Source organism: Alloprevotella sp. (assembly GCF_057240785.1).
Genome location: NZ_DBHHRH010000003.1, coordinates 1 through 57,671 on the forward strand (window position 1 = coordinate 1; position 57,671 = coordinate 57,671).

Annotated in this window: 48 protein-coding genes, 2 tRNA genes and 1 other RNA gene (1 of these 51 running past the window's edge); 20 read left to right on the forward strand and 31 right to left on the reverse strand. The window is 40.5% G+C overall.

Features of this window, described 5'->3' with window-relative positions; all coding sequences use genetic code 11:
* The first annotated feature begins 272 nt into the window (after positions 1-272).
* From ACO4R2_RS01000 to ACO4R2_RS01010, 3 genes are all read left to right on the forward strand, one after another.
* Positions 273-1,934, forward strand: a complete 1,662-nt coding sequence (locus ACO4R2_RS01000; protein WP_484768854.1) for a glycogen/starch synthase — start codon at positions 273-275, stop codon at positions 1,932-1,934.
* Positions 1,935-1,954: 20 nt separating this feature from the next.
* A complete protein-coding gene (gene glgP, locus ACO4R2_RS01005) occupies positions 1,955-4,585 on the forward strand; it encodes an alpha-glucan family phosphorylase (protein ID WP_311489948.1) in 2,631 nt (876 codons plus the stop codon).
* A gap of 91 nt (positions 4,586-4,676) precedes the next feature.
* A complete protein-coding gene (locus tag ACO4R2_RS01010; RefSeq protein WP_484768855.1) occupies positions 4,677-6,008 on the forward strand; it encodes a DEAD/DEAH box helicase in 1,332 nt (443 codons plus the stop codon).
* Positions 6,009-6,083: 75 nt separating this feature from the next.
* Here the strand turns inward: ACO4R2_RS01010 and ACO4R2_RS01015 are convergent, their stop codons facing one another.
* From ACO4R2_RS01015 to gdhA, 12 genes are all read right to left on the reverse strand, one after another.
* Positions 6,084-6,605, reverse strand: coding sequence for a phosphatase PAP2 family protein (locus ACO4R2_RS01015; protein WP_347719022.1), 522 nt, complete (start codon positions 6,603-6,605; stop codon positions 6,084-6,086).
* A complete protein-coding gene (locus ACO4R2_RS01020) occupies positions 6,602-7,879 on the reverse strand; it encodes a glycoside hydrolase 5 family protein (RefSeq protein ID WP_484768856.1) in 1,278 nt (425 codons plus the stop codon). The genes ACO4R2_RS01015 and ACO4R2_RS01020 overlap by 4 nt, the downstream gene beginning before the upstream one ends.
* A gap of 2 nt (positions 7,880-7,881) precedes the next feature.
* Positions 7,882-10,614 (reverse strand): methionine synthase, encoded by a 2,733-nt coding sequence (gene metH / locus ACO4R2_RS01025; protein ID WP_484768857.1) that lies wholly within the window; start codon positions 10,612-10,614, stop codon positions 7,882-7,884.
* A complete protein-coding gene (gene smpB, locus ACO4R2_RS01030) occupies positions 10,604-11,086 on the reverse strand; it encodes an SsrA-binding protein SmpB (protein ID WP_311489943.1) in 483 nt (160 codons plus the stop codon). Before smpB ends, metH begins: the two co-directional genes overlap by 11 nt.
* A 4-nt stretch (positions 11,087-11,090) precedes the next feature.
* The gene (locus ACO4R2_RS01035; RefSeq protein WP_311489942.1) at positions 11,091-11,597 is read right to left on the reverse strand and encodes a DMP19 family protein; all 507 of its coding nucleotides are present in this window, start codon (positions 11,595-11,597) and stop codon (positions 11,091-11,093) included.
* A 247-nt stretch (positions 11,598-11,844) separates the two neighbouring features.
* Entirely contained in the window at positions 11,845-12,747 is a 903-nt protein-coding gene (locus ACO4R2_RS01040) for a glycosyltransferase (protein WP_311489941.1), read from the reverse strand.
* Positions 12,734-13,534: a glycosyltransferase family 2 protein gene (locus ACO4R2_RS01045; RefSeq protein ID WP_311489940.1), complete on the reverse strand. Its 801-nt coding sequence runs from the start codon at positions 13,532-13,534 to the stop codon at positions 12,734-12,736. The genes ACO4R2_RS01040 and ACO4R2_RS01045 overlap by 14 nt, the downstream gene beginning before the upstream one ends.
* Before the next feature lie 14 nt (positions 13,535-13,548).
* Positions 13,549-14,355 (reverse strand): glycosyltransferase, encoded by an 807-nt coding sequence (locus ACO4R2_RS01050; RefSeq protein ID WP_347719027.1) that lies wholly within the window; start codon positions 14,353-14,355, stop codon positions 13,549-13,551.
* 13 nt (positions 14,356-14,368) lie between these two features.
* Positions 14,369-15,472 carry a DegT/DnrJ/EryC1/StrS family aminotransferase gene (locus ACO4R2_RS01055; protein WP_484768858.1) on the reverse strand — a complete coding sequence of 368 codons (1,104 nt, stop codon included), beginning with the start codon at positions 15,470-15,472 and terminating at the stop codon, positions 14,369-14,371.
* Positions 15,465-16,424 carry a GNAT family N-acetyltransferase gene (locus tag ACO4R2_RS01060; protein ID WP_484768859.1) on the reverse strand — a complete coding sequence of 320 codons (960 nt, stop codon included), beginning with the start codon at positions 16,422-16,424 and terminating at the stop codon, positions 15,465-15,467. Before ACO4R2_RS01060 ends, ACO4R2_RS01055 begins: the two co-directional genes overlap by 8 nt.
* Entirely contained in the window at positions 16,424-16,849 is a 426-nt protein-coding gene (locus ACO4R2_RS01065; RefSeq protein WP_484768860.1) for a sugar 3,4-ketoisomerase, read from the reverse strand. Before ACO4R2_RS01065 ends, ACO4R2_RS01060 begins: the two co-directional genes overlap by 1 nt.
* A 537-nt stretch (positions 16,850-17,386) precedes the next feature.
* The gene (gene gdhA, locus ACO4R2_RS01070) at positions 17,387-18,724 is read right to left on the reverse strand and encodes an NADP-specific glutamate dehydrogenase (protein WP_311489935.1); all 1,338 of its coding nucleotides are present in this window, start codon (positions 18,722-18,724) and stop codon (positions 17,387-17,389) included.
* A 268-nt stretch (positions 18,725-18,992) separates the two neighbouring features.
* On the opposite strand from gdhA, the gene ACO4R2_RS01075 reads away from it, so the two are divergent.
* Positions 18,993-19,895, forward strand: coding sequence for a hypothetical protein (locus ACO4R2_RS01075; RefSeq protein ID WP_484768861.1), 903 nt, complete (start codon positions 18,993-18,995; stop codon positions 19,893-19,895).
* Between the two features lie 113 nt (positions 19,896-20,008).
* Here the strand turns inward: ACO4R2_RS01075 and ACO4R2_RS01080 are convergent, their stop codons facing one another.
* The 19 genes from ACO4R2_RS01080 to rnpB all read right to left on the reverse strand — a co-directional run bounded on the left by ACO4R2_RS01080 (position 20,009) and on the right by rnpB (position 43,744).
* The gene (locus ACO4R2_RS01080; RefSeq protein ID WP_484768862.1) at positions 20,009-21,280 is read right to left on the reverse strand and encodes an MFS transporter; all 1,272 of its coding nucleotides are present in this window, start codon (positions 21,278-21,280) and stop codon (positions 20,009-20,011) included.
* A complete protein-coding gene (locus tag ACO4R2_RS01085; RefSeq protein WP_484768863.1) occupies positions 21,280-24,972 on the reverse strand; it encodes a DUF4922 domain-containing protein in 3,693 nt (1,230 codons plus the stop codon). The genes ACO4R2_RS01080 and ACO4R2_RS01085 overlap by 1 nt, the downstream gene beginning before the upstream one ends.
* 312 nt (positions 24,973-25,284) lie before the next feature.
* On the reverse strand, positions 25,285-25,812 hold the full coding sequence (locus tag ACO4R2_RS01090; protein ID WP_311489931.1) for an outer membrane beta-barrel protein: 528 nt from the start codon (positions 25,810-25,812) through the stop codon (positions 25,285-25,287).
* A 362-nt stretch (positions 25,813-26,174) separates the two neighbouring features.
* Complete coding sequence (locus ACO4R2_RS01095; RefSeq protein ID WP_484768864.1) at positions 26,175-27,062, reverse strand: DUF4296 domain-containing protein; 888 nt, start codon at positions 27,060-27,062, stop codon at positions 26,175-26,177.
* Positions 27,063-27,085: 23 nt separating this feature from the next.
* Positions 27,086-27,718: a lipoprotein signal peptidase gene (locus tag ACO4R2_RS01100; RefSeq protein ID WP_484768865.1), complete on the reverse strand. Its 633-nt coding sequence runs from the start codon at positions 27,716-27,718 to the stop codon at positions 27,086-27,088.
* Between the two features lie 2 nt (positions 27,719-27,720).
* Positions 27,721-28,110: a TraR/DksA family transcriptional regulator gene (locus tag ACO4R2_RS01105; protein ID WP_311489928.1), complete on the reverse strand. Its 390-nt coding sequence runs from the start codon at positions 28,108-28,110 to the stop codon at positions 27,721-27,723.
* Positions 28,111-28,234: 124 nt separating this feature from the next.
* Positions 28,235-31,774: an isoleucine--tRNA ligase gene (ileS, locus tag ACO4R2_RS01110; RefSeq protein WP_484768866.1), complete on the reverse strand. Its 3,540-nt coding sequence runs from the start codon at positions 31,772-31,774 to the stop codon at positions 28,235-28,237.
* A 137-nt stretch (positions 31,775-31,911) separates the two neighbouring features.
* Entirely contained in the window at positions 31,912-33,108 is a 1,197-nt protein-coding gene (locus ACO4R2_RS01115; RefSeq protein WP_484768867.1) for an MFS transporter, read from the reverse strand.
* Positions 33,089-33,907 carry a 3-methyl-2-oxobutanoate hydroxymethyltransferase gene (gene panB / locus ACO4R2_RS01120; protein WP_484768868.1) on the reverse strand — a complete coding sequence of 273 codons (819 nt, stop codon included), beginning with the start codon at positions 33,905-33,907 and terminating at the stop codon, positions 33,089-33,091. Before panB ends, ACO4R2_RS01115 begins: the two co-directional genes overlap by 20 nt.
* 41 nt (positions 33,908-33,948) lie before the next feature.
* A complete protein-coding gene (locus ACO4R2_RS01125; protein WP_311489924.1) occupies positions 33,949-34,596 on the reverse strand; it encodes an HAD family phosphatase in 648 nt (215 codons plus the stop codon).
* Positions 34,597-34,941: 345 nt separating this feature from the next.
* Positions 34,942-37,005 carry a S8 family peptidase gene (locus ACO4R2_RS01130; RefSeq protein ID WP_484768869.1) on the reverse strand — a complete coding sequence of 688 codons (2,064 nt, stop codon included), beginning with the start codon at positions 37,003-37,005 and terminating at the stop codon, positions 34,942-34,944.
* A gap of 109 nt (positions 37,006-37,114) precedes the next feature.
* Entirely contained in the window at positions 37,115-38,404 is a 1,290-nt protein-coding gene (locus tag ACO4R2_RS01135) for a GLUG motif-containing protein (RefSeq protein ID WP_484768870.1), read from the reverse strand.
* A 215-nt stretch (positions 38,405-38,619) separates the two neighbouring features.
* On the reverse strand, positions 38,620-39,279 hold the full coding sequence (locus ACO4R2_RS01140) for an HD domain-containing protein (protein WP_484768871.1): 660 nt from the start codon (positions 39,277-39,279) through the stop codon (positions 38,620-38,622).
* Positions 39,280-39,351: 72 nt separating this feature from the next.
* Positions 39,352-39,423 (reverse strand) — tRNA-Glu (locus tag ACO4R2_RS01145).
* A gap of 9 nt (positions 39,424-39,432) precedes the next feature.
* Positions 39,433-39,519: transfer RNA gene (locus ACO4R2_RS01150), tRNA-Ser, on the reverse strand.
* 107 nt (positions 39,520-39,626) lie between these two features.
* Positions 39,627-40,190, reverse strand: a complete 564-nt coding sequence (locus ACO4R2_RS01155) for a DUF6359 domain-containing protein (protein ID WP_484768872.1) — start codon at positions 40,188-40,190, stop codon at positions 39,627-39,629.
* Positions 40,191-40,480: 290 nt separating this feature from the next.
* A complete protein-coding gene (locus tag ACO4R2_RS01160; RefSeq protein WP_484768873.1) occupies positions 40,481-41,008 on the reverse strand; it encodes a 5'-methylthioadenosine/S-adenosylhomocysteine nucleosidase family protein in 528 nt (175 codons plus the stop codon).
* A complete protein-coding gene (ettA, locus tag ACO4R2_RS01165) occupies positions 41,008-42,705 on the reverse strand; it encodes an energy-dependent translational throttle protein EttA (protein ID WP_484768874.1) in 1,698 nt (565 codons plus the stop codon). The genes ACO4R2_RS01160 and ettA overlap by 1 nt, the downstream gene beginning before the upstream one ends.
* A 682-nt stretch (positions 42,706-43,387) precedes the next feature.
* Positions 43,388-43,744, reverse strand: an RNA gene (gene rnpB / locus ACO4R2_RS01170) — RNase P RNA component class A.
* Between the two features lie 112 nt (positions 43,745-43,856).
* Here rnpB and tsaB point away from each other — a divergent pair.
* From tsaB to atpA, 16 genes are all read left to right on the forward strand, one after another.
* The gene (gene tsaB / locus ACO4R2_RS01175) at positions 43,857-44,546 is read left to right on the forward strand and encodes a tRNA (adenosine(37)-N6)-threonylcarbamoyltransferase complex dimerization subunit type 1 TsaB (RefSeq protein ID WP_311489917.1); all 690 of its coding nucleotides are present in this window, start codon (positions 43,857-43,859) and stop codon (positions 44,544-44,546) included.
* Positions 44,547-45,056, forward strand: coding sequence for a DUF4290 domain-containing protein (locus ACO4R2_RS01180; protein ID WP_311489916.1), 510 nt, complete (start codon positions 44,547-44,549; stop codon positions 45,054-45,056).
* 17 nt (positions 45,057-45,073) lie between these two features.
* Positions 45,074-46,381 carry a UDP-N-acetylglucosamine 1-carboxyvinyltransferase gene (gene murA, locus ACO4R2_RS01185; RefSeq protein ID WP_311489915.1) on the forward strand — a complete coding sequence of 436 codons (1,308 nt, stop codon included), beginning with the start codon at positions 45,074-45,076 and terminating at the stop codon, positions 46,379-46,381.
* On the forward strand, positions 46,378-46,893 hold the full coding sequence (rimM, locus tag ACO4R2_RS01190) for a ribosome maturation factor RimM (RefSeq protein WP_311489914.1): 516 nt from the start codon (positions 46,378-46,380) through the stop codon (positions 46,891-46,893). Before murA ends, rimM begins: the two co-directional genes overlap by 4 nt.
* A 28-nt stretch (positions 46,894-46,921) precedes the next feature.
* Complete coding sequence (locus ACO4R2_RS01195) at positions 46,922-48,073, forward strand: 1-deoxy-D-xylulose-5-phosphate reductoisomerase (protein WP_484768875.1); 1,152 nt, start codon at positions 46,922-46,924, stop codon at positions 48,071-48,073.
* 87 nt (positions 48,074-48,160) lie between these two features.
* The gene (locus tag ACO4R2_RS01200) at positions 48,161-49,600 is read left to right on the forward strand and encodes a M50 family metallopeptidase (protein WP_311489912.1); all 1,440 of its coding nucleotides are present in this window, start codon (positions 48,161-48,163) and stop codon (positions 49,598-49,600) included.
* 678 nt (positions 49,601-50,278) lie between these two features.
* A complete protein-coding gene (locus ACO4R2_RS01205) occupies positions 50,279-51,649 on the forward strand; it encodes an SLC13 family permease (protein ID WP_484768876.1) in 1,371 nt (456 codons plus the stop codon).
* Positions 51,650-51,671: 22 nt separating this feature from the next.
* A complete protein-coding gene (gene pfkA / locus ACO4R2_RS01210) occupies positions 51,672-52,649 on the forward strand; it encodes a 6-phosphofructokinase (protein WP_311489910.1) in 978 nt (325 codons plus the stop codon).
* 82 nt (positions 52,650-52,731) lie between these two features.
* Positions 52,732-54,267 (forward strand): F0F1 ATP synthase subunit beta, encoded by a 1,536-nt coding sequence (gene atpD / locus ACO4R2_RS01215; RefSeq protein ID WP_311489909.1) that lies wholly within the window; start codon positions 52,732-52,734, stop codon positions 54,265-54,267.
* A gap of 11 nt (positions 54,268-54,278) precedes the next feature.
* Complete coding sequence (locus ACO4R2_RS01220) at positions 54,279-54,524, forward strand: hypothetical protein (protein ID WP_311489908.1); 246 nt, start codon at positions 54,279-54,281, stop codon at positions 54,522-54,524.
* A gap of 28 nt (positions 54,525-54,552) precedes the next feature.
* The gene (locus tag ACO4R2_RS01225; RefSeq protein WP_311489907.1) at positions 54,553-54,957 is read left to right on the forward strand and encodes a hypothetical protein; all 405 of its coding nucleotides are present in this window, start codon (positions 54,553-54,555) and stop codon (positions 54,955-54,957) included.
* On the forward strand, positions 54,954-56,003 hold the full coding sequence (gene atpB / locus ACO4R2_RS01230; protein WP_311489906.1) for a F0F1 ATP synthase subunit A: 1,050 nt from the start codon (positions 54,954-54,956) through the stop codon (positions 56,001-56,003). Before ACO4R2_RS01225 ends, atpB begins: the two co-directional genes overlap by 4 nt.
* Positions 56,004-56,035: 32 nt before the next feature.
* On the forward strand, positions 56,036-56,287 hold the full coding sequence (gene atpE, locus ACO4R2_RS01235) for an ATP synthase F0 subunit C (protein ID WP_311489905.1): 252 nt from the start codon (positions 56,036-56,038) through the stop codon (positions 56,285-56,287).
* A 25-nt stretch (positions 56,288-56,312) separates the two neighbouring features.
* The gene (gene atpF / locus ACO4R2_RS01240) at positions 56,313-56,813 is read left to right on the forward strand and encodes a F0F1 ATP synthase subunit B (RefSeq protein ID WP_347719879.1); all 501 of its coding nucleotides are present in this window, start codon (positions 56,313-56,315) and stop codon (positions 56,811-56,813) included.
* Positions 56,814-56,838: 25 nt separating this feature from the next.
* Positions 56,839-57,378 (forward strand): F0F1 ATP synthase subunit delta, encoded by a 540-nt coding sequence (locus tag ACO4R2_RS01245; RefSeq protein WP_484768877.1) that lies wholly within the window; start codon positions 56,839-56,841, stop codon positions 57,376-57,378.
* A gap of 17 nt (positions 57,379-57,395) precedes the next feature.
* Positions 57,396-57,671, forward strand: the 5' portion of a protein-coding gene (atpA, locus tag ACO4R2_RS01250) for a F0F1 ATP synthase subunit alpha (protein WP_311489902.1). Its footprint extends 1,308 nt past the window's final position; the window shows 276 of its 1,584 coding nt (coding positions 1-276); its start codon is at positions 57,396-57,398; its stop codon lies beyond the right edge, outside the window.

Here is a 57,671-nt window from a genome sequence, read left to right on the forward strand (position 1 = left end):
AAATAAAGGGAGTACAAGAGATTTTAGGTCTCTTTTTGTCATATAAGCCAATTTTTGTATTGTTACTATTATGTTCATTTATTAACGTGTATTCTGAATTCGCCGGATTCACGCTAAAATATCACTCTTTCGAAATTGTAAAAAACAAACAGAAAAGCAAGATGATACAACTAGATTGAGCATCTGTTGGTAAGCATTCTTATTACTAAAAATACACATTACGGACAAGAACTCAATAAAAAAACGTATCTTTGCATCCAAAAATGTAAAAAATGGTAGATAAGCAACTCAAGCCCGACTTCATTTTCGAGGCAAGTTGGGAAGTCTGTAATAAAGTTGGAGGCATTTATACTGTCTTGTCTTCGAGAGCGCAGACACTACTTAAAGAATATGGTGATAAGCTTATATTCTTAGGTCCAGATATATGGCAAGAAAAGAACAATCCTGATTTTCTAGAAGATAAAAAACTCTTAAAGAATTGGCGTGAAGCCGCAGCAAAGGAAGGTGTAAATGTTAGGATAGGGCGTTGGCAGGTTGCAGGTAGGCCCGTTGCTGTCCTAGTAGATTTTCAACCATTTTTTGAACAACGCAATTCTATATATGGAACTGCATGGCAGAATTTTGGAGTTCAAAGTGACAAAGCCTATGGTGATTACGATGAAGCTTCAATGTTCTCTTATGCAGCAGCACGTTTTGTAGAGATTATATACCTCTCACTTATCCATAAAAATGAAAAAGTTGTTTATCAAGCTCATGAGTGGATGGCAGGTTTAGGTATGCTACATTTGCGCAAGGCAGCTCCTAGTATTGCCACAATCTTTACAACCCATGCCACAAGCATTGGTCGTTCTATTACGAGCAATAATAAGCAGCTTTATAAATACTTCCATGGCTACAATGGTGATCAAATGGCCGAAGAACTCCATATGGATGCGAAGCATAGTGTAGAGAAGAAAAGTGCCCATTTTGCAGACTGTTTCACTACTGTTTCAACATTCACCAACGAGGAATGTGTTCAACTGCTTGAGAAACCAGCAGATGTAATTCTGCCTAATGGCTTCGACAATGCCATTGTTCCTAAAGGTTCTATATTTACCACAAAGCGCAAAGCTGCTCGAAAGAATTTGTTAAGAGTAGCGTCTGCTCTGTTGGGCGAAGAGCTCTCAGATAAGATCATGATTGTTTCAACTAGTGGTCGCAATGATTTCCGTTGTAAAGGATTTGATGTATTCCTTCAAGCTATGGCAAATCTCAATAGCGAATTACAACATCAGTCTATTGATACTTGTAAAACTTGTGTTTTAGCCCTGATAGAAGTACCTTGTTGGATAAAACAACCACGCAAGGACCTGCAACTACGATTGATAGGGAAGGAAATCCCAAATACGGCATTACCAAATCCGTACCTGACGCACGAACTCTACAATGAGGGAGAGGATGCCATTCTAAATACAATGCGCTCGCTCTCCTTGATGAACGACAGAAATAACCCTGTGAAAGTCATCCTCCTTCCGTGTTATCTCGATGGAGAAGATGGTATCATCAATGAGCCTTATTATGAGGTTCTACTGGCAAATGATCTCTGTATCTACCCAAGCTATTATGAACCTTGGGGATATACACCGCTCGAGGCTAGTGCTTTCAAAATACCGTGTATTACAACGGATTTAAGTGGCTTTGGCCAATGGGTAGATGCAACACTGAAGCACCAAGGAATGATTGAAGATGGGGTAGAAGTGCTACATAGAAATGATGATAACTATTTTGATGTAGCACAAAAGATCTGCAATACGACGATGAAAGTTCTGAATGCAAGCAAAACTGTCCGCAACGAGATGCGAAAGAATGCAGCAGCACTGGCCGATAAAGCACAGTGGAGTAACTTTATCAAGTATTACTATCAAGCATACGATTTTGCATTGAGAAAGAAATAAAAACAATAACTCAAAAATTTATGAAAGTCAAAGTAAGCAACGCTAACCAGCCGAACTGGGAGGTTTTTAATGTTCAGAGCCATATCCCTGCTGAATTACGACAGCTTGACGAATTGGCACACAATCTGTGGTGGACTTGGAATCCCGAAGGAATCGAATTATTCCGCAGTATTGACCACGATTTGTTTGATCACAAATGCGATCAAAATCCTATTGACATGCTCCAACGCATGAGTTATGAACGCTTAACAGAACTAAGCAAAGATAAAGAACTCGTTGGTCGTATCAACAAAGTATATAAGGAATTTCGCAAATATATGGACGTAACTCCCAATGCAAAACGTCCTAGTGTGGCATACTTCTGCATGGAGTATGGCCTTTTTCATATACTTAAAATTTATTCTGGTGGTCTTGGAGTTTTGGCTGGCGATTATCTGAAAGAAGCTAGTGACTCTAATGTAGATCTCTGTGCTGTCGGTTTCTTATATCGTTATGGCTATTTTACTCAAACACTATCCATGGATGGTCAACAAATAGCAAACTATGAAGCACAGGATTTCGATAAGCTCCCAATTGAGCGAGTTCTTGATGACAATGGAAATCAACTTATTGTTGACGTTCCATTCCCAAACTATCTCGTTCATGCTGCTATTTGGAAAGTAAATGTAGGTCGTATTTCTCTCTATCTCCTCGATACAGATATTCCTTTAAATAGCGAATATGATAGAAATATTACACATGCGCTCTATGGCGGTGATTGGGAAAATCGTATCAAACAAGAATATTTGCTCGGTATTGGTGGTATGTTAGTTTTGAAGAAACTCGGTATCAAGAAAGACATCTACCACTGCAACGAAGGTCACGCTGCTTTCTGCAATGTTGAACGCCTTGTTGATTATGTTGGTCAAGGCCTCTCTTTCGGTGAAGCTTTAGAGCTGGTACGTGCCTCCTCGCTCTATACCGTTCATACTCCAGTTCCTGCAGGTCACGACTATTTCGACGAAGGACTATTCGGTAAGTACATGGGATGGGTTCCTGAAAAATTAGGAATTACGTGGGATGACTTTATCGGTCTTGGCCGTACGAATCCGGATGATCATGGAGAACGCTTCTGTATGTCTACCTTCCTCTGTAACACCTGTCAGGAGGTTAATGGTGTTAGCTGGTTGCATGGGCGTGTAAGTCAGCAGATGTTCAAAAATATCTGGAAAGGATATATGCCCGAGGAAGAGCGCGTAGAACACGATATTCGCACCCACGATGAGTGGTATGAAATTTACAATTCCCATCCAGAAGAAAGCCATGTAGGGTACGTTACAAATGGCGTACACTATCCAACGTGGAGTGCAAAAGAATGGAAAGCTGTTTACAATAAGTATTTTGATAAGAATTTCTTGGAAGATGAATCAAATGAAAAGATTTGGGAGAAGATTTACGAAGTTCCCGATGAAGAAATTTGGAAGACTCGCTTAGCTCTAAAGAATAAACTTATCAAATATATCCGCGAGCGTTTCCGCGAAAACTGGCTGAAGAATCATGGTGACCCCAGTCGTGTGGTAAGTCTGCTTGATAAGATTAACCCCAATGCACTGCTCATTGGTTTTGCTCGTCGCTTTGCCACTTACAAACGTGCACACTTGCTCTTTAGCGACCTCGACCGCTTGGCAAAGATTGTGAACAATCCTGACTATCCAGTGCAATTTATCTTTGCTGGTAAAGCACACCCTGCTGATGGTGCTGGCCAAGGCCTAATTAAACGAATCTACGAGATTTCTCAGCGTCCAGAATTTATTGGCAAGATTCTGTTCCTTGACAATTACGATATGCACCTTGCACGTCGTTTAGTAAGCGGTGTTGATATATGGATGAATACACCAACACGTCCTCTCGAGGCTTCTGGTACTTCAGGAGAAAAAGCACTCATGAATGGTGTTATCAATCTCTCGGTTCTTGATGGCTGGTGGTATGAAGGTTATCGTGAAGGCGCAGGTTGGGCACTTACAGATCGTCGTACCTACGAGAATCAAGAGTATCAGGATAAGTTGGATGCTTCAACAATATACTCATTGCTCGAACAAGAAATTATACCTCTTTACTACGCTCGTAATCGTAAAGGCTACAGCGAGAATTGGGTACGTACAGTGAAAAATAGCATTGCTCAAATTGCTCCACACTATACAATGAAGCGTCAGTTAGACGATTACTATGATCGCTTCTATACGCCTGAGGCAAACCGCTTTAAAGCTTTGTCAGCAGACAACAATAAGCTTGCAAAAGAAATTGCAGCTTGGAAGGAACTCGTTGCAGAACGTTGGGATAGCATTCAAGTGATTAAGAAAGAAGCTACGAATGATAACAATGGTATTCACATCAATGGTGAACAATTTGAATCACGCGTAACTATAGATGCACAAGGTCTCGACGATGCAATTGGCATAGAAATGGTTGTTGTTGGCACTGCTGAAGGACAAGACCACTTATTGCGTGTTATCCCAATGAACGTAGTAGAACATGAGGGAAATCTTTATACCTTCGAACTCAAGAGCGAAATCGACATTGCTGGTAGTTTTAAGATTGCATATCGTATGTTCCCTAAAAATCCTTTCTTGCCTCACCGCCAGGATTTCTGCTATGTACGTTGGTTTAACTAATCACGAATAAATTACAAATATATTTCTACACTGATTTCTTTTAAAGAAATCAGTGTAGTTTCTTTATTCTCATCCTTTTAATATAGACACAATGGAACGCAATATTATACTGACGAATCTTGGCTTTGAAGCTCTTACGGAAATGCAGGAAAAAGCTTATGAAACAATCAAGAGTGGGAAAAACACAACATTACTTTCTCCAACAGGAACAGGTAAGACTCTTGCTTATCTTTTGCCAATCGTAGAAAAAATTAAGGTCGAGCAGAACGTATTGCAGGTGGTTATCATTCTTCCTTCGAGAGAACTAGCCTTACAGTCTAATGAAGTTTTCCAGCGGATGAAGTTGAAGGAAATTAGAAGTATTTGTTTATATGGTGGTCGTCCTACAATAAACGAACATCGGCAGATTAGAGAGATAAAACCTCAGTTAATTTTTGCCACCCCAGGACGTCTGCTAGATCATATCGAGAAGGATAATATCTTTACAGGTGCAGTCCATACCCTTATTATTGACGAGTTCGATAAATGCTTAGAGCTAGGCTTTCAAGAAGACATGGATAAAATTATTAGAAAGCTGCCACATATCAAACAACGCATTTTCACTTCTGCAACAAACATAGAAGAGATTCCAGACTTTGCATTTCCGGAAAAAAGAGCGAAAGAGTCAACGATTTTAAATTATTTGACAACTACAGAAAACTCTGAGGCAAAAAGCGAACTATATGTTATTAAAAGTCCGTCAAAGGACAAGCTTGAAACATTAGGACGCCTCTTAAGCTCTTTTAGAGGTGAACCATCAATTGTGTTTGTTGCGTATCGTGAGAGTGTTGCTCGTATTCTTGCATACTTAAAAGAAAACAAAATCTCCTGTGTAGATTATCATGGAGGGCAAGAACAGGAGGTTAGGGAACGTAATCTTTACAGATTTCGTGCTGGAAGTGTGAATGTCTTAGTTGCAACTGATTTAGCTGCTAGAGGTTTAGATATTCCTGAAGTGCGCCACGTTGTACAATACCATTTGACAAACAAGGAAGAGGAATTTATCCATCGTTCTGGACGAACCGCTCGCTGGGACAATACAGGAAGTAACTATTTACTTATTGGTCCTGAGGAAAATATCCCTGATTATATAAAGGAGTATAAGAACTTAGATATTTCAGATACTACAATAAAGGCATACGCGCCTTTGTGGAGCTCACTTTATATTGGTCGCGGAAAAAAAGATAAACTCTCAAAGGGGGACATCCTAGGATTTCTCTGCAAAAAGGGTAACTTGAAATCAACAGAAATAGGACGAATTGATATTACATCACATCAGTCCTATGTAGCAGTAAAGAGAAATAAGGTCAAACAACTTCTGCAGATGATTTCTGGAGAGAAAATAAAAGGAATGAAGACACTCATTGAGCCAATGAAGCATTAAGCTTATAAATTCCAAGATTGTGTATAAATAGAGAAGGCCGAACTAGCTTATAAAGCTGAAGAGTATTTTTTATGATTAGAAGATTGCAGTGATAACCACACCTTTGTAGGACGGGACTATTGTTATATCTGCATTCTTTAGAGGCTTTGTAAAGGCATAGCTTGCACCAACTCCGATTGCTGCTCCTGCAGCTACATCCCACCAATCATGCTTCCCCGAATTGATTCTGCCCCAAGCCACATAACTAGAAATTATAAAAGCAGGAAGTCCCCACTTCCATCCATAACGTCGCTGAACATATTCAGCACCAGTAAAGGCTATAAGCGTATGAGTAGACGGGAAGGAGTGTTGTCCTGTATGATCGGGACGCGCTTTTCTTACAGAAAGTTCTAAGGCATAGTTTGTAGCTATCGCTGTACCCGTTGAGAAAGCTAATTGCTTGAGGCCTGTATAATCTTTCTTAATTAGTGCAGTTGTTATGCCTGCAACAACAGGAGTCGAGAAAAGGAAATCCGTAGATTTCCTTACTCGGCTCTTAGTTTGTGACATTAACATTGCTGGACAAGCCAACAATAATAGTGTTGCTATTACTCTCATTTACGCAGTGTCTTTACTGCAGCTTTTATTAAGTCCGTAGTTGTTGTATCCGAATCATACACTGAATACCAACCTTGTGGCTCGTGAGGAGGATCACAAAGAAAGTCATCGCCTGCTTTCCAACGACTCCCGTTTAAGCGTCCTTTACCGCCCCAGCCCCAAAAGTTGCAACCCACAATATTTCCATTATTTTCTTTACTCTGTATAATTTGCTGGAAAATGAAGTTATAGAAATTATCACGAGCAGATACAGTTGCTTCTGCGGAATATAAGGCATGATCACGTGGATATCCAAATTCTTCGATGACAATAGGTTTTGCTGCTTTATCTGCAATTCGCGAGTTGCTAGCAATATAATCTTTTGCTTTCAAATAAACATTAGGAAGCGCTTCTGTCAGTCTATCGTTAGAAGTCCAATTCCAGTTTTTCGGCCAAATGTGTATTGTCATGTAATCCACATTCTTATCCATCACGGAGCGTTCACACACTTCTTCATTATTTTCACACCCCACAATACCTTCACTTCCCAAAGATACAAGATGATTCTTATCCAATGATTTAATCAGTTTCGTAGTCTTTGCCAAGAACTTAATCATATTGTCGCATTCCTTTGTAGAGAAAGGGCGTGGCTCATTAGCAATTTGCCATGCCATAATGGTAGGATCTTCTGTATACTTGCGACCTGTATATTTATTCGTACGAGGAATAACTGTCTTTATGTAATCAAAGAAAAGCTTCTGAGCCTTCGGATCACTATTCATATTTGCAGCATAATTGCAGTAAGCCTCAAATCCGCCAGGACCTTCTGCAGAAGGAGAATCTCCATGACCTGTCTCACGCAAGTAGAAGCCATAACCACCACTCCAATCCCATGAATTTGTAAGATAAAGTACGGCAACCATATTGCGCTTTTCCATTTCAGCAAGTAAATAGTCAAGTCCATCAAAAAGAGCTTCATCATATACCCCTGGTGCTGACTGAAGAACAGGGCTTACAGAGTTTGCAAACTTACTGCCTCGTTCTGCACCTACAAGTATTCTGAGATTATCAACGCCCATAGATCTCAGAGAATCTAACTCATAAACTAAACGCTCGCGGTTGCCACCTTCTCCCTTGGAACCAAGGATTGGACCATACCAGAAATTAGCCCCGACATAGAAATAGGGAGCCCCATCTTTCATCAGCCTGTTTCCTTCAACAGTGATGTACTTTCCTGCAATTGCATGAGTGCAACAGGTAAAAATCACAAAGAGTGCTGTTAGTAATCGTTTCATAATTATTTATTGAAAAGGTTGAGTTTATCAGATTTAGCAGTCTTGAAATCAGCATCTTGAATAGTTTTAACTTTATACTTATTACGTAGTATTTCTTGCTGTTTATAGTTCTCGGAAATATAGCCGTCTGCAGTAGCTGGATTCGATAACTTCGACATAGCTATAACCATTTGTGACGCATCCTTCACCCATATTACAGGGCCATCATAATTGGGAGCTATTTTCAAGGCTGTGTGTAAGCGACTTGTTGTAGCTCCACCCAAAAGAACAGGAACTTCTATCCCTCGTTCCTTCATGACCACTACCGTATTTGTCATTTCATCCAAACTAGGAGTTATAAGGCCACTTAGTCCAACTACATCAGCTCCCACCTCAAGGGCTTTTTCTGCAATGTCTTCAGGAGCAACCATCACTCCCATATCTTCTATGGCGTAGTTATTACATGAGAGTACGGCACCCACGATATTTTTTCCTATATCGTGGACATCGCCTTTCACCGTAGCCATCAACACTTTTCCAGCACTGCTTCCATTTTTTTTCTCAGCTTCGATATGGGGCTGTAGAATACTAACAGCTTTCTTCATCGTCCGCGCTGTTTTAACAACTTGCGGAAGAAACATCTTTCCGGCACCAAAAAGATCCCCAACCTCATTCATGCCGTCCATCAGAGGACCTTCAATAATATCAACAGCATGGGCGTATTCACCAAGAGCTTCTGTCAGATCTTCTTCTAAATTACTGTCTATTCCTTTTCGCAAAGAATAAGAAAGTCGTTTCTCTAAGGGGAAATCTCTCCATAGCTCTGTTTTCTGACTGTATTCAACTTTATTTTTCTGCTGATTTGTCATTTGCTGCGCAAGACTTATCAGTTCTTCCGAAGCATCGCGAGTGTTGAGGATAACAGCCTCTATAACTTCGAGCAAGTCTTTCGGAATATCAGAATATGTAATGGTAGAAGAAGGATTTACAATCCCTATATCCAATCCATTCTGAATTGCATGATAGAGGAATACAGCATGCATGGCCTCACGCAAGTAGTTATTACCTCGGAAAGAGAAGGATAGATTGCTGATACCACCGCTGACATGCGCACCTGGTAAATTCTCGCGAATCCAAGCCGTTGCACGAATAAAATCTATACCATAAGAATCATGTTCAGGAATTCCTGTACAGATACTTAAAACGTTGGGGTCAAAGATTATATCATTGGGATTAAAATGTAACTGCTGAGTAAGAAGATCATAGGCACGTTTACAAATTTCTATCTTGCGTTCGAAACTTGTTGCTTGCCCTGTCTCATCAAAAGCCATTACCACAACTGCTGCTCCATACTTTTGTATATCGCGTGCATGAGAAAGAAACGTCTCTTCTCCTTCTTTCAAGGAAATACTATTCACAATAGATTTTCCCTGTACACATTTGAGTGCTGCAACTATAACGTCCCATTTCGAAGAATCTATCATGAAAGGCACACGGGCAACATCTGGTTCAGAAGCAAGAAGATTTAGGAAATGTACCATTTCTTCTTTTGTTTCTAACAAGCCGTCATCAAAATTTATATCAATAATCTGTGCTCCATCTTCCACTTGTTTTCGTGCAATGCCAATGGCTTCATCATATTTTTTTTCTGAAACAAGCCGTAAAAACTTACGCGAACCAGCCACATTACAGCGTTCTCCAATATTTGTAAAATTTCTCGCTGGTCTAATCTCACAAGATTCTAAACCAGAGAGCCACAGACAAGAAGGAACAGCTACTGGTCGATGGGGAGTACGACCTTCTAGCAATTTTGGATACTCTGCAATAAACTTGTCAGTAGTTCCACAACATCCACCTACGATATTTATCAGATTTTCATCAAGAAATTCTGCAACTTCGGAAGCCATGTGCTCGGGTGTTTCATCGTATTCCCCTAAAGAATTGGGCAATCCTGCATTGGGATACACAGAGATGTAGTAGGGGGCCCTTGCCGCGAGATTTTCAAGGAATGGCTTCATATCTTTTGCACCAAAAGAGCAGTTCAACCCCACAGAGAAGATAGGCATCGTACTGAAAGATGCCAAAAAGGCCTCGAGTGTCTGCCCAGAAAGGGTGCGCCCACCTTTGTCCGCAACTGTAACGCTGAGCATGATAGGAACTTCTCGTCCCTTCATACTCATCGCTGCTTGCGCTGCAACTACCGCTGCTTTTGCATTTAATGTATCAAAGACTGTCTCAATGAGAATGGTGTCGACACCTCCTTCAAGTAAAGCCTCGATTTGCTCTTGATAGGCTATCGCCAGTTCATCAAAATGTAAAGTTCTGAGCGCTGGGTCATTAACATCTGGACTCAGAGAGCAAGTCTTATTGGTTGGACCAACAGAACCTGCAACGAAGCGTGGCTTTTCGGGAGTTGCATAATTATCTGCACATGTGCGTGCCAATTGTGCCGCAGCAAAATTTATTTCTTTTACCAACGATTCACAATGATAGTCGGCCAAGGAAATACTTTGACTGTTAAATGTACAAGTCTCGATGATGTCTGCACCAGCCTCTAGATAACGTGTATGGATTTCTCGTATCACTTCGGGACGACTAAGCACTAATAAATCATTATTGCCACGCTGCTGTCCAGGCAAGTGCGCAAATCGTTCACCACGAAAGTCTGTTTCAGACAATCCGTATTTTTGAATCATGGTACCTAAAGCACCATCTAAAATAAGTATTCTATCTTTTACAGCTTCTTTAAGCCCCATATCTATGTCCCTTTAAAACTCTATCCATTTCCCTACGTCCTTCTTTCTCTTTCAAAGTTTCACGCTTGTCGTATTCCTTCTTACCACGACAAAGGCCGATTACTAATTTGGCACGACCATTGTCGTCGATAAATAGGCGTAAGGGAACTATCGTTTGTCCAGGCGATTTTGTTTCTTCTGCCAAATTTCTGATTTCCTTCTTATTAAGAAGGAGTTTACGATCACGACGTATTTCGTGACGATTAAAAGAGCCAAAACTATATTCAGCAATGTACATATTTTTGACCCAAATTTCATTATTGCTAATAAAGCAAAACGTATCAACAAGACCTGCTTTTCCCGCACGGATACTCTTAATTTCTGTGCCAGTTAAGACAATCCCCGCAGTATATTGATCTATAATAAAATAATCGTGTTCTGCTCGCTTATTTTTTATATTTATCCTCGATGAAACAATTTTTTTTCCTGCCATTTCTTTATTTTATGATAGTAACAAAGTTTGCGAGGTGTTCGTCTACATAATAAGCCACTCCATCAACATAGGATTCTTCATTTTCCACAAATTCGTCATCTAAGTCATCATAGTGTGGAAATTGTTCAAAAAGAGCCATGAATTCTTCATCACTACATTCGCGTGTGAGTTCCTCCACATCTTGCTCAAAGAGCTTTCGACCCTTGTAAACCAACTTTGAGAGATCGTGAAGCCCCCAAAGTCGCAAAGCCTTAGCAAAGGGATTGAGAAAGATAAAAGGACCATATCCATTATGAATCAACTGTACAAAACCACCATCCATGACTTCTTCGTGTAAGATCTTAAAGCCATAGAGAGTTATTTGATCTGCATTTAATTGCGCCATCGTCTCTGCAGTAAGTTCATTATTCACTGAAGCGCAAATGGCATCAATTACCAATGCGAGAAACTCATCAGATCCTTTGCTAGCTGCTTCACGCAAAGCAGCATCTGTAACTGTTACCTCATTCATATTAGTGCAAATATACAAATTTAGGATGAATGTGGTAATATTACTATCTTTTTTCGACAATAGTACAATGTTCCCTACTTAATTTTCTAGTCACTAACATATTATAAATGAGACTTATAATACTACAATGGAGACGATAAAAAATACAATACTCGGATTTGAAAATATCTTTATTGTATCAGCTGACACAATAAAGATATTCCAAAATGGAATAAGGATATTTTTAGGCCTCAATATACTAGTTATTTCATAACCAAAAAGTACGATAAAACCTCCAAGCTCCTCTATCTATTAATCTTAAATAACAACATAGCAAAAATAGGGAGGGATACAGTTTTAGATTGCGAGTCTTGATAGCGCTACTTTGCTGCTTTTCTCCAGCTTTTTCTAATTCTCGGGAGAGAATTAACTCCTTAGCAGCAAGAGCTCTTCGCTCAGAACTTGTCAAAGGAAGTGAACTAACAGCAAAGAGAGCTGGTTGAAGTAGGGGATAAGTAGTGCCCAGTGAAGGGCCTGTTAAACTATCTGGATGCTGATGAATACGATGATATGATTTCTTCAGCCAAGTTGTTTTCAGTCCTTTCTTGAGCAGACGTACGCCCAATTCCCAGTCATTCCATTTTGGGAGATTTTCGTTCCATTCTCCTGCACTGATTAAAGCCGATTTGCGAAGAAGCATACTTTGAGTAGAAAGCATGCCCGTTAAAATTTGATCGCGTACACGATCCGAAAAACTTGTATATCTCACTTTCGCTACACCTGTAGGGAAAATCATTAGTGTAGGAGCAGCAACGATATCATTATTATGTAGATAGGGAAGAGCATCATCTAAAAAATCAGCAGAAATTTCATCGTCATCATCAAAGAAATAGACAAAATCTCCATGCGCAGCATGAAGCCCACAATTACGAGCCTTACAAGCTCCAATTGTGGGCTCAGTAAGAAGTATTGTAGCCACACCTTTTCCTACTATATCGTGAAGGAAATGCTCTACAAACTCCCGAGATTTATCCTCTGAAGCATTGTCTACAAAGATTAGTTCGATCGGTCGATATTTAATGCGACGAAAGGATGCTAAGCTCCGTTGAATGTATTTTTCTCGGTTTCTAAACGGAATAATTATCGATATTAGCGGATTAGAGATGCCCATATTGTATGTAATGGATACCTTGAATCATATCTTCAAAAAACTTCATGCGTTGCTGCAGTGGAAGTTTGTCGTATTGCATGGCTTTTTTGAGGCATCGTAAGCGGGCACTCCATGGGCCGTAAATGATACAAAGGACTGCTCCTTTAGAGCGTCGAACAGCTGCGTTTATTAAGAAATGTTTTCCTGTTGTATCCGCATTTGTTTCAACAATCACTTCTGGTAAAAATATGATTTTCAAACCTTTTTTATATGCAGAGTGAAGAAAAACTTCTTCTTCTCCACAAGCTAAATACTGTGAACCAAGCCCAAAACGTTCATCAAAAACAGGCAGATTTTGACTCCTACGAAAAGCTATTTCCCAAGAACTAAAGAAAGAGCCTTTTGGACGTTTTGCATAAATAAAAGGTTGTTCTGCATAATGCTTTATCTCTTTACCTTCTGCATCCACAGCCTTAAAACATATAATATCTGCTTTTGGATATGTTCTAAATTTCTTAATGATATTTTGCAGATTCTCTGCCTTATATTTTGTGTCATCATCAGAAAGGAGAAGAATATCGCCTTGAGCATTCTTGAGAGCATTATTACGATTGGCTGCTAAGCCGCGCCCTTCTAGTGTGATCACACGAACATCGGGGCGATTGAGTTCTTCAGGCAAACCAATACTAACAGTACCAGTTTGTTGCCATGATACTAAATAGCGAACGTTCTCTATCTGAGGTAATAAGATGTTAGGCACACGACGTACACCTTCATTTATCGTGCAAATCAATAATTCTAAAATCATAAGAAAAATCTCCTTTATTCACTTTTTCGCATATAGGCAATTCCCTCTAACAAGTGTCGGAAGAATGGATTAAAATGGCACATACGCTTTCTTGCAGAGCGCCAAGCAAATTGCAGACTTTTAATCCATGCTTTATACCCGTATTTATAGTAGAGTATAGCACCGTAGCTACGTTGAACGCCTGCATCGACATATATCATAGACTTTTTGAGCAGAGTAGAAGTTTCCACAATTTTAATGGGGAAATACTTCATTTTGAAACCAGCCTTTACAGCATCTTCCATCCATATTTCTTCTTCGCCACATGTAAGAAATTTTGTACCTAAACCAAAACGTTCGTCAAAGCGTATTTTGCCTTGAACAGCCTCTCTGCGGCAAACCATCTCAATAGCTGAAATAATATAATCTTTAGGCATTGCGGTAAGGGATTGCTCATTATCTGGATAAGATTTAAGTAACTTACCTGTATAGGTACTGGCTCTAAAGAATGCTATATCTAAATTTGTTTCTTTCTTGAATATTTCGAAGATAGTATTAAAAGTATCTTCCGTAAAATGAGTATCATCGTCCGCATACATGAAAAATTCTGCTGTAGATTTTTCCATTGCCAAATTTCTATTAGCAGATAACCCTTGCCCATTATATTTATACAATGTAACATCTTCTCGCTGGGAAAGAGACTCAGGTATTAAGTCTAGGTAACGTTCATCTGTATACTGATAAGATACAATATAATGGACATCTGAGCGAGGAGGAAGCATAACTTCATCAACGCGAACAATACCTTTGTTAAGGGAACAAATCAGAACATCTATGGACATGGTCAGAGATTTTTTAATCGTTGTAATTATTTATCATTTGAGAAATATACATTGCTTCGTCATCTGTCAATACAGGGCTGATTGGGAGACTAACTTCTTGATTCGCAATATTTTCAGATTCCTTAAATGTCAAAGAGTTGTAGAAAGAAAATGACTTCTGCTTATGAACAGGTATGGGATAATGGCACAAAGTTTCTATTCCTTTTTCTATAAGATAAGTTTGAAACTTCTTTCTATTATCTACCAAAACAGGAAAAATGTGATAAACGCTATCCTCATCTGCATATTGAGGTAAGACAACAAAAGGGTTTTTAATATAGGACTTATATATATGCGCTATATGGCGGCGATGTTGGTTATCTTCGTCAAGCTTTTTTAATTTAAGTAAAAGGACCGCAGCTTGTATCTCGTCTAAGCGACTATTAACTCCTTGAATGACATGTTTATATTTTTCTTTAGATCCATAATTAGCATACATTCTTACTCGTTCTGCCAAATAAGAATTATTTGTGACCACAGCACCACCATCACCTAAAGCACCTAAATTTTTGCCTGGATAAAAGCTAAAAGCTGCAGCGTCACCTGCCGCCCCAATTCTCTTTCCCGAGAAAAATCGCCCCCCATGGGCTTGAGCTGCATCTTCAATTATTTGCAATCCATTATCTACTGATATTTTTCTCAGGCTTTCAACATCACAAGAATTCCCATACAGATGGACAGGTAAAAGAGCTCGGGTTTTTTTTGTAACTTTTGACGAAAGTAATTCTGGAGTAATTGTATAATGGAAAGAAGAGACATCAGAGAATACAGGAGTAAGATTCGCACGTACAATGGCTTGTGCACTGGCAATAAACGTCATGGCTGGGACTATAACCTCTGCTCCATCTTCCCAATGATAAAGATCTTTCATCGATTGCAAAATCAATGTCAATGCATCTAAACCATTTCCCACACCAATACAATGCTGAACACCAATAAAATTGGCAAAAGCATCTTCAAAAGCAGATAGTTTTGTTCCATTCAAATACCAGCCAGAGTTTACTACATCTTCTATGACAGAGGACAAATCTGGCTGAAATTTTTGTGATATTTTCTGTATGTCTAAGAAGTTAATCATTTAGGTTTATCTCATATTTGTCGTAACAAATTCCCCTACCACCAAAGCCTTCTTTCTGAAAAAGTAGACCTTCATTTAGATAGTGTCCATCTTGTTCCGTAGAAATTCCAAAATCAACATATCTGAAACCTTCTTTCTGTGAAATCTGAATTAAATGATAGAAAAGAAAATCAAGAGCCCCTTTGTCCCGGCCTTCTTCTGAAGCCGCAATATACTGAATATGATTGACTTTTTTTGTTTTATATTGAACACAGCCTGCGACAACATTATCTGCTTCCCGAACAAGAGCCAACTGTATATTTTGAGGAAAATGTTGTACAAGTAAAAGTATTTCCTCCAAAGAATGTACTGGTAGTGTGTTATGATATGAAAGAAGAACCTTCTCTAAAATAGTCCAAAATTCGGAATAATAGGATAGGGGAGCATTCAGCATTAACTCTAAAGATGATTGTTGTGCCATTTTAACTTTCCGCTTCCGTAACTTACTAAAAGAAAGAGGATTTCTCAAATCAACTACAGAAGACAAACCACGTGATAGTAGTTTTGCTCCAAAACGAAAAAGCCAATACAGCTCCTCCTCACATGGATAATTATGATAAATATATGGAATTGTTTTAAGATGCAGTAAATCAGCACCTAGATGCTTATAATATCTTCGAATTTCTTCCCACATTTTTCCTATATCCATAGCAGTGGCTTCATAAGAGAGAAGAAGAGATCCATAGGTTAAACCTCCATGAGATACAACAAGTTTTTCAGATTCAACATAATTTGCAGGAAATAAAGCAATAGGAATATTTTTTGCATTCCTAATGAGCAGAGAAGAATCAGAGAAGCGGTCTTTATGATAATCCATATAATCACGTAGAAATAAGAAAGTACCATTTTTAGAACCTTCTACAAATTGATCCCAAAGATCTTTATCTGTGGATTTATATGGACTAATCTTCATTATTTTTTAATAATCTCTGAAAAAGAATCCCAGTCATTAATATAACCTGTTTCATCGTACGCCTCTGAGGCAAAGCAAATGCAGACGCAATCAGAACTGAATTTTTCTAACTTGCACCAAACAAAAGGACAAATAAGTAAGCCTTTATTCGGACTGTCCAACTTATATTCTTTAGAACCATCTTTATCTATTAAAGTAATATTAAGCGAACCTTTCACAGCAACTAGAACTTCAGAGCATGTTCTATGAGCATGTAAACCACGAACTTGTCCTTCTGGTACGTTATAAATCCAAAATACTCGTTGAACATTAAACGGCAGAACAGATTCTACATTGTCAATAATCGCCAAGTTACCTCGGCTATCAGTTATCGTTGGAATAGTTATATATTCGTGTGCGAAATCCTTGCAAAGATGGGAGGGCATATTCTTCTATTTCTATCGCAAATATACTAAAATCTATGATATAATGAGTCTTTCTTGATAAAACAAGTACTAAAGGCGATAGATTCTCATACTTATCGTTTAAATTAAACATAATGACAATTATAAAAATATAAATATCTAAATGACGACTGCAATATTTACATTGCTAGACATGCTTGTCATTATATATCATTTGTCAGAAGTTGAAATGAACATTAACAGCACATTGTTCGCAGTAAATAATAAAAAATTTGACACAAGGATTTTAACACAAGTTACTTTCTAGACTGCGAAAAATATCCTTATAGCACTAGAAAATACGATAAGGATATTTGCGAACGCTATAAGGATGTCAGCTGACAGGCTTATTGTATTTTTATAGCATTTACTTTCTTTAGTTAAACGGCGTATACATGGACATATAACTGCAGAAAGTATTTTCGAATACATTTAAAAAGACGATAAGAGCCAAGCTCGTGGCCTAGCTCTCATCGTATTTTGGGGATTTCTTCCAGCGAAGAAAATAATTATTATATTTTACAGAATGCCTTGTGCTATAATAGCATGGGCAACTTTCATGAAACCTGCTATGTTTGCACCGCGAACATAGTTTATATAACCATCTTCTTGTTTGCCATACTGCAAGCACTGAGCATGCACATCTGTCATAATTTGGTTTAGATGCTTGTCTACTTCTTCAGCAGTCCAATATAAATGCATAGCATTCTGAGTCATTTCCAAACCAGAAGTAGCAACACCTCCAGAGTTCACGGCCTTACCTGGAGCAAATGGAGTTTTTTGTTCGATGAAGTAATCGATAGCTTCTGTGGTACAACCCATATTGCTAACCTCTGCAACGCATTTTACGCCATTTGCAACCAATTGTTTTGCATCATTTTCGTTCAATTCGTTTTGAGTAGCACATGGCATCGCTATATCAACTTTTACTTCCCACGGCTTCTTACCTGCAAAGAATGCTGCTTTAGGATATTTTTCAGCATAAGGAGCAACAATGTCATTACCACTGGCACGAAGTTCAAGCATATATTCAATTTTCTCGCCACTTATACCGTCTGGATCGTAAACATATCCATCTGGCCCACTAATAGTTACGACCTTAGCACCAAGTTCTGTTGCTTTCTTCGCTGCCCCCCAAGCTACATTTCCAAAACCACTGATAGCAATAGTTTTATCTTTCACTTCCATACCATAATCGGCCAACATTTGCTTCAAGAAATAGCAAGCGCCATACCCCGTTGCTTCTGGACGGAGGATTGACCCACCAAACTCTTGGCCTTTTCCGGTAAAAGTACCAGTATGCTCGTGCGTGAGTTTCTTGTACATTCCAAACATATAGCCTACCTCACGGCCACCTACACCAATATCACCTGCAGGAACATCCATGTCTGGACCTAGGATCTTGTAGGCTTCTAGCATGAAGCTTTGGCAGAAGCGCATAATCTCTGAATCAGATTTTCCACGTGGTGAGAAATCTGCTCCACCTTTGGCACCTCCCATTGGCAATGTCGTCAGCGCATTCTTAAAAGTTTGTTCAAAGCCCAAGAACTTCAGGATAGAAAGATTAACAGATGGATGAAAACGTACTCCTCCCTTGTACGGGCCAATAGCATTATTGAATTGAACGCGATAACCTAAGTTTACATGTACCTCTCCTGAATCATCGGTCCAAGGAACGCGGAATGTCAGAATTCTGTCAGGTTCAACTAAGCGCTCGATAAGTTTCACGCGCTCAAACTCAGGATGCTGATTGTAAACATCTTCAATAGAAAGTAATACTTCCTTTACTGCCTGGAGATATTCTTTTTCTCCAGGATGCTTAGCCTCTAGGGCTTGCATAATTACTTCGGTTTTCATAATTATAAAAGTGGTTAATGATTAGAGTTAATAACTGTCTTTTAAATACTATGATTTTGCAAATGTAAAGGAGAATTCCGATAATCCAAAATTTTTCAGTAGGAAAAATCAGAATTTATCCAAGAATAACCAACTTTTCCTAAAAAAATGTCAGCTGCATTTGTTCTATATTATTTGCTAAACTTCACTATATGCCAAGTGATACTTCTAAGTTTTTTTTGAAATATTCCAAGGTTAATGTAACTTCGCATATAAAATTATTGTCATTATGAATCAGAAATTCAGTACGTTTCAAAGAAGCTTGCCAGCTTGTATGGTTGATGCATGGAAAATCTTTACACTTAATTGGAAAGCATTCTTTAGTTTTCAATTCCCCTTCTTATTATTGTCGGGACTGAGTGCAGCTCTTTTTATATACAATCTTCTTAAGCTTTACAACACATTATTATTACCTACTTTCACTCTTTATGAAGAAGGTATTCCCCTACCCCACATCCTAGAACAAGTTCAATATCCAGGGACACAAAGTATTATTACCCTCACTCTCTCTTTAATATTCTATTTATTAGGTTATTTATTTTCAAAAGGAAAACTACTTACTCAAATAAAAGAATATAAGGAATCAAGAAAATTTCCGAAAAGAAAGAGTTTTCGCTACCTAAAAGAAATAGGGACATTAGGAACGTCTACTTTGGTCATTTCGTTTGTATATCTCTTGGTAGCTTGCATTATAAGTGGAGTTTTTTGTGCACTTGCTTTAAGAGTAAGTCTTTGGTTTCTAATTTTACCCCTACCTATATATTTATATATAAGTATTTCCCTTTATCGTGCAAAAGTGTTTAAAGCAATCGGAAATGTATCAACAAGCAATAGTATTATACAAGGCTTATTCAGAATCAAAGGATGGAGTAAGAGTTCCCTGCTGATTTTTATATCAGGTATTCCTATCTGTCTTGTTCTACTAATACTTAATACTCCTGTTTTAACATTAGCTTTATCATCAGTAGCCTACGCCAAAGCAGAAATATTAAGAGAAAGTGCCAGCCAAAGTACTACTTTTACCTTTGTATTTATCGGAACAGCCACTTTTTCTTTTACGCTTTCTCGTTTTGCTATAGAATTCCAGTATTGGATGCTTGCCTTACAACTCTTGCCTAAAAACAGTCATTAGGAATAGATCTTCTATAGACGGCAGTGGAGTATAATTAGAAGAATCGTAACAAACTGCATTAGTATTACAATAAAAGGAATACTTATTCCAAGTATTCCTTTTATAATTGAAAACTATTTCCCATAATCTTTGGGAACCTTTATAAGTGCAGCAGCTATAAAGGTTAAAGGTGTTAGGCTACACACTAGGATAAAGAAGTTGAGATATCCTATCTTTTCTTGTAACCAACCACTTAACAAACCTGGTAACATCATACTAAGCGCCATAAAACCTGTGCAAAAAGCATAGTGAGCAGTTTTAGAAGGTCCTTGAGCAAAATATATCAAATAGAGCATGTAAGCAGTAAATCCAAAACCATAACCACATTGCTCTAAAAAAACTAGTACATTTATCAAAATAAAATTATCTGGTTGATAATAAGCCAAGAATATATATACCAGATCAGGAATGGTAATACTTAGTACCATTGGCCAAAGCCATTTCTTAAAACCACCTTTTGCTACTACAACGCCGCCTATAATTCCTCCTAAGAGCAAGCCGATTACTCCAACTGTGCCTTGTAAGAAACCTATTTCACTTGTAGCCAGCCCCAAACCTCCTTTATTTACAGGATCAACATAAAAAAATGGACAGATTTTTGTAAGAAGTGCCTCAGGTAGTCGATACAACAGCATAAATAGTATGGCGATACCAATACCTGGTTTTTTGAAGAAACTAACGAAAGTTTGAAAAAATTCAGTCAATTGATTTGTATCGAATTTTACCTCTCTACTTCGATCATCAAGGGGACGCGGCAAAATAAATGCGTGCCAACAATAAAGTAAAGTAAAAATAGTAGCAGCAAGAAAGAAAGTATAACTCCATGCCTTCGAAGGACTGCGAGTATATGCTTCCAGTGCACCTGCAAAAATAGTTAAAATGCCTTGACCAGCTATTGTCGATACGCGATAAAAAGTACTGCGCACACCTACATAAAGACTCTGGTCATGCTGATTGAGGGCAATCATATAGAAACCGTCTGCAGCTATATCATGAGTTGCGCTACTGAAAGCCATCAGCCAAAAGAAGCACAAGGTCCATTGCACAAAATGTGGAACGGGAATTGTGAAAGCAACACCAGCCATAGAACTTCCTAAAAGAAGTTGCATGATAAGAATCCACCAACGCTTCGATTTCAGCATCTCAACAATAGGACTCCAAAAAGGTTTAATAACCCAAGGAAGATATAACCATGAGGTGTAGAGAGCAGCATCCGTATTAGAAAGTCCTAAACGCTTATACATAAAACAAGCTAAGAAGGTTACCAATATATTAGGAATACCTTCGGCAAAATAGAGCGAGGGAATCCAAGCCCAAGGATTACGTTTTTTATTATTCTGGCTCATCAATAAATCTTTTTTAGCTTTGTATTACGATAATAGTGGGAAAGAATAGAAGTATATTTATAACCCTTCTCACTCATGGCAGCTGCACCTATCTGGCACATCCCTACTCCATGTCCCCACCCGGCTCCAGTCAGCGTGAAATTACCAGAATTATCTTTGTCCACAACAAACGCGCTACTATAAAGATGACTTTCAGATAGAACTCTTCTAATTTCTAATTCCTTTCCAATTATCATCGACTTATTGGTGCCTACAATTTGAAGCTTCTTGAGACGGCCACTTGCACCTCGCTCTACAGGTATCAGATCAAGAATTTCTCCAAAATTCTCTCCTGTTTTCTTGTTTACTAAAGTTGATAGCTCTTCTCTTGTATAGCAAATAATCCAACGATAGAAATCAGAAGTTTCTTGGTCGTATGAGTTTAATACTTGTTGCAAAAGTTGCCTGTCATTGGTGTTACAGAAAGCTGCTGGTGATTGTCTAATCCACTTATCAGCATTCTCCTCTATTCGTAAATCTGGAATAGTTGAATCTTCTGAATCACGAATAGCTTGAAGATAAGTTACATCTTCATCGTTCCAACAAGTATCAAATGTTTCAGAAATCCCACCACAACATTTAGAAAAGCGTGCATCACAAATCTCGTCCTCACTGGTTAGTACTAAACCATGAGTTTCATCAATAGCACGCGACACAGCCTCTGCTACTTCACGTGTTATACCTTGATATCGCTGGCAATGGTCATCGGCACAAACATCAAAGAGTGTATGATCTTCACGATCATACCAACGAATGTATTCATCATTCTTACGCTGGAAAGAAAAGAAGTTGCTATTCGTTTCTCCATTCTTCTGTCTCTTTTGCATTTGAAAGAAAAGCCAGCTACGGGATACTACTGCATGGGCCTTCAAAAGTTCCAAAGAAGAGGTTGCACTCATTTCCGAAGAGATAACACTACGAAGATAATCCTCTACGGGCAGTTCATTGATAACATATATTTTGTCCTCGTGAACCAATAGTCGTAGTTTTCCCCGAAAAGTTTGAGCTTCTTGGCGTTCCCAATGGAAGTTGACACCAATAGTAACATCTCGTAGAGTGAAACTTGCCTCCTCTTCAATAGGCGTAAAAGTCAATTCACTATAAAGATTCCCATTCCAAAAAATTCCTCCATTTTCGCAAGTGGCCACTTGCAATCCTTCTTCATTTCTCCCTTTTGCCATATAAGGAGCATTTAGGACAAAGCGGATTTTATTTCCACTACAGATTCCCACACTTACCTGCGGATCTACTGTTCGGTTTGAATTTGAATGAGAAGAAGTTCTTTCTGTACGTTGTAATTTGGCATTCTGTAAATGCTTCGCTATGCGTTCCAGTTCCTTTTCTGTAGCAGCCACTTCTCTTAATATTTCGCATGCTTTCTTTGCCGTCATTCGGTCGAAATCCTCCTTACGAGGTGTAATAATTAGTCCTCCCATATCTACCGAACCAGGAGAAACAATGAACAGGCTTTCTCCTTCTGCATAATAGCAATCTGGACGATGTTTGCGCCGCAGAAAAACGACACTTACGAGTCGCTCTTCTAGAATAGGAGTTCCCTTTTCCTTCCACGTCAAGACATTCACATCGGGCTCTTTCATCTCTGCCTCAATGGGGAGGACATCAAAAAGTTTATTTGTGAGGAAGTTTTCACCTACGTGTTCACCCACAATAACAAAACCAGGGCAAGCATATTCCCTCAATAAGTAAATTCCTGCTTGCGTAGCAGAATAGCCATGATCTTGCAGCTCAGATTCATCAAGAGGTGTAGCAGGCCAAATTTTTCGTATCTTTGAAGAGTAGAACTTCCAATCTCTCTCAATAGGTATAATTCCTTTTCCGCCTGCTTGCAAATGAGCATGATCAGGAGCAGAAGCTCCACAACGCGGACCATTATAGAAAACTACAGTATCCTCAAGTTCCCACGCTATTTGATTCATGACGTTCCTCAACGAAGAAAATGTTTGTGGCAAATGATGCCGCATGGGAATCGTTAGATGTTGAGGGAGTATTGGAAATGGATTTACCAAAATCTGAAATTTCCCTTCTATCGGAAGAGATATTTGTTCTGATGGTCGATTTTCTTTGCAAAGAAAGCATTGACGTGCTTTGATTGTTTTCTTATCTATCTTTGCACCCGTTGAAACAATACGGCAAGGATTAAATTGGACAGCAAGTGAGGAATCACCAATAGACAGCTCTTTTGTCTCGACAGAATCAAGTTCACTAAATCTCTCTTTAATTTCTTGCCAACTCTCCAATTGCTGATGGAAAAATTCGGTAACTTCTGAAGCATCAACAGGATGGTTACGAGTTGCATTGAGAGAGCGACGAGCTCTAAGTTCCATAGTGCGCAGCGAATCTTTATAGAGATTATTTTTATTCACTTGCTCTACACTTAAAGCCGCATCACTATTTCCTTCCCAACGGCGGCATAAATAAAGTTCATCGTAAATACGACCGATACGATAGTGGCGTGAAATGGTTAAGCCTAAAGCATAATCCTCACCATAAGAAGTATTAGGGAAACCTATTCTGCGCAGAAGATCAGTTCGAAAAGCACGTGGCGCTCCAAGTCCATTGATACGCAACGCATTATTACGACCATTGTCGGGAGTCCATTCCTTATGGTCAATAAGTCCTGGAGGCAGAGTATTTAACTGAAAGTTGACCATGCGATAGGAACCTATGACCATTGCTGCTTTCTGCTTTTGGAATGCCTTTACGATGCGTTCTAACACATCTGTAGAACTATACAAATCATCAGAATCTAATTGTACAGCGTAGCGGCCGCAGTGTGCATCACGTATTGCAAAATCCCAACAACCGCCAATTCCTAGATCTTTGCGTTCGGGGATAAGATGCACCACTCTCCCATCATTGGTGAAAGTAGCTATGACTTCTGACGTACCATCAGTAGAATGGTTATCTACTACAATTATATTATAATCAAAATCTGCTTCTTGAGAAAGAACGCTCTGAATTGCATCACAAATAGTTTTAACACGATTGCGCACAGGAATAATAACACTTGCTTCTACAGGGAAGTCGCTATTCTCTTCCAAAAATGCAGGTAAGTCATCGAATTCATCAGCAGGGAGGAATGCACCAACACTGCGAAGATGCTCTGTACAAATACGCTCATTTTCTAATTGTACTTCTCTATTTTTTGGATCAACATAGTCAAACTGCTTAACTCCACTAGCACGCGAATCTGTTTCGGTGACAGAGTAGAGATACTCTTTCAAATGAAAGATAGATCCATATCTGCTTAAATAGAGGCGGAGAGCATAAAGAGCCGAAAATCTGTAGCGCGGACAACTATTGCCATTAGAAAAGAAAGATTTTAGTAAGTCTGTACGAATCAGCCATAGTGGACCAAAATCGAAATCGTCACGCAAAGCTCCTTCTTGATAATCTATTACAGGATGAGGCTGTGTATCATCGTAGCGATCAGAATAGATCATAGCTGCCTGTGTTTCTTCTGCAGCTTGGATCATTCGCTCAACGCACCGATATCCCAACGTTACTTCTTTATCCGAAATATAAAGGAGGGAATATTTACTTTTGGCTTTTAAAGCCACAGCCTTCAAAGATTTCGTAGATCTTAACAAGTCATGGAAATCCACAGCCTTAAAGATATCAATATTCTGCATAGCCATAAAGTATCATAAATATAGCTGCAAAAATAAGTAAAAAATCGTAATAACTCAGGCTCTTTAAGCTTTGACACTATAACTGTTCTCATGTCTGTATCAAGAGAGCCTAAATAGTGTCTGATTATTTCTGCATAGAATATTATCTCATTCAAAAAAATAGAATACTATTATATTTTTAAACGCTATTAGTTCACTAAAAAATATAATAAAATATAATATAAGTAGTGTATTTTGTTGAATAAAAAAAGAAAAAGGCTCGAAACCTTAGAGTTTCGAGCCTTTTCCCTTAAAGTCTGTACTTCTTATTAATTAGAAATTGTAGTTGAGACCGAATTGGAGAGAATTTCCGCTCAAGTTGAAGCCAAAGCCATTCTCCCAAAGTTTGCCTGCAATAGCATCGTCAGAATCACGATAACCAAGGAATCCTACGTGAGCAACGAAGCTCAGCTTCTTATTAAGATTTACAGCAAGACCTGGTTTTACACCTACTTCCCATGCGCTAACAGAGCTACCATTCTTAGGTTTTACACTATAGAAACCGAAGCCACCATCAGCAAAGAGGTTTACAGGACCAAATTTCGCAAAAGTGTAACGTGCATAAGGAGATACGTTAATAGCATTCACTTTAGAACCGCTATTGTAATTGTGTTGGAAACCGATGTTAGTACCAATAGCCCACTGCTTAGAAAGCGTATAACCTACTTCCGGTTGAAGAGTAAAATTAGTGTGGTTAGCGTCAGAATTACGCCAAAGACCTACTTCACCACCAACATAAACCTGTGCACTAGCAGCAACTGTCGCTACTGCGAGAACGAGCGTCAAAAATAACTTTTTCATACTTTAATTGCTTTAAAATTTACACAATATGTAGTTTGATTGTGCAAAGGTAAATATGTTCGATCTGTAAGAACAAATAAATTAAAGTTATTTTGCTTATATTCGGCAACTTTGCAAATTATAGTTTTCAAAATAGACTATTTTCCAGATAAATCAGTAAAATAAATTGATAAACACTAATAAAGAGAATGCTCTACTGGATTAAGATAATAGTCTCCCCCTATCCATTTTGTAAATGCTATTTCTTCTGTCAGCGGAAAATAGCGGACAAGTTTTTTATTTTCAAAAATGAGTATTTGATTATGTCGTATAGTTCCATTCGGAAGATGAAGGCGACTTACTCCTATTTGCTCCATACTTACTTATTTAAAGTGATTTTGCTTAGAATGCTCTTTATCAATATTTAGAAGACTGTCCTGAATATATTGCTCTGAGCTTTTAGTTTTATTACTCTCTGAGCTGTCCGCCTTTGATTCTCTATGCTCTTTTTGAGTCTTATCCTCTCGCTTAGGATTAACGCAGAATAACATAGGCTGAGAAATGACAAGAAGTTTAGGACGAGCCGCCCATGTAACAACTTGGTAAACAAATCCACTAATGGAGCGAATGGGAACATCACCAACCCACATACTTAGGGTCTGCTCGCCGCTATCGTAGACGTTACGCGTCATCACTACGGTAGAATCATTAGCATAATGAATAGTGAGATTAAGAATGGCCGATTTCTCTCCTTCATGATAAACCCATTGAGTGTAAAAGCGCATTATCAGTTGACTTCCTGCTTGGACTGTAGAATTCAGTGGAATATTAAAATCTAAATGGTTTCTACCATTGGCACTAAGTAAGTTGAATGAATTGCCACTCCACACCATTGTAGTATCAGCTCCTGCAATAAGATGTCCGACTCCAAGTTTTGAAGAGTTTGCAGAAGAGCCAAAACGATCATTCAGCTTTTGGTATATTTTATAGAGTTCATCTGCATGGCGAGAATAATACTCCATAGATTTATCGAAGTCAGCTTCCGTTATATCATATTTTTTGAATACCGCTTCACTATAAAGCTGTGTATTATAGTCAGCACTATCAGAGAGCTGCCCCATTGCTTGCGCAATGTGATAGTCATATAGTATCTCTTCCATCTTTGATGGTGAGAGAATATCTTCAGGTGCCTTATTGTGACAACTGCTAAAAAAAAATATTGTCAAAAGACAAATACTGAAACAAACCACTTTCATTGCTGCAAAAAACATTAAAAATGAACACTTTATTCTTTTTATGGCTTTGTATGAAAGAAGCGTGAATAGAAAAGAAGCAAAGCAATAGCACCACAAGAAATGCTACTATCTGCAAAATTAAATATAGCGTTGAAAAAAACTTTTCCTCCTAAAATAGGCATCCACTGTGGCCAGGTAAAGAGAGGGAAATAAAACATATCAACAACCTTACCGTCAAGAAAATGACCATAACCTTGCCCTAAAGGTACTACATGTGCAGTAGGCATATCAAGATCTGCAGGATAGCTCTCTGTAAAGAAAAGACCATATAGGCAGTTGTCGATAATATTGCCCATTGCTCCAGCTATAATCATTGCTAAGCATACTATAAGTCCAAAAGGTAGCTGCTTCTTAATAATTCGAGTTAGTATCCAAAATAAGGGGACAACGGTTATAAGTCTACAAATTGTCAACACCCATGTACCACTGAATGCCATGCCATAAGCCATGCCCTTATTTTCTGTAAAAAAAATCTGAAACCAGGGAGTTATATCGATGTGGTCATGAAGATGCATATTGGTCTTTACCAGATACTTTATTATTTGATCGGCAATCAGTACAAAAAGGATGATGGCCATAGCCACCATCCATCTTTTCCGAGTTGATGCTTGTTTTAGCATAGTTGTATCCATTCCTAACCTTTACGTTGCTGCTCCATCATCTTTCCTTCAATGCTAGTTGTTGCGTGAGGAACAGCACGGAGACGTTCTTTTGGTATTAATTTCCCTGTAACACGACAAATACCATAAGTTTTATTTTCAATCCTAACCAAAGCGGCTTTTAAACCTTGGATAAACTTAAGTTGTCGAGCTCCCATATTGGTAAGTTCCTCTCTTGTATGGGCAGAACTACCTTCTTCTAGAGCCTTATAAGTTGGCATTTCATCGTTTACATCATTGGAATCTTTATTCATTAAAATATCCATAATTTCATCATACTCACGTGTAGCAAGAGCTAATTTCTCTTGAATGAGCTGGCGGAACTCTCCGAGTTCTTCATCGCTGTAGCGCGTCTTGTCTGGCATAGATGTGTTGGGTATTTACTGTTCTTCTCGGATATATATCCACTTGAACTTTAATTTATAAATTTTATAGACTAATAACCCCTCCTACCTTCCCTCATCAGGGGAAGATAGAAAGGATAAGATTTTATGCTTTATCAATGTTCATAATAACTTTGAGCGTATCCAATTCTAAAAGAAATCCATCAACAGAGGGAGAGACAGTAAGAGCATCTGCAAGGACTTGCCCTGCTATGTAGTCAGCATACTTGTTGAGAACTTTTTTCAATATTGGTTCATCCTGGAAAGCGACTTTAATATGATCAGTTATTTCAAAACCACTGTCCTTGCGATAAGCTTGAATACGCTTTACTATTTCACGAGCAATACCTTCTTGACGAAGTTCCTCTGTAAGCTCTAAATCGAGAGCTACCGTCAAGGAACCATCATTGGCAACGGTCCATCCTGGAATATCCTCGCTAATGATTTCAACATCTTGAAGTTCGATAAGAGCAGATTCATTCCCAAGCGGAAGTAAAATGTTACCTTCTCTCTCAAGTGTTGCAATTTCTGCTTGCGACATATTGGCCACTGCAGCAGAAACAGCTTTCATTTGCTTGCCAAATTTCTTACCCATTACGCGGAAATTACATTTCACCGTCTTTTCCAGCATTGAACCTTCAACAAATTCAAGATCCTTGACATTTACTTCGTCCAAGATGAGTTGTTTTACAGCTTCAACAGCTTCTTTCTGTTCTTGATTTAGCGCAGGAATAGAAATTTTTTGTAGTGGTTGGCGAACAATAATGTGTTCCTTCTTGCGAAGACTAAGCACCATTGAGGTGATTTTCTGTGCCATCTCCATACGCGTTTCTAAATCCTTATCAATAAGAGATTCGTCACATACAGGGAAGTCGGTCAAATGAACACTTTGGATATTTCCTGTAGGAGCCGTTAAGTCTTTATAAAGCTCGTCAGAATAGAACGGAGCAATAGGTGCCATCAGTTGGCTAATGGTAACAAGACAAGTATAGAGTGTTTGATACGCGCTGAGTTTATCATCATCAATTTCTCCTGCCCAAAAGCGTTTACGGTTCAAACGAACATACCAATTAGAGAGGTTATCATTTGCAAAAGTCATAATGAGTCGCCCTGCCTTAGTGGGTTCATAATCATCAAGATCTTTTGAAACATTTAGGACAAGTGTATTGAGTTCACTCAGAATCCAACGGTCTATCTCAGGACGCTTGCAAACAGGAACTTGTGGTGCTAATGCATCGAAATTATCAACATTTGCATACATTGAGAAGAAACTATACGTTTGGAAAAGTTTTCCAAAGAACGTACGTGTAATTTCTTTAACACCATCTTCGTCAAACTTCAAATTATCCCATGGAGAAGAATTTGTAATCATATACCAGCGCAAGGGATCAGAGCCATAGTTTTGAATCGCAGAAAATGGATCGATAGCATTACCTAAACGCTTGGACATCTTATTTCCATTCTTGTCAAGAACAAGTCCGTTAGAAATGACATTTTTGAAAGCAACACTGTCGAATACCATTGTAGCTATGGCATGAAGCGTGAAGAACCAGCCACGTGTTTGATCTACACCTTCTGCAATAAAATCAGCAGGAAAAGCTGTTTGACTGTCTATTGCCTCTTTATTTTCAAAGGGATAATGAGCCTGAGCAAATGGCATTGCACCAGAATCAAACCAAACATCTATCAAGTCTTTCTCACGATAGAGAGCTTTTCCTGTTTCAGAAACAAGTACTATATTATCTACATACGGGCGATGTAAATCAATAAGATGATAGTTGTTCTCGCTATAATCGCCGGGAACAAAGCCTTTATCTTTAAGAGGATTAGACTTCATAACTCCTGTTCGGACACTCTTTTCTATTTCATCATAAAGCTCTTGAATTGAACCTATACATATTTCTTCATCGTCATCATTTCTCCAAATAGGAAGAGGAGTACCCCAATAGCGAGAGCGACTAAGGTTCCAGTCATTCAAATTCTCCAGCCACTTACCAAAACGGCCTGTACCAGTAGATGTAGGCTTCCAAAGAATTGTTTCGTTTAGTTCAGACATACGGTCCTTATAGGCCGTTGAGCGAATAAACCAGCTATCTAATGGATAATACAAGATAGGCTTATCTGTACGCCAACAATGCGGGTAATTATGTACATGCTTCTGAATGCTGAAAGCTAAGCCTTCCATCTTCATTTCCATGCAGATCACAATATTCAAATCTTCTGCTTTTTCAGAAGCCTTTGAATCCCATACACCACCGACATTAAATTTCGGATCATAAGCATTCTTTACATAATCACCTGCATGGCGACTATATAAACCTTTATTAACACATGCACTAATAAAGTTATTATCAAGCTCCTCCAATACATAATACTTACCTTCTAAGTCTACCATTGGGCGAGTTTCACCTTTCTTATTTATAAGGAAGAGAGGAGGAACACCTGCTACATTGGCAACTTGAGCATCGTCAGCACCAAAAGTACTAGCAATATGCACAATACCTGTACCATCCTCAGTTGTAACATAATCACCCAAGATGACGCGGAAAGCACAATCTGCCATTTCTACAAATTCATCTTTCCCATTTTCTGCAGTAAATTTCTTATCAGGATGCGTAGCTGCGTAATCAAGAACATATTGAGGAGCATGCTTGTCCACTTTCTGACAAGGACGAACCCAAGGCATTAATTGGAGATAATGCATACCCTCAAGTTCTATTCCTTTCCATGAGCCTAGAATACGATATGGAAGCACCTTATCACCTTTTTCATAGATGTTAATATCTGCTTCTGCACCTTCAGGCTTAAAGTAAGCTGCAACAAGATCACGAGCCATAACAAGACTCACTCTCTCTGCAGTGTAAGGATTATAAGTCTGAACACAAACATACTCGATTTGTGGGCCAACACAAAGAGCTATGTTAGAAGGCAAAGTCCAAGGAGTTGTTGTCCAAGCAATAAAAAAGGGTTTCCCCCACTCCGTCATTTCGGGTTTGGGATCAACAATACTAAATTGGGCTGTTACTGTTGTATCTTTTACATCGCGGTAACAACCTGGAAGATTCAACTCATGACTTGAAAGACCTGTTCCTGCAGCGGGGCTGTAAGGTTGAATCGTATAGCCTTTATAAAGAATATCTTTTTTATAGAGCTCTTTGAGCAGCCACCACAACGTCTCTATATATGAATTCTCGAACGTAACGTAGGGGTGTTTCATATCTGCCCAATATCCCATTTGACGCGTAAGTTCTTCCCACTCGGAAGTAAACTTCATAACGTTCTTACGACATTGAGCATTATAATCTTCAATTGATATTTTCTTACCAATATCAACCTTGGTGATGCCTAATTCTTTTTCTACGCCAAGTTCTACAGGAAGTCCGTGAGTGTCCCAGCCAGCTTTACGCTCCACTTGGAAGCCTTTCATTGTCTTATAGCGACAGAACATATCCTTAATGGTGCGCGCCATAACGTGATGAATACCGGGGTGACCATTTGCCGAAGGAGGACCATCATAGAAGACGAAGGATGGATTCCCTTCTCGTAATTCGATACTTTTATGGAATAAGTCCGAATTATCCCAATCTTTCAAAACCTCTTGATTAACCTTATAGAGATCTAGTCCTTTATGTTCTCTAAATTTCATATAGACAAAACATTTTTTTGATTTGCGAAATTAGTACAATCACAGCAAAGTACAAAGTTTTTTCTTGGAAATCCCCAACTTATCCGTGCATAATATTTTGATAGTAAGAGAAAGCCTATAAACTTCTATTTTTATTGTTAATAGCCTTTAAATTTAAAATCTCGATCCTTATTTTTCTCAAACCAAGGATGTATGAGAATCAAATAGATAGCAAAAAGTATAGCCAATAGAACAAACGAAATATAAATTATGCTATTATTATTTATGGTAATTCCTGCAATAACACCTACGGCAAAACCTAGACGCCAACCTAAGAAATGCGTATTCTGAGAAGTACCACGTTGACAATGTCCTGAAAGTTTTAAGAAATACATCAAAAGACGAGCCGAAAGCAAACCTGTGCCAATACCAAAAAGCAAAAAAGAAGCAGAATGTACTATAGCAAGTGGGTGCAAGAAGAGTAATAATGCACCTAAAATGAAAATAACTCCACTCACAAATTCTGCACGCGTATCAGCATCTGCAAACACCACTTTCTGAAGCAATAATGAAATTAGAAACCCTCCTCCAAGATATAAGGCGTTAGCAGCTACCATCTCAGGATTCCAGGAAAGACCGCAACCGATATACACTCCTTCTATTGTCGCAGCAAGAACTGTAAGTAAGAAAAGTGGCCAAGCAGAAAAGCGTAAGAAGCGATCGCTTGAGAAAACTCTAACATGAATGGGAGCTTTCAATGGAACCCGAATAAGAATCACGGCTAAAAAAGCAATCATAATAGGTGAAGCTGAGACAGCAAAACTAAAAATAGGTATCGTACTAAAGTGCTTTGAAAATATAGGCAAATAGAATCCTAAGAGCCACCCCAAAGGTAACCCTAAGTGCCCAAATTTATTGAGAAGATTGTCCCCACGCGTTCTGTTTCTTGATACTTGCAAATCATTGATAAGCGTATTACACAATGCATTTTGAGCAGTAGCAAAACAGAACCCTTGAACTCCTAAAACAAGTATCACCCATGAGGAGTCTACTGCATAGAGACACAGAATAGAGGGAAGCAACAATAAAAAGATACTTTTTAGGCAAACGGCTTTACGAGGAAATGCTTCGACAAACCATGAGTTTAAAGGTCCTATAAGAAAAAGTCCAATCGTAAAGGTAGAGATACTAAAAATGGTAGTTTTCACTCCCCACTGCATATATATAATAGGGATTAACGAATATACGTATGCATTGAGCATTAAATTGGCTAAGCACATTAGCACTACCGCCAACGATGCACCTTCTCGTTTTTGATAGACTTTCTCTAACTCGTTAGTAACGTTCTTGCTCATTGGGGAAATCTCCTGATTTTACATCCGTCACATATTGCCCGATAGCATCTGTCATCACTTGTGCTATATTTGCATACACGCGAAGAAACTTTGGGCGAAAACCTTCATTTTTTCCAAGCATATCGTCAACAACGAGAACTTGTCCGTCCGCAGAGCCTGCACCAATACCAATTATAGGCACAGAAACTGCCTCTGCGACCTTTTGCGTAAGATCTGCTGGTATTTTCTCCACAACAATGGCAAAGCATCCAGCTTCAGCCAAAACCTTGGCATCCAAAATCAGTTTTATAGCTTCAGCTTCTTCTTTAGCACGCACACCATAGCCGCCAAATTTATGAATGCTTTGAGGGGTGAGTCCCAAATGCCCACAAACAGGAATACCTGCTGTAACCATCTTCCTAATTGAATCCGAAATTTCTGCTCCACCCTCAAGCTTCAGAGCATCCACTCCTGTTTCTTTCATGATTCTAACCGCATTACGCAAGGCATCTTCAGTGGTTATTTGGTATGAACCGAAAGGCATATCACAAACAACAAGAGCGCGCTTCACTCCGCGAACTACAGAGCGAGCATGATAAATCATTTCATCAAGGGTAATGGGAATTGTAGTCTCGTTGCCTGCCATCACATTTGAAGCGCTGTCGCCTACAAGTATCATATCAACTCCTGCTTGGTCAACAATTCTAGCTGTTGTAAAATCGTAAGAAGTCAGCATGGCTATTTGCTTTCCTTCTGCCTTCATAGCTCGAATTTTCCGAGTCGTTACTTTTTTTTGGTCTTCAACCAAATATCCTGGCATATACTATCTAGTTAGTTTTATTTCTGCGCAAAATTACTCATTTATGATAAGAAAGCAAAATGAGCATTAATAGAGTCTGGAGTTCGCCCTATAAAGCTAGGAAGAATTAGATTGCAGAAAGACATAATTTTTTGTTCTGTATTTGTTGTAGTAAGCCCCACCACTTTAGCCCCACTTTCTTTCGCAGCAGTAAGTCCATTGATAGAGTCTTCAAAAACAATGCAATTTTGTGGCTCTACACCAAATCTTCTAGCAGCATTTATAAAACAATCGGGAGCTGGTTTTGAGCGTTGTATATCTTCAGCTGTAAATATATAGTCGAAGTAATCTCTTATTTCTGGAAGAGTGCCATAAACATGAGCCATCTTATTGTGGTTACTACTTGTAACCAAGGCTGTACGCAGTCCTTTATCTCGTAGAGATTTAAGAAACTCCTCCACACCTGGAATATATGCATACTCCATCGACTCTTCGAATACATCAAGAAGTAGTTTTAATTCTTTTTGCTGTGATGCATCAGGAAAATAGCGATCAAAGATATCTACGAGAGACATTCCCTTAATATCTTCAGCAAAACTTTGCATTTGAGGATAATATAGTGTTCCAATATGTGCCCAGAACTTACTATATTGGGATTCTGTATCCAGAATCACTCCATCACAATCGAAAAGATATATAAATTGTTGCATATTAATATCAATAAAATACTATAAAAAGCGCGAGACATCGATTAATAAAGACAATGTTCTCGCACTTCATTCTTTTTACTTCTTCTACAACTGCAAATATACTACATTCTATAGACCTAACAACTCTCTTCTACACCTTAAATAAAAGGCAAACATATTCTTTGCTTCTTTTATCCAGCTACAATTTATCTCATTGTTTTGAAAGAAAATCATCATATAAAGAAAATTTTGCAACGCAATTCTAAGTATGTGTTTACATCATAAGGAAACAGCAAAATCTAATAAATAGATCTCTCCAGAATATAGGTTTACTGCTATTTATTATAACTCTGTAGTAACGATAACTTATTTACGCAGCTTGATGATTTCTTCCCCCTGTAAACCTATCAAACGCACGAGATAGAGGCCAGCAGGAAGCCCTGAAAGAGATAGATTCTGGTGAGAAGTTTGTAAAAGAAGCTGGCCATCTATGCTATATACAAAAATGTAACGTGTAGCTTGTGTACTAAGCATTTCTGTTACAGCATCGTAAGCGTAAAGAGCTGAAGCCGTAGTAGGTATCTCGGACAAACTCGTTGTATTTAGCAACTCTCGCATACCTGCCAACGCATTGATTTGCCCCATACCATATTGATTATTGGGCAACTGTCCCATACTGCTGTTATAGTAGGAAGTCTTAGCCAACAACGTACGCACCTCTGCGGCTGTCAGAGTTGGCTTCGCCTGTAACCATAAGGCCATAACTCCCGCAACTGTAGGAGCTGCCATAGAAGTTCCATTTTCTACATACCAATAGAACGTTTTTCCACCTACAGTCTTACGATACACAACATCAGCACCTTTAACCGTGCGGGCTGCAGCAAAACTATTATAGGAAGAAACAACGGAAGCTCCTGGAGCTACCACATCAGGCTTTATGCGGCCATCGCTACAAGGACCTAAAGCAGAAAGAGGATAGCGTCCGCTGATTGCCCAGGGCTTAATGGTCTCTACGCCAGAAATACTGACATAACGATTCTTCGAAACAGTTGCACCTACAGCTATAGGCTCATTGCCAGTGGCAGTCATTGCTACGGTACTACTATTCGTTCCATCAACATAGCCTTCATACCCTTCAGCTGAGAAATAGCCATTGTTACTATAAGCAAAAACCCGCTGATTGGTACTTTCTATCTCCACGCTCCATTCCTCAGATGATTGCTGCGAGTAACCCACATGGAAGGATATAGCATAAGCTCCTGTTACATCGTTTTTAATACAAGAGGCTACAAGTGAAGCGCGTGTTTTATCAGCACTTCCGAATGAGTCATAGCGTTCAGACCATATTTTCCCAGTTGAGAATGTATGATCAAAAAATACTTCACTACTATTTTTATCTTTCAACAATAAACGGACGCTACAAGAGTCGCCAGGACGTGTCTCTACAAAAAGTTGATCGGCCCCAGCTGCGGGAACTTTCCAAACACTCTTTACAGAACGGCCTATCAATGTTGAGTTACGATTCCCCTCATTGCCAACAGCTACAGACATAAGACAACCTTGCTGACCAGTTAAGAGGCTATCCACCATGCGTGCCATAAGTCCTGATCCATCCTTAAAACCCATCATAGTACCAAGACTCACATTGATAGCAATAGGACGATTAGTCTGCTTTGCATACTTCAATAGATAGTCCACACCATCAACAATTCCCTGCTCCGTTCTATTCGTAGAAACTAATACGAGGTCAGCTTCAGGAGCCATACCACCATAGAGAGTAATACCACTTCCTGCAGCAATACCTGCTACATGCGTACCATGAGTAGCAGATGTATTGTCATGAGCGGCCGCTTTTATCGCAGCTGGGGAGTTGTAGACACTTCCATAGCCGTATGCTCCCGATGGGGCAACAACAGCATTTTGATCCCAAACATTGAGGATACGGCAATGGCCTGTGGCATCAGCAAAATTGGGATGAGTAAAATCAAAGCCCATATCTATTACACCAATGAGTACGCCTTTTCCCGTATAAGATGTAGATAGGCCTGATCCAGACTGCAAGGCATCAGCATGAATTTGCTTGCGCACCTCGTCTGTCATCAATTTCATTTGCTCGCCAACATACAAAGCTTTAACACGCACATCTGCTGCTACAGCTGACAAGGCAGAACGTGGAATGACTGCCGTATAAGTATCACCACATCTCACATTGAAACGAATACTATATTGTTGCTCTAGTTGCGCCTTTGCTGCATCATCAGTTAAGGTGATATAGGCATGAACGATATTCGCTGATTGTTCTAATCGAGAAGAAGAGAGGAGCTGTGCAGCCCGCGCGTCTAACTTAGAAGAAAGAACTATATGATGTTGCGCACGCATCGGCAGAGAGAGAGAGAGGCAACATGCCGTTAAAAGAAAAATCTTTCGCATAACGAAAAGAATAAAGAGGATAAATTAAGAACCAACAAAACTGCCAACTCTTTCCACACTTCCGGCGGAAAGAGCCGGCAGCCCTTTATACTATCTACGATGTGAGAGGTTATTTCACAAGAACTTTCATTGTAGGTTGCTGGGGAGCAGAAATCAAGTAGATTCCACCTTCGGGCAATGTTACGTTATTACCCTTCACCACAACACGACCACTCAAATCATAAATAGTGAGCAACTGAGAACTAGAAATATTACGGCCATTCAACTCAATATTAGCCTGAATCTGTGCTGCAGCAATACCTGTTACTTCGCTTTGCTCCCATGCAAATGCGGGGAAACCACCATTCTTATTCTTACTGTCAGCAACAAATACAGTTGCATCCAAATTCTTATTGAGTTTTTCAATCATGTCATTGGACTTAAACTCAGCTTCTGTAACTGCTGTAGCAAGAGGTTCCTCAACACCAGAAAGCGCTGCAACATAGTAATTATCAGCCGTGGTTGTCTTTCCTGCATCATTATCGCCAATAATGGCATGTGGCGTACTCAAGAAGTTTTTAACCGCCGTTACTTTGCCCGTGTTATAGCAATTTTTTACTACTGAGTTATCGTAAGTAACACCTACTATACCACCACAATATACATAACCACTCGTCACCGCACCAGCATTATAACAAGCCAAGATTGTAGTACCTTTTTCAATCTGACCAACTATACCGCCAGCGACCATACCAGCAACAGTAACCACTCCCTTGTTGGCACAATAGCGAATGATGCTACCATCTGTAGTAGCTCCAACTAATCCGCCACCTATAGTACCAGCTTTTACAGTGCCAAGATTAACGCAGTTTTCTAATAAACCGCCTTCCATCTTCCCGATAATACTGCCTACTACTTCTCCGTCTACATTTATCATTGAATTTGCACCAATCGTTACATTCTTAATAACTGTTCCCTCAGTAGAGCACGCGAAGAGAGCTACACCGCCCAAAGAAAGAGCTTGGCCTGCAATAGAACCAGTAGCAGCAGGAGCTTTAGTAATTAGGAGATGGTCGATAGTCTTATGATTACCATCAAAAGTACCCTTAAAGTAGAAAGAACTATCTACAGTCACTTGAGTTTGCGAGTCTGTACTTTTATTATATTTGCCAATAACAGGAAACTCTTTATCGCCCATATTGAGATCGTTAACTAAGCGGAAATACTTACCCGCATATGCCTCACCACGACCTATACTTGCAGAAAAATAAGCTAAATGTGCAGGAGTCTCAATCAAATAAGGATTGCTCTGCGAACCTTCACCTCGTGTCCATACCTGACTGGTCACACCGTCCCAAACTTGTGCTGTTGCCTGTAGAGCTAAGGCAAACATCAAAGATAAAAAGTAGAATTTTTTCATAAAGTTATGTTTATAAAATGAATTAAATAATTACTTAACAATACCAACACATCCTCACTCAAAAGTCTAACGACTTTTTGAAAAGAGGATATTTTGCAAATATATCATAACTTAAAGATACCACAAAGAAAAAGAGAGGGAAACAAAACTGTCCCATTACCTTTTTATAAAAAATTAGAAAAACTGTTTTACAACTAATAAACAATCCTCCTCTCTTAACTATAGCGTATGATTAAATCCTTCCAGTTTCGTGTAGGTTCTAAACAATTAGAAGAAAGAAAATCAGAAGCATGAACAAGTGTTACGAGAGGGGAAAGCTCGAGGGCTTTATAGAAACTAAAACGGTTAGAAGAACCCTGTTCTCCTAAATCGAAAGCCCCCATATGCCAACGTATTGCGAGCATCTCTTCTTTTGTTAGTTTCATATAGCTATGAAGAAGCAAGCAGGATTTCTCGCCATGGCCTAAAGGAAAGTTGTCATTAATTTCATAGCCAAGATATGTTACCCAACGATTATTTTCATCTTTCTTGAAACGCTCAGTCTGATGATAGAGTCCCACCTTACAAAGATCGTGGAGAAGTGTTGCAATTGCAATACTCTCCATCGTTATTTCTTTTGTAAAGCAAGCACGCTTTTCTTTGAGAGCTGGAGCAAGAATTGCATCATAGATACCACACGCCGTTTGGAAAACATTGATGGAGTGTTTACAAAGTCCACCAGGTTCGTTCAAATGATAATTAGTGGAAGTCGGAGCTACATAGAAGTCAGTTGTATTAAGATATTCAAGAAGATTCAAAATACCCTCACGCTTTATAAATTCTTTACACAACTGTTGGAAGATCTCCTTGTTCTTTTGCATTTCTTCATTGGTCATAGCATTATTGTTTTAAGTTTTATTCATGACAAGATGTAAACAAAAAGAGAATCACTAGGATTCTCTTTCTTGTAGCGCCTACGGGAATCGAACCCGTATACCATGCGTGAGAGGCATGTATCCTAACCGTTAGATGAAAGCGCCAAATATTAGCGGAAGCTGGGGGATTCGAACCCCCGGTACGGTAACCCGTACGGCAGTTTAGCAAACTGCTGGTTTCAGCCACTCACCCAAACTTCCTTGGATTCCGCTAAGCGAATTAACCAGCGTTCTTGTCAAACGCGGTGCAAAGGTAGAACTTAATTTTTATCTACCAAAGATTTTGTAGAAAAAAATATAAAAATCTACTATCTTCCCTCTAAAATCTGCTCTCGAGTATCTAATATAGGAAGTTGTGAGGTCTTCCCCTGCTGCGAAACAGAATCTGTATCTTCAAGAAATTCAAAAGCTCGAAGCTTCTTTATCCCATGCACTCCATAGTATTTTTCTAAATATCCGCTAACCATTATTTTGCGTTCTAGGTTCTCTGGGTGGATATAAAGATCCAGCTGTTTTCGAGATTCGGTATTGGGACTACCTATATTTATGGGAAGCAGATAATCTGTGCTATTCCTTGTATCTGCGAGTAAAATACACGCGACAGATTCAGAAGGTAAGTCTAAAACAAAACCTTTATGTCCTCTGCTGGCATAACCTACGATGTACCCCACTATTGTATAATAGGTGGAATCATTAGCCATCGTTAGTGCCTCCGTAACAGATATAGTGTCTGAATGTTGAGAGGGATGTGGAGGGTCTACTTTTCCTGGTTCGTTTTTATCTCCTTTCTTCGGAGGATCGGGTAGGTCTATTTTACCACAACTATAGAAAAAGAGGCTAAAAATAAGGAGTGATAAGATTTTGTGTACCATAGGATAACAGTGTATGTTGCAAAACTAAACTTTTTTCTAGAGAAAAAGATAAAATAAAGATGCTTTTTTAGAATTTTAGAAAATGACAAAAATATTCCTTCTATTCTTTGGGAAATACTGCTTTACGAGAATCAAAGAATAAACGTATTACTATGTTTTTTCATAGTAACACGTTTATATAGCACTCGCGATTTACTATAAGTAAAACACAAAAAATATGAAAAAACGAAGTTTGTTTAGAAGTGCTAAGTAAGAAGAAACACTCCCCTACTCTTCGTAATATGATTGTTCTAGCATGATTCAAAGAAACGTTGCAGCCCCTTACGTGCGTCAGAAAGTTTTTCTTCCCAAGCTCTAATAGAGTTCTTCCCTACAACATCCGTTATATACTTGACAGAAACAAAAGGAATATTCATTTTTTTGCAGACCAAAGCCTCAGCAAAGGCTTCCATATCGATGACATCCCCGTGCAGAACTTCGCTATCTGTGACAAAGTCATCGCCTGTATTGACTACTCCATACGGATTGAAGAGAAGATGCTCTGTATGCAACTCTGATGTAATTCCAGGAAGGTTGAGGAGTGAAAGGTCTCTATCTATAAAGTGGTCACAAACAAAGACATCACCTACAGAGTGTTTCTGTGTGCCTGCTGTGCCAATATTAAGAACCATATCAGGCTTTTCAAGTAGAACTGCACGCGTTAGAGAAAATGCTGCGTTAGCTTTACCAATACCTGTCACGATAGGAACGATAAAGGCATCTTTTAGAGGGACATCTATAACCTCTTCCTCTATAGCAAAAGTTACAACTATTTTCATCAGTTTTCCATCAACTTGCGATATCGAATAGGCTTAGAAGCTTCTTGTCCCAGACGTTTTGCCTTGTTTATCTCGTAGTCGGAGAATCCGCCCTCAAAGAAGAATACTTCACCATTACCCTCAAAAGCTAGGATATGCGTACATATACGATCCAAGAACCAACGGTCGTGGCTAATAACTACGGCGCAACCTGCAAAGGCCTCTAAGCCTTCTTCGAGTGCTCGCAGTGTGTTCACGTCTATATCATTGGTAGGTTCATCAAGGAGTAGCACATTACCTTCTTGCTTCAATGCCAAAGCTAAATGCAAGCGATTACGCTCACCTCCAGAAAGTACGCCACATTTCTTCTGCTGGTCTACACCACTAAAATTAAAGCGACTGATATAAGCACGACTATTGATTTCGCGCCCTCCAAGACGCATAAGCTCATTGCCCTGGCTGATGACTTCGTATACAGACTTTTCAGGGTCAATATCTTTGTGCTGCTGATCTACATAAGCCAGCTTCACCGTTTCGCCCACACTAAAATCTCCTGCATCGGCCTTCTCTAGGCCCATAATCATTCGGAACAAAGTTGTCTTACCTGCACCATTTGGACCTATAACACCAATGATGCCGTTAGGCGGAAGCATGAAGTTTAAATCATTGAGCAATGTTTTCTCACCAAAGGACTTCTGCACATGAATGGCTTCAATAACTTTGTTACCAAGACGTGGTCCATTAGGAATCATGATTTCAAGCTTCTGCTCTTTTTCCTTTTGATCTTCATTGAGCAGTTTGTCGTAGCTATTCAAGCGAGCCTTACCTTTTGCATGACGCGCTTTAGGCGCCATACGTACCCATTCCAATTCTCGCTCAAGTGTCTTGCGGCGTTTACTAGCAACTTTCTCTTCTTGCTGCATACGCTGAGATTTTTGTTCGAGCCAACTGGAATAATTACCCTGCCAAGGAATACCTTCTCCTCTGTCCAACTCAAGAATCCAGCCTGCCACATCGTCCAAGAAATAACGATCGTGGGTAACTGCAATAACTGTACCTTTGTATTGGTTCAAATGCTGCTCAAGCCAGTCGATGCTTTCTGCGTCCAAATGGTTGGTAGGCTCATCAAGGAGAAGAATGTCTGGTTCTTGCAGAAGCAGACGGCAAAGAGCCACACGGCGACGTTCACCACCACTAAGACTCTCTGCTTTCTGGTCAACAGGCGGACAACGCAAGGCATCCATAGCGCGCTCCAAGCGACTATCTAGATTCCATACGTCATGTGAATCAAGATAGTCCTGCAATTTAGCCTGCTGGACAAAGAGTTCGTTCATCTTGTCCTCATGCTCATAATATTCAGGTAAACCAAATTTATCATTGATAGCCTCGTACTCCTTCATGGCGTCAACTTGTTCTTGAACGCCTTCTTGCACAAGTTCTTTTACCGTTTTAGAGTCGTCTAACTGCGGTTCCTGTGGTAAATAACCTACGGTATATCCAGGGGCAAAGACAACATCTCCTAGATAGTCCGTATCAAGTCCAGCAATGATTTTAAGAAGAGTAGACTTACCTGCACCATTCAAACCAATGATACCAATCTTAGCTCCATAGAAGAAACTGAGATAAATATTTTTAAGTACTTGCTTGTTGTTTTGTCGGATTATTTTGGATAATCCAACCATAGAAAAAATAACTTTCTTGTCGTCTGCTGTTGGCATAGCGAATTCGAGTTTTAATTAGTGGCTGCAAAGATACTAATATAGTAGCAAACTTGAAAGAGAGAGCAAACAACGTTAGTTGGACGTAGAAATAAAAGAAACATCAGCCTGTGTTTATGTATCTTCTACATCTATCAATAATTTTATTCTTTTTTCTTGACAGTGTAAATACTCACTCTGGATGAAAGTCTTACAAAAAGTTAAAGAAGGAGTTCTTATTTTGCCAGAAAAAGGTGATTTTTCTACAGATCGTAACTCAACTTTGCGGTAAAATCTATAGGATGAAGGCGTTTTTTTCTTTATTCCGTTCGAAAACACGATAAAGATGTCAGCAAATAGCCTTATCGTATTTGAAAATTCCCTTATTGTATTTTTAATTTGTCAAGGAGAAAATAAAATTTGTAGTATAGAAAATAAAATTTCTCCTTGAGAAATTGAAAATAAGTCTTTTTTCGTAATGTTTCAAATTAGCGTTCTTTTCGTTCGCAGGCAAAGAAGTTGGATTTTGAGCGATTCTCGAGGCCGTAGGATGCGAAAAATATTTACAAATAGTAGTTTAGAGAAACCTTGTTTACATCTGTCTGAGTGTGGGATTTATTTTCCACATCAAACTCCTATAGAACATTTGCTTTAGTAAGCTTTCAATCTATGCAAGTTAGATAAATGATTGAAAACAAAAAGAAAAAGCAGTTAAACTATAAGCCGGGTTCTGTCCATTCCAAAGAATGTGCCCGTCATTTATCCTGGCCTATTGTCACCAATAGGCTCTATCGTTCTACCCTCTGGCTCGAGCGGGTCGCCCTCAAGCGCCAGTTTACGCGAACTTTCAGCCTCCGATACGCACAGCCAACATGTCACCACATTGCTGGTGAGCTCTTACCTCACCTTCTCACCCTTACCTCCGAAAGAGGCAGTTATTTTCTTCTACGTTTATTCGCCTTCGCAGACAACTTCCCATTAAGAAGCGGAGCACCCTATGCTGCCCGGACTTTCCTCGTCTAGTCTAAAAAAGACTATCCACGACGGACCATTCAACTGCTTTTTCGGTCAGCAAAATTAAGGAAAATAGAGTGATTAGCCAAAAGCGTTGGGATTTTTCATAGAAAGTTTGTAACTTCGCAGCAAATTTTTGTTCAAAACATAGTAGCTATATGTCTTGCATTCTACATATTGAATCTTCCACACAAGTCTGTTCCGTTGCATTGTCTGAAAATGGGACAAGTATCTATAAAGAATTTGATGGAACAGCTCTCAATCATGCCAAAGTACTTGCTCCAATGGTTCGTGATGCCATCTCGTTTGCCGATAACCATGCAATTCCTCTCGATGCAGTTGCAGTGAGTATGGGGCCAGGCTCTTACACGGGACTGAGAATAGGCGTAAGTGAAGCTAAAGGTATTTGTTATGGCCGCGATCTTCCGCTAATTGCCATTCCTACGTTAGAGTTACTATGCGTTCCTGTTCTGTTATACCACGAGATAGAAGAAAACGCTCTATTGTGCCCTATGATAGATGCTCGACGCATGGAAGTTTATGCAAGTATCTATGATCGTGCGCTTAACACGGTACGCCCTACGGCTGCTGATATAGTGGATGAGAATACCTACAAGGATTTTCTAGATAAGGGCCCTGTTTATTTCTTTGGCAATGGAGCAGAGAAATGTAGAGGTGTCATTCAGCACCCCAATGCACATTTTATTTCGGATATTGTCCCCGATGCAAAAAATATGTTTCCACTTGCTGAAAAGGCATGGGTAAGAAAGAAGTTTGAAGATGTTGCATATTTCGAACCATTTTATTTGAAACAATTTATTGCGACACAACCCAAGAAACTCATCTAAATGAAATACAACACAAACGAAGAGAAATTGATGCTGCCTGAGTACGGCCGACTTATACAGAAGATGGTGGAGCACGCCTGCAACATACAAGACCGCAGAGAGAGGCAAGCGTATGCACAGCGTATTGTACGCATCATGGCTCAACTGAATCCACAGTTGAAGAATATCCCTAATTTTACACATAAACTCTGGGATCATCTTGCCTATATGGCAAAGTATAAATTAGAAATTGACTATCCTGTAGAAATTTGCAAAAGAGAAGAAGGGAGCCGTCCGCAGAAGTTACCGTACCCTCAAGGTTCTATTCGCTATCGTCATTATGGTCGCTTGATTGAAAATGCTATTAAGATTCTCAGTACAGAACCAGACGACGAACAGAGAGAACGCAGGCTTCTGCTTATCGCTAATCGTATGAAACGTAACTTAGCTGCATGGAAAGGTGGCAGTGCTACAGATAATAAGGTGGCTCGCGATCTTGAAACTTACAGTGACGGCAAACTGAGTTTATAACTTTATCCTCATCAATTATGGCATCTTTCATCATTGAAGGCGGTCACCGCCTCAAAGGGGAAATAACTCCTCAAGGAGCTAAGAATGAAGCTCTCGAAGTGATTGCGGCAACGCTGCTTACTGCTGAGTCCGTTAGAATAACTAATATTCCTAACATTCTCGATGTCAACAATCTCATAAGATTGATGAGCGACATGGGATGTTTGATTACAAAGAATGCTCCAGGCGATTTCACCTTTCAAGCAAAAGAACTCAATCTCGAGTATCTTCGTAGCACTGAATTCTTATCGCGCTGCTCTAAATTGCGCGGTTCTGTACTCTTATTAGGACCTCTATTAGCTCGCTATGGTTGGGCAGCTCTTGCGCAACCAGGAGGCGATAAGATAGGGCGTCGTAGACTAGATACACACTTCCTTGGCTTCAAGAAGTTAGGAGCCAAGTTTAGCCACTCTATGAAGCAACAAACTTTTGAGATTAGTGCTGATAAGCTCAAGGGAACCTATATGTTGCTTGATGAAGCCAGTATCACAGGTACAGCCAATATTGTTATGGCTGCTGTTTTAGCAGAAGGAACTACCACAATCTATAATGCAGCATGTGAGCCCTACATTCAGCAGCTTTGCAAAATGCTAAACCGTATGGGAGCGAAGATCAGTGGTATCGCCTCTAATTTACTGACCATAGAAGGCGTAAAAGAGCTTCAAGGTACAGAGCATTGCATCTTACCTGATATGATTGAAATCGGCTCCTTTATAGGTATGGCAGCCTTAGCGGGCGATGGACTCACCATCAAGGATGTTGCTTATGAAGAATTGGGTATTATCCCCTATTCTTTCAGCCAATTAGGCATAAAGATGGAGCGTCGTGGTGATGACTTATATATTCCTCGGCAAGACAACTACGAAATTGAGACCTTCATTGATGGCTCTTTTATGACTGTAGCGGATGCACCTTGGCCTGGCTTAACGCCCGACTTGTTGAGCGTTCTTATCGTAGTAGCTACGCAAGCCAAAGGTTCTGTACTCTTTCATCAAAAGATGTTTGAGAGTCGCTTATTCTTTGTCGATAAGCTCATAGAGATGGGAGCACAGATCATCCTCTGCGATCCTCACAGAGCCGTTGTAGTGGGCCATAACAACGCTTTTACTCTTCGAGCTCGCCGCATGACGAGTCCCGATATTCGTGCCGGTATAGCCCTGCTTATTGCGGCTATGAGTGCTGAAGGTACAAGCATTATAGACAATATCGAGCAGATCGACCGCGGATACGAAAACATAGAAGAGCGTCTCAATTCGCTCGGAGCAAATATCAAGCGTACAGAATGATTCGAGAAGAAGACGTTATCTATATAGGTCGTATAACGCGCTATAGAGGCATCATCGGAGAAGTAGAACTTCAATTCACCAATGATGCTTTCGACCGTGGAGAGGCTGAGTACCTTGTGCTCAATCGAGATGGAATATTAGTGCCTTACTTTTGGGAAGAATATCGTTTTAAGAACGATAGTACGCTTATTTTAAAGTTGGTGGACATAGATACTGAAGCAGCAGCAAAGCGACTTGTGGGGGCAGAAGTATTCTACCCAGCAGCAGCTGTCTGCAAAGAAGATGCCGACACTCTCCCTTCCCTTAAAGCACTAGTAGGCTTTAAAGTCAGCGATCAGCAAGGCAGAAGTCTAGGTAGAATTATGGAAGTTGACGACTCTTCTGTTAATATCCTTCTTTCGCTTTCTTCGGGTCATCTAATCCCTTACCACGACGATTTTCTGCTCCACTACGACTTACAAAAGAAAGTTCTTGAGCTCAATTTACCAGAAGGCATACTAGACCTCATTTAATCTACACGACTTATTACAAACACATTATATGAAGAAGATAGCCATTCTCGGCTCTACAGGAAGCATAGGAACACAGGCTTTAGATGTTATCCGACAACACAAGGACCTCTTCGAAGCACATACGCTCACAGCTGGCAGTAATGCCGACCTACTCATACAGCAAGCACGCGAGTTCTCTCCCGATACTGTTGTCATTGCCGATACCGACAAGTACAATCAGGTCAAGGAAGCGTTGGCCGATACCGACATCAAGGTGTATAGCGGTGAGCAAGCCCTCTGCGAAGTGGTAGAGAACGAGAACATAGATATTGTTCTAACGGCAATGGTAGGCTTTGCAGGACTTCGCCCTACTGTCCACGCCATTCAGGCACACAAGACCATAGCGTTAGCCAACAAGGAGACCCTAGTAGTGGCAGGAGATATCATCACACGCCTTGCATTCGAAAACCAGGCGCCTATTCTCCCCGTTGATAGCGAACATTCGGCCATCTTCCAAGCTCTTGTAGGAGAAGGACGCAATAAGATTGAAAAGATCCTACTCACGGCCAGTGGAGGCCCTTTCCGCAAGCTCAATCTTGAAGAACTACAGACAGTGACAGCAACGCAAGCTCTTCGTCATCCCAACTGGGAGATGGGAGCTAAGATAACGATAGACTCTGCCACAATGATGAACAAAGGCTTTGAGATGATAGAAGCCAAATGGCTTTATAATGTAAAGCCTGCAGATATAGAAATCGTGGTGCAGCCAGAGAGTATCATCCACTCAGCTGTGCAGTTTGAGGACGGCTCTATCATCGCCCAGTTAGGGCTCCCAGACATGCGTCTTCCCATCCAGTACGCCTTCTCCTTCCCTCAACGCCTACCGCTCAACAGTGGACGTCTTAATCTCTTCGAGATACAGACACTCCATTTTGAGAAGGCCAATAGAGAGATGTTCCCCTGCATCCAATTAGCCTATGATGCCTGCCAGCGTGGTGGTAATATACCCTGCATAATGAATGCAGCCAACGAGGTAGTAAATATCGCCTTCAGAGAGGCCAAAATAGGCTTTATGAACATCCCACGCATCATTGCTCAAGCCATGGAGGAAGTCCCCTTTATTGCCACGCCCTCACTGGAAGACTATTTCACAACCGATAGTGAAACACGTCGTTACACACAGCAGCTCATCCAAGAATAATCACACATAGACACAAACAAAAACAAGCAAGTGCTACCCTTTAGAGGATAGACGCTCATAAACAAGACACTAAACCCACCTTTTTTCATGGAAGTATTTCTCATCAGAGCCCTCCAGCTCATCTTGTGCCTCTCTATTCTCGTGTTTCTGCACGAAGGAGGCCACTTCTTAGCAGCTAAACTCTTCAAGATTCGTGTCGAGAAATTTGCTCTCTTCTTCGACCCTTGGTTCAATCTCTTCAGCTTCAAACCCAAGAAGAGCGACACCAGATACGTGCTCGGCTGGTTGCCACTAGGAGGATATGTAAAAATCTCAGGCATGATCGACGAATCGATGGACACAGAACAGATGAAGCAACCTGCTCAACCCTGGGAGTTTCGCGCAAAGCCAGCTTGGCAACGACTCATTGTGATGCTAGCTGGCGTTATCGTCAACTTCATTGTTGCGCTCTTCATCTACGCCATGATTCTCTTCGTATGGGGCGATACCTACGTGCCCATAGAGAACGTAAAGGACGGCTTCAAATTCAACGAGACAGCTCAGCAATATGGCTTTAGAGACGGTGACATCCCCCTTCGCACCAATGAAGTGACTTTCACACGTTTCGACAACACACAAAGCATTGGCAACGTTTACCGTGCCATCAGCGAAGCCACCTCATGCACCGTTTTGCGCAACGGAAGAGAGGTCATACTCACGCTACCGGGCAAGATGAATATGCTCGACATGATGAAACACAAACCACCCTTTATGCTCGAACTGATGCCCAGTGTCATCGATAGCGTAGTGGCAGGTAGTGCAGCGGCTAAAGCAGGCATACAAGCTGGCGACAAAGTGGTAGGCTTCAATGGAAAGAGTATCTCCACCTGGAACGAATTCACATTAGAGAAAACTCTGCTTGCTGAAAAGCTCAACAAGAAAGCAAACGATATGGATCACAGAACGATGCTACAACGCGTCTTCTCCCATGCTCCAGGATGCAGCCCTAAGGACAGTCTTGCCATACGCACAGTTACACTAGCAGTGGCACACAAAGACGGCAGTATCGACACGCTCGAGGCTCAACTCGATGCACAACTCTCTCTCGGAGCCACTTGGACTGCTCCTCGCGAGAAATACGAGAAAACACACATCAACTATAACTTCTTAGCAGCTTTCCCTGCAGGCATAAAGCACGGAATTGGTGTATTTAAAGGCTACATCGATGACTTGAAATACCTCTTCACAAAAGACGGGGCTAAATCTATCGGTTCGTTTGGTGCCATCGGTTCACTCTTCCCAACCACGTGGGATTGGCAACGTTTCTGGGAGCTTACAGCGTTTATATCGCTCATGCTAGCCTTTATGAACGTTCTCCCCATACCGGCCCTTGACGGTGGGCATGCGCTCTTCCTTGTGGCAGAAGTTATCACACGAAGAAAACCCAGTGAGAAATTCATGGAAATGGCAGAGAAGATAGGCATGAGCTTTCTCCTACTGCTGATGGCGTATGCTATCTTTAACGACCTCATCCACTTTGCTTTCTAAGCGTTTCCTTATTAAACTACTGATTTCTACTGCCTATCATAGCTCAAATGCCTTCGTATACAGCCATTGATAGGCAGTGTTTTATCTACATATATCACACAGTATTATGAAGTACGTTGCTCCATTAACACTTTCTGAAAATAACACTACTCATCTCCTCCTCAACCACTAGAGACAATGAGAAAAAACAGTAAATCAGAAGAATTGTACGAAATTACATTCTCATCAGTTGCATACCACCATCTTTCAGACCGAACGTTGTAACTAAAGAGGGATTACCGAGTACATCGTAACACCGCGTAGGTTAGTAACCCCAATTGCTTTCCCAAACACAATAGTAATGCCTTCAGCAGGAATACCCACGTGTGGTGCCAGAAGGGCGGCCCCGTGAGAGATATCGCATAGCCTCTACTGCAACTCATACACCTCTTCATTCGTCTACGCTTGCTGTTCCAAATCCAACAAACTTAAGGATAATACCTACATCTTCCAGAGATAGACACTAATTATCAAACACTTATTCACCAACACATAAATATAAACTCTCATATTGATCTCGTTTCTATCAGTGTTATAATAAAAATAAACCTAGGAATTTCTCACATAAGGGAAAAGAAGAAACATGATAAGTACAAAAGAATTATTATATTTGCAGAAATTTGGAAAGAACAATCTTGTATGGGAATCGGAATCCTTACTCTTTTTCTCTTTGGACTACTAGCAATGGCCACTGAAATTTTCCATCACATTAACAAAGCCGCTGTGGCTATATTTATTGGTGTAGTGTGTTGGGTGCTGTACATCTGCTATGGTGCCGATTTTGTACTCTCTCAGCACGAAGCGGAGTTTTCCACTTTTTTCCACGGTGCGTCACTCAATAGCAGCTTAGTGAAAGATTTTATAGCTGAACATGTCTTCTTTAAATATTTTCTCGATGCCGCCTCAGTCATACTCTTCTTGCTAGCCACACTAAGCATTACAGAAGTGCTCGACAATAACGGCTGCTTCGACTTCCTTCATGTATGGCTACGTACACGCTCACCACGTCGTTTTTTGTGGACTGTGGTCGGTCTTACCTTTGTTCTTTCCGCTAACCTCGATAATCTCACCGTGACATGCCTCATGCTTGCCGTGATGCACAGCATAGTAGCCGACGAACGTAGCCGACTGCGCTTTGGTAGTGTTATCGTGGTGGCGGCTAATTGCGGTGGAGCATTCACCGCAATCGGTGATGTGTCGAGCCTAACACTATGGAATCATGGACTTATCACACCTACTCATTACAGCATGATGATGATGCTCCCCTGCATGGTGGCCGTGGGAGTGACAACGTTGCTTGTTCAACAGTCTCTTCCAGCTCATGTCCGTCTGGTACGTTCCATTCCTCCCTACCGTGGTGACGACTCTACTCTTAACCTCTGGCAACGCGCACTGATGCTCTTTGTGGGTATCGGCGGTCTGTGGTTTATTCCTACCTATCACCGCATAACCCACTTGCCCTCATTTAGCGGCGCTTTGTGCGTATTGGGCGTATTGTGGATAGTTAACGAGCTCTGCAATCGCAAACTCCTCTCTAGCGGTTTGATGGCAGGTAAACGCAGCCCTATCGCACTACAATACCAGACGCTGCAAAACATACTTCTCTTTGTGGGGTTGACACTGAGCGTAGGCGCTGTGTGTGAGAGTGGCCTTCTGCCAAGAATCGCCGCTTGGGTCACACAGCACGGCAACAACTACTACCTTGTGGGAATAGTGGCAGGTGCAGCTTCTATTGTCTTTAACAATGTGGCAATGCTCCTTCTCAATGTAGGTTTCTTCGCCTCCAATACCGCAGCCCCCTTCCAGCCCGATGGTAACTTCTGGCCGTGGCTCAGCTACACTACAGCGATGGGGGGCACTTTCCTTTTTATTGGCACTACAGCTGGCTATGCTCTTCGGAAAATGGAAAATGTAAGCATAACATGGTACGTCAGACATATCTTTGTAAAGGTACTCATGGGTGCAGCAGCAGGCGGCGCAGTGTTTGTTATAACAACACATATCTTTTAACTTAACAAAAAACAAATAAAAAATGGGGAAAATACGTTGTATTGGTATTCTAACCTCGGGTGGCGATGCTCCCGGCATGAACGCTGCCATACGCGCAGTGACGCGCAGTGGCATCAGCAATGGCTATAAAATAAAAGGCATATATCGCGGCTATGAAGGCCTTATCAACGACGATGTACAGCTTTTTACGACAGAGAACGTTAGTAGCATCATACAGCGCGGTGGCACAATCCTCCGCACCGCTCGTAGCAAAGAATTTACTACTGCAGAAGGGCGCAAGAAAGCCTATGACACTCTTGTGAAGGAAGGTATAGATGCCCTAGTAGTGATTGGAGGTAATGGCTCACTAACAGGTGCTATGTTATTGGCTGATGAATACGATTTCCCCTGTATTGGACTCCCCGGAACTATCGACAATGACCTCTGGGGTACAGATTCCACTATCGGCTACGACACCACGCTAAATACCATCAAAGAATGTGTAGATAAAATTCGCGATACGGCCACCAGTCATGAGCGTATTTTCTTTGTGGAGGTGATGGGGCGCGATGCTGGTTTCTTGGCACAATACAGTGCAATTGCCGCAGGTGCAGAGGCAGCTATTATACCCGAAGATTCCACCGACTCTGATCAGCTCATTGAATTTATGAAACGAGGTATTCGGAAAAGCAAGAAAAGCTGCATTGTCATTGTAAGTGAGAGCCCGAAGTGTGGAGCCATGTATTATGCTGAACGTGTAAATAAAGAATATCCAGAATTTGATGTACGCGTAAGTATTTTAGGACACCTCCAGCGCGGCGGTAGTCCATCTGCTCATGACCGAATTTTGGCGAGTCTGACAGGCGTAGGCGCCATCCAAGCTATAAAACAAGGCCAACGCAATGTGATGGTAGGTGTACGCAACAATGAGTTAGTTTACGTTCCCTTTGTTGACGCTGTGGGAAAGAAAAAACCTATCGATCGCAACCTGATAAAAGTGCTTGACGAATTAAGCATATAAGAATAAAAGGCTGAAAGAAAATTTCATCTGTTAAGAATTTTATGTATTTTTGCAGTACAAAAAAATCTAATAAAATAAAATAATGAACAATACCCTAATAAACGGACGTATCTCTCAGATTATCGGAGCCGTTGTGGATGTATTCTTCGACACCAAAGGTCGTCCAGCAGCCGAAGTGTTGCCGAAGATCCATGAAGCCCTAGAAGTGACGCATGATGACGGCCGCACAATCGTGCTTGAAGTACAACAGCACATCGGTGAAGACACCGTTCGTACCGTAGCCATGGACAATACCGACGGCTTGCGCCGCGGCATGGAAGTTCGCCCACAAGGAAGCCCAATCACAATGCCTACTGGTCCACAGATCAAAGGGCGCATGATGAACGTGACGGGCGAAAGCATTGACGGTCTGCGTGAGGTAACGAAAGAAGGCACCGCCTATCCCATTCACCGCCAAGCACCTAAGTTTGACGAACTCAAAACGAGCTCCGAAATCCTCTATACGGGTATCAAAGTTATTGACTTGTTAGAACCTTACTCAAAAGGTGGAAAGACGGGTCTATTTGGTGGTGCCGGTGTAGGTAAGACTGTGCTTATCATGGAACTTATCAACAACATTGCCAAAGGCCACGACGGTTTCTCAGTCTTTGCCGGTGTTGGTGAACGTACTCGTGAGGGTAACGACTTGCTTAGAGAAATGATCGAGTCGGGCGTTATCAAATATGGTAAAGAATTTACAGATGCCATGGAACACGGCGAGTGGGATCTCTCAAAAGTGGACTACAACGAAGTGGCAAAGAGCCAAGCAACGCTCGTTTATGGTCAGATGAACGAACCTCCTGGTGCGCGTTCCTCTGTAGCTCTCTCAGGACTCTCAATCGCAGAAAGCTTTCGTGATAGCGGTGCAGCAGAAGGTAAGCAAACTGATATTCTCTTCTTTATTGATAACATCTTCCGTTTTACCCAGGCAGGCTCCGAGGTAAGTGCCTTGCTAGGCCGTATGCCCTCTGCCGTTGGTTATCAACCTACATTGGCAAGCGAAATGGGTGCCATGCAAGAGCGTATCACCTCCACAAAAAATGGTTCTATCACCTCTATCCAGGCCGTCTACGTTCCTGCGGACGACTTGACCGACCCCGCACCAGCAACAACATTTACCCACTTGGATGCAACCACCGTATTGAGTCGTAAAATTACAGAGCTGGGTATCTACCCGGCTGTTGATCCTCTGGCATCAACCAGCCGTATTCTTGATCCCAACATCGTCGGTAAAGAACACTATGAGTGTGCAGACCGGGTAAAACATATATTGCAGAAATACAGCGAATTGCAAGATATCATTGCTATTCTCGGTATGGATGAACTTTCAGACGAAGACAAGCTGACGGTGAATCGCGCACGTCGTGTTCAACGCTTCTTGAGCCAACCATTCACAGTAGCAGAGAAGTTTACTGGTGTACCAGGCGTAATGGTTCCTATCGAAGAAGTTATCCGCGGCTTTAATATGATTATTGATGGCGAAGTGGACTATCTCCCCGAACAGGCATTCCTCAATGTCGGTACCATCGATGATGCCATCGAAAAGGGTAAGAAGATTCTCGAAAAAGCTAACGCTTAAATAGTATATTCATGCGTGTAACGATTGTTTCTCCTGAAAAAACTCTCTACAAAGACAAAGCCCAAAGCGTCGTCGTACCTGGAGGGATGGGAGCCTTCGAGGTACTGGACAACCACGCCCCCATCATCTCCAATCTTACGGAGGGTGTGGTAAGCTTAAGCGGTGCAACACCTTTCCAGCTCCATGTGAAAGGAGGTTTCATCGAGGTGACCCATAACGAGGTATCCATCTGCGTAGAAGTCAATAGCAATAAATAACATAGTAAAAACTCACAAGTCAACTCTTATGCACTTCCTTAAAGTAATAGGCCTTTATGGGTTCATACTCTGTTTCTTAGGCCCAATACTTTTCTTCTTAGAGGTACATTTGAAAGGACCGCAGGCACAGCAACAACTTGCTCCCATTACGCTCGTCAGCATTATGTTCTTTGTCCTGACAGCTTTGGAAATATCTGCAGGAGCATGGCTACACAAAACAAACAGTAAAGCCATCACAGGATACTACCTACTCATGAAAGTCGTACGACTATTGGTGATAGCGATGATTATCATTATCTATGGACTACTCGGCTGCCAAAACGTACTCCTCTTTGCTGTCAATGTCATCGTGTTCTTCTTTGTGACGCTCATCTATACTTCTGCCTACTTCGTGATGGTGGAATATCATAGAAAAAAGACTGATAAGAAATGAAACATTTACGAATCATAGGACTCCTCGTGGGAATGCTTATACTGACCTTTAGTATGACTTCTTGTGCCGTGGATAAAGATAAACCCATCGACATTAAAGAAGCAGTATTGGGACATTTGAGCGACACCTACGACTGGCATATAACAACCTGGGGAGGGCAGCACATCTCATTCCCTCTACTCGTTATCGTGAAGCATCATGAAGGCAACTGGGAAGTATTCTCTTCTGAAAAATTGGAACATGGCGCGACTTATAACGGATTCTACATCGACCATGAACGCCAAGGCAAAATCTTTGAAAAAGGTTTTAATGATCGCCCATGGGATTTCTCTATTACAAAGAACGTAGTACAAATATGGATAAATGTCTTTATCTTACTACTCGTCTTTATTCCTTGTGCTCGCTGGTACAAAAAACATGATTTGCGACAAGGAGCTCCCGATGGCTTTGTGGGCGTAATAGAAGTGCTGGTTATGAGTATAAACAACGATGTTATCAAAGCCAGTATCGGAGAAAAGAATTACAGGCCCTTTGCACCTTATTTGCTTACGGTTTTCTTCTTTATCCTTGTAACAAATCTCATGGGATTGCTACCTATTTTCCCAGGTGGTGCCAATGTCACGGGTAATATAACCATTACCTTCGTGCTAGCATTCCTTACATTCCTAATTACCAACTTCTCAGGTAATAGAGAGTACTGGAAAGAAATCGTCTGGCCAGAAGTGCCCGTGTGGATGAAGTGTCCAGTGCCTCTGATGCCCGTCATTGAGCTATCAGGAATCTTCACAAAGCCCTTCTCCTTGATGATTCGACTCTTTGCTAATATGCTAGCAGGACACGCCATCATCTTGTCCATCACATGCGTTATCTTTGTGACATACCAAGTAAACGCATGGGTAGGAACCTCGCTCTCAGCATTTAGCCTTGTGCTAATTCTCTTCATGAACTGTCTTGAACTATTAGTGGCTTTTATCCAAGCCTACATCTTCACGATGCTGAGCTCCGTTTTCATTGGTTTAGCTCACCCTGAACATCATAAAAAATAATCCAATAAAACAATAATCAAAAAATTACAACTATGTTAACTCTCTTACAGGCAGCTGTAGCTGCAGCAGGTATTGCAAAGTTTGGCGCCGCTATCGGTGCAGGTCTCTCAACCATTGGTGCAGGTATCGGTATCGGTAAAATTGGTGGTAATGCCATGGAAGCTATTGCTCGCCAACCAGAAGCTACTAACGACATCCGTTCAAACATGATTGTTGTAGCAGGTTTGATAGAGGGTGTTGCCCTCTTTGCAGTGGTTGTTTGCGTATTGATTTTCTTCTTGTAAATCACAAATACACGGCGAATTTATTATGCAGAATATGCCATCCATACTGACTCCCGACTTCGGTCTAATGTTCTGGATGCTGCTTGCTTTCTTAGTGGTCTTTGGACTCTTGGCTAAGTTTGGATTTCCAACCATTGTCAAAGCTGTAGAAGATCGCAAGAACTTCATTGATGAATCTCTGAAGAATGCACGCGAAGCCAATGAAAAACTGGCCAATATAAAAGTCGAGAGCGAACAGATCCTGCATGAGGCGCACGAAAAGCAAGCGCAAATCATCAAGGAGGCTATGGCAACTCGCGACAACATCATCAATGAAGCTAAAGGCAAGGCACAAACCGAAGGCCAACAGCTTCTTGAAGATGCTAAAAAGCAAATTGCAGCAGAGAAAGAAAACGCTCTTGCTGATATTCGCTCGCAAGTTGCAGATCTGTCCGTGCAAATCGCCGAGAAAGTGATTCGTCGTCAGCTACAAAGCAACGACGAGCAGGAGCAGTACATCCAACGCATGCTGAACGATGTGAAGTAATCAAGCATACTTAACGCTTTGAATTATGGACATTGGAATTATTTCAACACGCTATGCAAAGACGCTCCTGCGATTTGCAACCGACAATAAAGAAGAAGACCGTGTGTATCAGGAAATGACCACACTAGCGGCAGCATTTCAAAAAGTCCCTGAACTTTTGCAGACTCTCACCAACCCCGTATTAGACAATGCAAAGAAATCAGAACTTCTTATATGTGCAGCTTGTGGTACTTCTGAAGTCAGCTATTCTACAAACCGCTTCGTAGACCTCATCGTCCACAACCACAGGGCTTCGATGATTCATTTCATCGCTCTAACTTTCTGTTCTCTGTATTTAAAGAGCAAAGGTATCATTCGCGGCATCCTGACAGTTCCCGTCAGCGTGAGTGCATCTACTAGTCAAAAACTAAGACAAATGGTAGAAACACGAACGAAAAGTAATGTGGAATTTACAGTCAATGTAGATCCAAAAATTGAAGGCGGCTTCATTCTACAATATGATACATATCGTCTAGACGCCAGTCTACGCACACAGTTGCTGCAACTCCGGCGCAGTTTAAGTTAATACAGTAATTATCTATCATGCCAAATAATATCAAACCCAGCGAAGTATCTGACGTCCTACTGCAACAACTACAGGCTGTCAATACAAATATACAGTTTGAAGAGGTCGGCACAGTCCTTACCATTGGTGATGGTGTTGCCCGTATCTACGGACTTACCAACGTTACCGAGAATGAGTTGATTGAATTCGAGAATGGTGTTATGGCCGTGGCTATGAACCTCGAAGAGGATAACGTCGGCGCAGTACTTCTTGGTCCCTCTGAAGGCATCAAGGAAGGACAGAGCGTAAAGCGT

Coding starts and splice junctions, on each gene's coding strand:
- ACO4R2_RS01000 (WP_484768854.1), top strand. CDS start 273: ATGGTAGATAAGCAACTCAAGCCCGACTTCATTTTCGAGGCAAGTTGG.
- glgP (WP_311489948.1), top strand. CDS start 1,955: ATGAAAGTCAAAGTAAGCAACGCTAACCAGCCGAACTGGGAGGTTTTT.
- ACO4R2_RS01010 (WP_484768855.1), top strand. CDS start 4,677: ATGGAACGCAATATTATACTGACGAATCTTGGCTTTGAAGCTCTTACG.
- ACO4R2_RS01015 (WP_347719022.1), bottom strand. CDS start 6,605: ATGAGAGTAATAGCAACACTATTATTGTTGGCTTGTCCAGCAATGTTA.
- ACO4R2_RS01020 (WP_484768856.1), bottom strand. CDS start 7,879: ATGAAACGATTACTAACAGCACTCTTTGTGATTTTTACCTGTTGCACT.
- metH (WP_484768857.1), bottom strand. CDS start 10,614: ATGGGGCTTAAAGAAGCTGTAAAAGATAGAATACTTATTTTAGATGGT.
- smpB (WP_311489943.1), bottom strand. CDS start 11,086: ATGGCAGGAAAAAAAATTGTTTCATCGAGGATAAATATAAAAAATAAG.
- ACO4R2_RS01035 (WP_311489942.1), bottom strand. CDS start 11,597: ATGAATGAGGTAACAGTTACAGATGCTGCTTTGCGTGAAGCAGCTAGC.
- ACO4R2_RS01040 (WP_311489941.1), bottom strand. CDS start 12,747: ATGGGCATCTCTAATCCGCTAATATCGATAATTATTCCGTTTAGAAAC.
- ACO4R2_RS01045 (WP_311489940.1), bottom strand. CDS start 13,534: ATGATTTTAGAATTATTGATTTGCACGATAAATGAAGGTGTACGTCGT.
- ACO4R2_RS01050 (WP_347719027.1), bottom strand. CDS start 14,355: ATGTCCATAGATGTTCTGATTTGTTCCCTTAACAAAGGTATTGTTCGC.
- ACO4R2_RS01055 (WP_484768858.1), bottom strand. CDS start 15,472: ATGATTAACTTCTTAGACATACAGAAAATATCACAAAAATTTCAGCCA.
- ACO4R2_RS01060 (WP_484768859.1), bottom strand. CDS start 16,424: ATGAAGATTAGTCCATATAAATCCACAGATAAAGATCTTTGGGATCAA.
- ACO4R2_RS01065 (WP_484768860.1), bottom strand. CDS start 16,849: ATGCCCTCCCATCTTTGCAAGGATTTCGCACACGAATATATAACTATT.
- gdhA (WP_311489935.1), bottom strand. CDS start 18,724: ATGAAAACCGAAGTAATTATGCAAGCCCTAGAGGCTAAGCATCCTGGA.
- ACO4R2_RS01075 (WP_484768861.1), top strand. CDS start 18,993: ATGAATCAGAAATTCAGTACGTTTCAAAGAAGCTTGCCAGCTTGTATG.
- ACO4R2_RS01080 (WP_484768862.1), bottom strand. CDS start 21,280: ATGAGCCAGAATAATAAAAAACGTAATCCTTGGGCTTGGATTCCCTCG.
- ACO4R2_RS01085 (WP_484768863.1), bottom strand. CDS start 24,972: ATGCAGAATATTGATATCTTTAAGGCTGTGGATTTCCATGACTTGTTA.
- ACO4R2_RS01090 (WP_311489931.1), bottom strand. CDS start 25,812: ATGAAAAAGTTATTTTTGACGCTCGTTCTCGCAGTAGCGACAGTTGCT.
- ACO4R2_RS01095 (WP_484768864.1), bottom strand. CDS start 27,062: ATGTTTTTTGCAGCAATGAAAGTGGTTTGTTTCAGTATTTGTCTTTTG.
- ACO4R2_RS01100 (WP_484768865.1), bottom strand. CDS start 27,718: ATGGATACAACTATGCTAAAACAAGCATCAACTCGGAAAAGATGGATG.
- ACO4R2_RS01105 (WP_311489928.1), bottom strand. CDS start 28,110: ATGCCAGACAAGACGCGCTACAGCGATGAAGAACTCGGAGAGTTCCGC.
- ileS (WP_484768866.1), bottom strand. CDS start 31,774: ATGAAATTTAGAGAACATAAAGGACTAGATCTCTATAAGGTTAATCAA.
- ACO4R2_RS01115 (WP_484768867.1), bottom strand. CDS start 33,108: ATGAGCAAGAACGTTACTAACGAGTTAGAGAAAGTCTATCAAAAACGA.
- panB (WP_484768868.1), bottom strand. CDS start 33,907: ATGCCAGGATATTTGGTTGAAGACCAAAAAAAAGTAACGACTCGGAAA.
- ACO4R2_RS01125 (WP_311489924.1), bottom strand. CDS start 34,596: ATGCAACAATTTATATATCTTTTCGATTGTGATGGAGTGATTCTGGAT.
- ACO4R2_RS01130 (WP_484768869.1), bottom strand. CDS start 37,005: ATGCGAAAGATTTTTCTTTTAACGGCATGTTGCCTCTCTCTCTCTCTG.
- ACO4R2_RS01135 (WP_484768870.1), bottom strand. CDS start 38,404: ATGAAAAAATTCTACTTTTTATCTTTGATGTTTGCCTTAGCTCTACAG.
- ACO4R2_RS01140 (WP_484768871.1), bottom strand. CDS start 39,279: ATGACCAATGAAGAAATGCAAAAGAACAAGGAGATCTTCCAACAGTTG.
- ACO4R2_RS01155 (WP_484768872.1), bottom strand. CDS start 40,190: ATGGTACACAAAATCTTATCACTCCTTATTTTTAGCCTCTTTTTCTAT.
- ACO4R2_RS01160 (WP_484768873.1), bottom strand. CDS start 41,008: ATGAAAATAGTTGTAACTTTTGCTATAGAGGAAGAGGTTATAGATGTC.
- ettA (WP_484768874.1), bottom strand. CDS start 42,705: ATGCCAACAGCAGACGACAAGAAAGTTATTTTTTCTATGGTTGGATTA.
- tsaB (WP_311489917.1), top strand. CDS start 43,857: ATGTCTTGCATTCTACATATTGAATCTTCCACACAAGTCTGTTCCGTT.
- ACO4R2_RS01180 (WP_311489916.1), top strand. CDS start 44,547: ATGAAATACAACACAAACGAAGAGAAATTGATGCTGCCTGAGTACGGC.
- murA (WP_311489915.1), top strand. CDS start 45,074: ATGGCATCTTTCATCATTGAAGGCGGTCACCGCCTCAAAGGGGAAATA.
- rimM (WP_311489914.1), top strand. CDS start 46,378: ATGATTCGAGAAGAAGACGTTATCTATATAGGTCGTATAACGCGCTAT.
- ACO4R2_RS01195 (WP_484768875.1), top strand. CDS start 46,922: ATGAAGAAGATAGCCATTCTCGGCTCTACAGGAAGCATAGGAACACAG.
- ACO4R2_RS01200 (WP_311489912.1), top strand. CDS start 48,161: ATGGAAGTATTTCTCATCAGAGCCCTCCAGCTCATCTTGTGCCTCTCT.
- ACO4R2_RS01205 (WP_484768876.1), top strand. CDS start 50,279: ATGGGAATCGGAATCCTTACTCTTTTTCTCTTTGGACTACTAGCAATG.
- pfkA (WP_311489910.1), top strand. CDS start 51,672: ATGGGGAAAATACGTTGTATTGGTATTCTAACCTCGGGTGGCGATGCT.
- atpD (WP_311489909.1), top strand. CDS start 52,732: ATGAACAATACCCTAATAAACGGACGTATCTCTCAGATTATCGGAGCC.
- ACO4R2_RS01220 (WP_311489908.1), top strand. CDS start 54,279: ATGCGTGTAACGATTGTTTCTCCTGAAAAAACTCTCTACAAAGACAAA.
- ACO4R2_RS01225 (WP_311489907.1), top strand. CDS start 54,553: ATGCACTTCCTTAAAGTAATAGGCCTTTATGGGTTCATACTCTGTTTC.
- atpB (WP_311489906.1), top strand. CDS start 54,954: ATGAAACATTTACGAATCATAGGACTCCTCGTGGGAATGCTTATACTG.
- atpE (WP_311489905.1), top strand. CDS start 56,036: ATGTTAACTCTCTTACAGGCAGCTGTAGCTGCAGCAGGTATTGCAAAG.
- atpF (WP_347719879.1), top strand. CDS start 56,313: ATGCAGAATATGCCATCCATACTGACTCCCGACTTCGGTCTAATGTTC.
- ACO4R2_RS01245 (WP_484768877.1), top strand. CDS start 56,839: ATGGACATTGGAATTATTTCAACACGCTATGCAAAGACGCTCCTGCGA.